Annotated in this window: 44 protein-coding genes; 29 read left to right on the top strand and 15 right to left on the bottom strand. The window is 33.0% G+C overall.

Going from position 1 to position 53,169, the window contains the following annotated elements:
• Positions 1-329: 329 nt before the first annotated feature.
• From AC2A1C_RS11880 to AC2A1C_RS11855, 6 genes are all read left to right on the top strand, one after another.
• Positions 330-947 (top strand): FMN-binding negative transcriptional regulator, encoded by a 618-nt coding sequence (locus AC2A1C_RS11880; RefSeq protein ID WP_484025934.1) that lies wholly within the window; start codon positions 330-332, stop codon positions 945-947.
• Between the two features lie 146 nt (positions 948-1,093).
• Positions 1,094-2,497, top strand: a complete 1,404-nt coding sequence (locus tag AC2A1C_RS11875) for a pyridoxal phosphate-dependent decarboxylase family protein (RefSeq protein ID WP_484025933.1) — start codon at positions 1,094-1,096, stop codon at positions 2,495-2,497.
• A gap of 35 nt (positions 2,498-2,532) precedes the next feature.
• Positions 2,533-3,468, top strand: coding sequence for a proline dehydrogenase family protein (locus tag AC2A1C_RS11870; protein WP_484025932.1), 936 nt, complete (start codon positions 2,533-2,535; stop codon positions 3,466-3,468).
• A gap of 198 nt (positions 3,469-3,666) precedes the next feature.
• Positions 3,667-4,218: a GNAT family N-acetyltransferase gene (locus AC2A1C_RS11865; protein WP_484025931.1), complete on the top strand. Its 552-nt coding sequence runs from the start codon at positions 3,667-3,669 to the stop codon at positions 4,216-4,218.
• A 218-nt stretch (positions 4,219-4,436) separates the two neighbouring features.
• Entirely contained in the window at positions 4,437-5,798 is a 1,362-nt protein-coding gene (gene dacB / locus AC2A1C_RS11860) for a D-alanyl-D-alanine carboxypeptidase/D-alanyl-D-alanine endopeptidase (RefSeq protein ID WP_484025930.1), read from the top strand.
• 1 nt (position 5,799) lies between these two features.
• A complete protein-coding gene (locus AC2A1C_RS11855) occupies positions 5,800-6,969 on the top strand; it encodes a sensor histidine kinase (RefSeq protein WP_484025929.1) in 1,170 nt (389 codons plus the stop codon).
• A 51-nt stretch (positions 6,970-7,020) separates the two neighbouring features.
• Here AC2A1C_RS11855 and AC2A1C_RS11850 read toward each other — a convergent pair whose 3' ends face one another.
• The 4 genes from AC2A1C_RS11850 to AC2A1C_RS11835 form a co-directional block, all read right to left on the bottom strand.
• Positions 7,021-8,655: a M1 family metallopeptidase gene (locus tag AC2A1C_RS11850; RefSeq protein ID WP_484025928.1), complete on the bottom strand. Its 1,635-nt coding sequence runs from the start codon at positions 8,653-8,655 to the stop codon at positions 7,021-7,023.
• Between the two features lie 100 nt (positions 8,656-8,755).
• A complete protein-coding gene (gene tatC / locus AC2A1C_RS11845; RefSeq protein ID WP_484025927.1) occupies positions 8,756-9,577 on the bottom strand; it encodes a twin-arginine translocase subunit TatC in 822 nt (273 codons plus the stop codon).
• A 62-nt stretch (positions 9,578-9,639) separates the two neighbouring features.
• Positions 9,640-10,086, bottom strand: coding sequence for a hypothetical protein (locus AC2A1C_RS11840; protein ID WP_484025926.1), 447 nt, complete (start codon positions 10,084-10,086; stop codon positions 9,640-9,642).
• Positions 10,087-10,089: 3 nt separating this feature from the next.
• Positions 10,090-11,049: a KpsF/GutQ family sugar-phosphate isomerase gene (locus AC2A1C_RS11835; RefSeq protein ID WP_484025925.1), complete on the bottom strand. Its 960-nt coding sequence runs from the start codon at positions 11,047-11,049 to the stop codon at positions 10,090-10,092.
• A 170-nt stretch (positions 11,050-11,219) separates the two neighbouring features.
• Between AC2A1C_RS11835 and recQ the strand changes: the two genes are divergently transcribed.
• The 5 genes from recQ to AC2A1C_RS11810 all read left to right on the top strand — a co-directional run bounded on the left by recQ (position 11,220) and on the right by AC2A1C_RS11810 (position 18,214).
• Positions 11,220-13,424 carry a DNA helicase RecQ gene (recQ, locus tag AC2A1C_RS11830; protein WP_484025924.1) on the top strand — a complete coding sequence of 735 codons (2,205 nt, stop codon included), beginning with the start codon at positions 11,220-11,222 and terminating at the stop codon, positions 13,422-13,424.
• Between the two features lie 126 nt (positions 13,425-13,550).
• Positions 13,551-14,633 carry a glycosyltransferase gene (locus tag AC2A1C_RS11825; protein ID WP_484025923.1) on the top strand — a complete coding sequence of 361 codons (1,083 nt, stop codon included), beginning with the start codon at positions 13,551-13,553 and terminating at the stop codon, positions 14,631-14,633.
• Between the two features lie 77 nt (positions 14,634-14,710).
• Positions 14,711-16,114 (top strand): dihydrolipoyl dehydrogenase, encoded by a 1,404-nt coding sequence (lpdA, locus tag AC2A1C_RS11820; protein ID WP_484025922.1) that lies wholly within the window; start codon positions 14,711-14,713, stop codon positions 16,112-16,114.
• A gap of 246 nt (positions 16,115-16,360) precedes the next feature.
• Complete coding sequence (locus AC2A1C_RS11815) at positions 16,361-17,275, top strand: proline and serine-rich protein 1 family protein (protein WP_484025921.1); 915 nt, start codon at positions 16,361-16,363, stop codon at positions 17,273-17,275.
• Positions 17,276-17,380: 105 nt separating this feature from the next.
• Positions 17,381-18,214, top strand: a complete 834-nt coding sequence (locus tag AC2A1C_RS11810) for a CvfB family protein (protein WP_484025920.1) — start codon at positions 17,381-17,383, stop codon at positions 18,212-18,214.
• Between the two features lie 58 nt (positions 18,215-18,272).
• Here AC2A1C_RS11810 and AC2A1C_RS11805 read toward each other — a convergent pair whose 3' ends face one another.
• The 4 genes from AC2A1C_RS11805 to AC2A1C_RS11790 form a co-directional block, all read right to left on the bottom strand.
• Complete coding sequence (locus tag AC2A1C_RS11805; RefSeq protein WP_484025919.1) at positions 18,273-19,229, bottom strand: hypothetical protein; 957 nt, start codon at positions 19,227-19,229, stop codon at positions 18,273-18,275.
• 68 nt (positions 19,230-19,297) lie between these two features.
• The gene (locus tag AC2A1C_RS11800; RefSeq protein ID WP_484025918.1) at positions 19,298-20,197 is read right to left on the bottom strand and encodes a TIGR01777 family oxidoreductase; all 900 of its coding nucleotides are present in this window, start codon (positions 20,195-20,197) and stop codon (positions 19,298-19,300) included.
• Positions 20,198-20,258: 61 nt separating this feature from the next.
• Positions 20,259-20,564, bottom strand: coding sequence for a DUF493 domain-containing protein (locus tag AC2A1C_RS11795; protein WP_484025917.1), 306 nt, complete (start codon positions 20,562-20,564; stop codon positions 20,259-20,261).
• 63 nt (positions 20,565-20,627) lie between these two features.
• Positions 20,628-21,305 (bottom strand): DUF4197 family protein, encoded by a 678-nt coding sequence (locus AC2A1C_RS11790; RefSeq protein WP_484025916.1) that lies wholly within the window; start codon positions 21,303-21,305, stop codon positions 20,628-20,630.
• Positions 21,306-21,486: 181 nt separating this feature from the next.
• Between AC2A1C_RS11790 and AC2A1C_RS11785 the strand changes: the two genes are divergently transcribed.
• The 7 genes from AC2A1C_RS11785 (at position 21,487) to bglX (ending at position 33,101) form a co-directional block, all read left to right on the top strand.
• The gene (locus AC2A1C_RS11785; RefSeq protein ID WP_484025915.1) at positions 21,487-24,348 is read left to right on the top strand and encodes a SusC/RagA family TonB-linked outer membrane protein; all 2,862 of its coding nucleotides are present in this window, start codon (positions 21,487-21,489) and stop codon (positions 24,346-24,348) included.
• Positions 24,349-24,359: 11 nt separating this feature from the next.
• Positions 24,360-25,871 carry a RagB/SusD family nutrient uptake outer membrane protein gene (locus AC2A1C_RS11780; protein ID WP_484025914.1) on the top strand — a complete coding sequence of 504 codons (1,512 nt, stop codon included), beginning with the start codon at positions 24,360-24,362 and terminating at the stop codon, positions 25,869-25,871.
• Positions 25,872-25,896: 25 nt separating this feature from the next.
• Complete coding sequence (locus AC2A1C_RS11775; RefSeq protein ID WP_484025913.1) at positions 25,897-26,970, top strand: LamG domain-containing protein; 1,074 nt, start codon at positions 25,897-25,899, stop codon at positions 26,968-26,970.
• 77 nt (positions 26,971-27,047) lie between these two features.
• On the top strand, positions 27,048-28,460 hold the full coding sequence (locus AC2A1C_RS11770; protein WP_484025912.1) for a glucoamylase family protein: 1,413 nt from the start codon (positions 27,048-27,050) through the stop codon (positions 28,458-28,460).
• A 59-nt stretch (positions 28,461-28,519) separates the two neighbouring features.
• Positions 28,520-29,896 (top strand): glucoamylase family protein, encoded by a 1,377-nt coding sequence (locus AC2A1C_RS11765; protein ID WP_484025911.1) that lies wholly within the window; start codon positions 28,520-28,522, stop codon positions 29,894-29,896.
• Positions 29,897-29,963: 67 nt separating this feature from the next.
• Positions 29,964-30,671 carry a carboxylesterase family protein gene (locus AC2A1C_RS11760; RefSeq protein WP_484025910.1) on the top strand — a complete coding sequence of 236 codons (708 nt, stop codon included), beginning with the start codon at positions 29,964-29,966 and terminating at the stop codon, positions 30,669-30,671.
• Between the two features lie 105 nt (positions 30,672-30,776).
• Positions 30,777-33,101 (top strand): beta-glucosidase BglX, encoded by a 2,325-nt coding sequence (gene bglX / locus AC2A1C_RS11755; protein WP_484025909.1) that lies wholly within the window; start codon positions 30,777-30,779, stop codon positions 33,099-33,101.
• A gap of 69 nt (positions 33,102-33,170) precedes the next feature.
• On the opposite strand, the gene AC2A1C_RS11750 is transcribed toward bglX, so the two are convergent.
• The 7 genes from AC2A1C_RS11750 to AC2A1C_RS11720 all read right to left on the bottom strand — a co-directional run bounded on the left by AC2A1C_RS11750 (position 33,171) and on the right by AC2A1C_RS11720 (position 43,283).
• Positions 33,171-35,648 (bottom strand): AAA family ATPase, encoded by a 2,478-nt coding sequence (locus AC2A1C_RS11750; RefSeq protein ID WP_484025935.1) that lies wholly within the window; start codon positions 35,646-35,648, stop codon positions 33,171-33,173.
• 4 nt (positions 35,649-35,652) lie between these two features.
• Complete coding sequence (locus tag AC2A1C_RS11745) at positions 35,653-36,345, bottom strand: hypothetical protein (RefSeq protein ID WP_484025908.1); 693 nt, start codon at positions 36,343-36,345, stop codon at positions 35,653-35,655.
• 331 nt (positions 36,346-36,676) lie between these two features.
• Positions 36,677-37,015, bottom strand: coding sequence for a DUF4280 domain-containing protein (locus tag AC2A1C_RS11740; RefSeq protein ID WP_484025907.1), 339 nt, complete (start codon positions 37,013-37,015; stop codon positions 36,677-36,679).
• Between the two features lie 7 nt (positions 37,016-37,022).
• Positions 37,023-37,955: a hypothetical protein gene (locus tag AC2A1C_RS11735; protein ID WP_484025906.1), complete on the bottom strand. Its 933-nt coding sequence runs from the start codon at positions 37,953-37,955 to the stop codon at positions 37,023-37,025.
• Between the two features lie 14 nt (positions 37,956-37,969).
• Positions 37,970-38,884, bottom strand: a complete 915-nt coding sequence (locus AC2A1C_RS11730) for a hypothetical protein (RefSeq protein WP_484025905.1) — start codon at positions 38,882-38,884, stop codon at positions 37,970-37,972.
• 1 nt (position 38,885) lies between these two features.
• Positions 38,886-42,170 carry a phage baseplate assembly protein V gene (locus AC2A1C_RS11725; RefSeq protein ID WP_484025904.1) on the bottom strand — a complete coding sequence of 1,095 codons (3,285 nt, stop codon included), beginning with the start codon at positions 42,168-42,170 and terminating at the stop codon, positions 38,886-38,888.
• Between the two features lie 48 nt (positions 42,171-42,218).
• On the bottom strand, positions 42,219-43,283 hold the full coding sequence (locus AC2A1C_RS11720; RefSeq protein WP_484025903.1) for a PKD domain-containing protein: 1,065 nt from the start codon (positions 43,281-43,283) through the stop codon (positions 42,219-42,221).
• 95 nt (positions 43,284-43,378) lie between these two features.
• On the opposite strand from AC2A1C_RS11720, the gene AC2A1C_RS11715 reads away from it, so the two are divergent.
• The 11 genes from AC2A1C_RS11715 (at position 43,379) to AC2A1C_RS11665 (ending at position 53,146) form a co-directional block, all read left to right on the top strand.
• Positions 43,379-44,032 carry a C40 family peptidase gene (locus AC2A1C_RS11715; RefSeq protein ID WP_484025902.1) on the top strand — a complete coding sequence of 218 codons (654 nt, stop codon included), beginning with the start codon at positions 43,379-43,381 and terminating at the stop codon, positions 44,030-44,032.
• Positions 44,033-44,034: 2 nt separating this feature from the next.
• Entirely contained in the window at positions 44,035-44,970 is a 936-nt protein-coding gene (locus AC2A1C_RS11710; protein ID WP_484025901.1) for a type VI secretion system baseplate subunit TssG, read from the top strand.
• Entirely contained in the window at positions 44,967-45,938 is a 972-nt protein-coding gene (locus AC2A1C_RS11705) for a TssN family type VI secretion system protein (RefSeq protein WP_484025900.1), read from the top strand. The genes AC2A1C_RS11710 and AC2A1C_RS11705 overlap by 4 nt, the downstream gene beginning before the upstream one ends.
• A 12-nt stretch (positions 45,939-45,950) precedes the next feature.
• Positions 45,951-47,111 (top strand): type VI secretion system baseplate subunit TssK, encoded by a 1,161-nt coding sequence (tssK, locus tag AC2A1C_RS11700; protein ID WP_484025899.1) that lies wholly within the window; start codon positions 45,951-45,953, stop codon positions 47,109-47,111.
• Positions 47,112-47,146: 35 nt separating this feature from the next.
• Positions 47,147-47,659 (top strand): type VI secretion system TssO, encoded by a 513-nt coding sequence (gene tssO / locus AC2A1C_RS11695; RefSeq protein ID WP_484025898.1) that lies wholly within the window; start codon positions 47,147-47,149, stop codon positions 47,657-47,659.
• A 12-nt stretch (positions 47,660-47,671) separates the two neighbouring features.
• Positions 47,672-48,265, top strand: coding sequence for a hypothetical protein (locus AC2A1C_RS11690; protein ID WP_484025897.1), 594 nt, complete (start codon positions 47,672-47,674; stop codon positions 48,263-48,265).
• The gene (locus AC2A1C_RS11685; RefSeq protein ID WP_484025896.1) at positions 48,243-48,944 is read left to right on the top strand and encodes a hypothetical protein; all 702 of its coding nucleotides are present in this window, start codon (positions 48,243-48,245) and stop codon (positions 48,942-48,944) included. Before AC2A1C_RS11690 ends, AC2A1C_RS11685 begins: the two co-directional genes overlap by 23 nt.
• Before the next feature lie 12 nt (positions 48,945-48,956).
• Positions 48,957-49,385: a GPW/gp25 family protein gene (locus tag AC2A1C_RS11680; RefSeq protein ID WP_484025895.1), complete on the top strand. Its 429-nt coding sequence runs from the start codon at positions 48,957-48,959 to the stop codon at positions 49,383-49,385.
• Positions 49,386-49,392: 7 nt separating this feature from the next.
• The gene (locus AC2A1C_RS11675) at positions 49,393-51,219 is read left to right on the top strand and encodes a type VI secretion system baseplate subunit TssF (RefSeq protein ID WP_484025894.1); all 1,827 of its coding nucleotides are present in this window, start codon (positions 49,393-49,395) and stop codon (positions 51,217-51,219) included.
• Between the two features lie 94 nt (positions 51,220-51,313).
• Positions 51,314-51,763 carry a hypothetical protein gene (locus tag AC2A1C_RS11670; protein WP_484025893.1) on the top strand — a complete coding sequence of 150 codons (450 nt, stop codon included), beginning with the start codon at positions 51,314-51,316 and terminating at the stop codon, positions 51,761-51,763.
• A 21-nt stretch (positions 51,764-51,784) separates the two neighbouring features.
• Complete coding sequence (locus AC2A1C_RS11665) at positions 51,785-53,146, top strand: DUF5458 family protein (RefSeq protein ID WP_484025892.1); 1,362 nt, start codon at positions 51,785-51,787, stop codon at positions 53,144-53,146.
• Positions 53,147-53,169: the final 23 nt, after the last annotated feature.

Raw genomic sequence — 53,169 nt, 5'->3', positions numbered from 1 at the left:
TTTTTGGGCACTTAATTGACACACCTTATTTTGGAGAGAATATGTTTGCATCAGGAATTTTGTGTTTAACAACAATTTTAATTTTGTATTTTGAGAACGAACTAAATGATTATAGTATTGACAAATTATTAAAGAAAAACGAATAATAAAAACTGCCATCAACAAGAGTTTTATATCAGACGAGCCAAAGTGGAAAATTCAACAGTAGTTTTTCATTAGAATCATAGTAATAAATTCAGCTTTTGTGCTTCAATTTTCCACTCGAACTCCACACCTGTCCGTTAGCAGCTATTTCGAGACAGACCCGAAAATTTAAAACGAAATCTAAAATGTATATTCCAAAAGTAAACTTAACGAAAGACAAAGCAGAAATTATTGAATTTATGAAACGTTTTAGTTTTGCGACTATAATAACCTCAAAAGACAATTTTCCAACTGCAACACATTTGCCATTTGTTGTAACGACCAAAGACGACCATATAGTTTTGACCTCACATTTTGCAAAAGCTAATGAGCATTGGCAAGATATTGAAAATAATTCTGTTTTGGTTATTTTTAGCGAACCTCACGCCTATATTTCGACAAGAAACTATGACAAAGAACTAAATGTGCCGACTTGGAACTACATTTCAATTCACGCCTATGGACAAGGAAAATTAATAACTGAACAAGAAAAGACTTTTGAAATTCTTGAAGCAACAATTGATAAATATGAAACGGAATACCGGCAACATTGGGACAATTTTCCTGAAGAATACAAATTAAAAATGACAAAAGGAATTGTTGCATTTGAAATCCTTGTAACAGACTTACAAGCTAAAAGGAAATTGAGCCAAAACAGAACAGAAACGGAGCAGAAAAAAATAATTGAAACTTTATCAAACAGCAAGGACTCCAACGAAATAATCATTGCAGAATATATGAAGGAGAACTTGTCTGACAAATAAAAAAGTAGTTAACAGAGCTTTACAATAGTTGGACTGATTGTTATAAACTCAACAGTAGTAATTTTATTGAACTTTAGCGCTGAAAATCCGTTATATTGCAAAACCGAAAACCATTAGTGGCAAGCAAAACAGACAATCACCAAAAGATGAACGAACAATTAAAAAACGACTTAGAAAATATTGAAATTCTGCTTGAGAGCGTTAAAATTCAAGGGCTTGATTTTTTAAACCAACTTTCAGAAAGACCAACTTCTTCCAAAGCAATAGTAGAACCGAATGAAAAGCTAAATGAAATTGGTATTGGTGGACTTAATGCCTTAAAACTGTTTAATGATAAATTTGAGCAAATTATGATAGGTTCAACAGGACCGAGATATTTGGGATTTGTAACAGGAGGTTCAACACCGGCATCAATTGTTGGAGATTGGTTAACTACTATTTATGACCAAAATACACAATCAACAAAAGGACAAGGTGATATTTCGGCTATCATAGAAACTGAAACTATAAAACTTCTTTTAGATTTATTTGGTCTTCCTAATGACTTTGTTGGTGGGTTTGTAACGGGTGCAACAATGTCAAACTTTACTTGTTTGGCTGTTGCAAGACAATGGTTTGGAAAATGTTTTGAGGAAGATTTTGCAAAAAATGGCATTTCTAAAAAAATCAACATTTTATCAGCAGTGCCTCATTCTTCTGCCATCAAATCATTATCAATGTTAGGCATTGGAAGTAATACTTTTACCAAAGTAAATACTGAAAAAGGTAACCGAGAAAGTATTGACATTCAAGATTTAGAAACTAAAATAAAATTACTGAACGGAGAGCCTTTTATTCTTATCACAAGTGGAGGAACTGTAAACACAGTAGATTTTGATGATTTTAAAGCGATATCAAAACTTAAAGAAAAATATAATTTTTGGTGGCATATTGATGGAGCGTTTGGAGCTTTTGCCGTTTGTTCGCCAAGACATAAATATTTGATGGAAGGTTGGGAAGTTGCTGATAGCATCACAATTGATTGTCATAAATGGTTAAATGTACCTTATGAAAACGCCATCTTTCTTGTGAAAGATAAACATAAAATTTCACAAACCGAAACATTCCAAAATTCTAATGCTCCTTATTTGGGAAATCCGCTTGACAATTTCAGTTATTTAAACTTTTTACCTGAAAATTCAAGACGATTGAAGGCTTTGCCAGTTTGGTTTTCGTTAGTAGCATACGGTAAAAAAGGATATCGGGAAATAGTTGAAAATTCTATTGAAATGGCGAATCTTTTAGGGCAATTTATAGAAAATAGTAAGGAGTTTGAATTATTAGCACCTGTCCGACTAAACAATGTATGTTTTACTTTACAAGGAGATGAAAACCAAAACAATGTGCAATTTTTTTTGACACAACTAAATGATACCGAAAAGGTTTTTATGACACCAACAGTCTATAATGGCAAGAAAGGTATCAGAGCATCTTTTGTTAATTGGCGGACAACAAAAACGGATATTGAAATTATAACAAACGAAATGATTAAAATTACAAATCGCTATTGAAACTAAATGAAAAATATAGGATAGGAAAATTAATTATGGAACAAGATTTATTAAAAATTGCATCAGATGCTTTGAAAAAAGCTGCGTTGAATGAAGACGCCAAACAATTCGTCCTTAAAAACGATCAACTTTTCAAAACTTTAAAGAAGGCAGCAAATCGCTACATTGGCGGAGAAACCATTGAAGAAACCGTTTTAACCATTAAAAAAATAAATGAAAATGGTTTTGTGGTAACAACCGACTTTATGGGCGAAAGCATTAGAAATGAGAAAGAAGCAAACGAAGCAACAGATGAATTTATAAATTTTGCAAAAGCAGCAAAATCTGAAAATCTTAATTCTTCCATTTCCTTAGATTTATCTCATATTGGACTTTTGGTTTCAAGAGATTTAACTATTAATAATTTGAAACGTATTTGTGAAGAAGCAAGTAAAATAGATCAAGAAGTAATCATTAGCATGGAAGGGACTGACCGTACTGATAGGATTATTGAAATTTATGAAGAAGTTTTAAAAACACATTCAAATTTAGGCATTACATTGCAAGCGTACTTGCACAGAACAAGAAAAGATTTTGAAAAATTAATCAAACTTTCTGGAAGCATCAGAATGGTAAAAGGAGCTTATGATACACCAAAAGATCTTTCAATACAGAGAGGAAACGAACTTGATGAAATTTATCTGAATTATGTAGAACAACTTTTGATGGCTGATCATAAATGTGCGATTGCTTCCCATGACAGCAAAATTCATAATAAAACCATTGAACTTATTGACAAATATTCGCCTTCAAATTATGTAATAGAAAGACTTTTGGGAATTTGCAATGAAGAATTACAAACTTTTAAAGATAATGGATACAAATGCAGAATTTATGTTGTTTATGGAAAAGAATGGTACTTGTATTTGTGTAATCGATGGGCAGAATATCCTCTAAATCTTTTCAGAGGACTTGCCGACATTGTAGAATGATGTACTAAAGCAATTCTTTCGCAATACACTAATTTACTAATTTAATAAAAATTAATTTTTAAGGATATAGGTGATAAGTTTTGGACTTTTCGTAAGACCAAAACTTATCTTTATAGGATTAATTAATTTATAATTTTTGCCTATTTTTGGGTTATACGACAGAAATAGGGTATTACCCAAAAGCATTGCTGATAAATAATGAACAGAATTCAAGAGAAAAACTCAACTGATAAAATCCTAAATACTAAAATTGAAGATTTGGAATTTATTTGCCATCTTTTTGATGAGGCAATAAAGTATCAAAAAGAAAAAGGATATCCAGTCTGGAATGGATATGACAAAAATGTGCTGAAAACAGATATTGAAGAAAAGCTACAATTTAAGATTGTTGAAGGGAATGACATCTTATGTATATTCAGCATCTGTTTTAGCGATCCGATCATTTGGAGAGAAAAAGAAAACGGAAATGCAATCTATTTACATAGAATTGTTGTAAATCCAAAATTTAAAGGACAAAAACAGTTTGATAAAATTTTAAATTGGACAATAGAATTCGCACAAAATAACAATCTAAAATATATTAGAATGGACACTTGGGGCGACAATGAAAACATTATAAATTATTACCAAAATTTTGGGTTCAATTTTATTGAGAACTTTACGACGCCAATTACAGAAGATTTACCAATTCAGCACAGAAATTTATATCTTGCTTTACTGGAATATGAAATAAAAACGAACAAAATTTGAAGATGTTGAAACTATGGCTGAAATAAAATTAGAAGAGTTAAAATGGAGAAATTTATTTGAACTTTGATAAAAATGGAAATGTAACGAAAATCGTTGTTGAACACTTTGAGCGTTGATTTTAAATTGTATTTTAAGCTTTAATTCAGGGGATACGAGTAAAAAAATGGCTGGATTTTTTTAATGTTTTTTCGTTATATTTGGAAATAAAAAAGAGTTACATGAATCGCCTTTTTCTGATTTTTTTCCTTTTTACCACACTGTTTTTTGGCCAAAACATTTCACAAAAATTAGATACTGCTGTAAAAGGTTTGTTGGCTTCTACACCAGCTTATTCCTCAAATCTTTCTGTGTACGTATCGGATGAAAATGGCAATTTTATATATGAATATGATGGGAATAAGGGACTTTCCACAGCTTCTACGCAAAAAATTTTTACTGCAGCTTGTGCTTTGGAAAGTTTAGGAAAAAATTATCAGTACACTACTTCTGCTTCCTTTTCGGGCAGTATTTCTAATGGAAATCTGAATGGAAATCTTTACCTTTTTTCCAACGGAGATCCTACATTAGGAAGTTGGCGTTACGAAGGATATAAACCTGAAAATTTCAAACAAAAATTTCTTGCAGCAATGAAAGGAAAGGGAATTTCCAAAATTTCGGGGAATTTAATTCTGGATGATTCTTGGTTCGATTTCCAGGCAACTCCCGGCGGTTGGCCTTGGAATGATATGGGAAATTATTATGGAGCCGGAGTTTGGGCAATGAACTGGCGCGAAAATCAATTTGACCTGAATGTAAATGGAAACAAAATTCAGAATTCTAACATAGAACTTCCCGAAGTAAAATGGGTTTCTGAATTGAAAGCAGGAGGAAGCTCGGATCAGAGTTTAATTTTTACAGCACCACATTCCGATGTAGCGTTGATTAATGGGATGCTTCCCGCAGGAAAAATAACCACAGTTTCCGGAGCAACTCCGAATCCGCCACTTACTTTAGGAAATGAAATTAAAAAATGGTTTTCAGAAAACGGGATTGATTTTAATGGGAAAATAACTTCGGTTTCGCAACAAAAGATTAATGGAGAAAAAATCTCAGATTTTCCTAAAACTAATATTTTCTTTGAATACAAATCGCCAACGTTAGACAAAATTGTCTATTGGTTTTTACGAAAAAGTGTGAATCTTTATGGCGAAACTTTAATTAAAACTTTGGGAAGAGAGAAGAAAAATGAAGGAAGTTTTGCAGCAGGAATTGATTATATGAAAGATTTCTGGAAATCAAAAGGTATAAATTCTGCTATGATTAATTTTGCTGATGGAAGCGGGCTTTCTCCGCAGAATTATGTTTCGGCAAGAGCGCAAGTTCAGGCTTTGCTTTGGGCAAAAAAACAGAGTTGGTTTTCCATATTTTATGAAGGATTTCCTACTCAGGAAAACGGCATGAAAATGAAAAGTGGAACAATGAAGGATACCAAATCTTTTGCAGGATATCATAAAGGTTATGTATTTTCAATTATCATTAATAATTATCAAGGAAATAACATTAGCGAAGCTCTCTACAAAGTGCTGAATGTTCTAAAATAAAATGAAGCAGAGACCATTACTTTCAAGAATCAATATTTGGTTTATATACATTCTTTTTACGGCAATTATTGCTGCAATTATATTGTATTCAATGTTTCTGATTAAAGAATTGAGAGCCCGAGAAACAAGCAGGATTCAGGTTTTTGCAAAAGCAATGCAGATGTTGCAGGAAAATTCAGATTTGGATGCAGAAACTCAGGATTTGCTTTTATCTATTTTGCAGGAGAACGATCAGCTACCGGTAGTTGTTACGGATAAAAATAAAAAGCCAATTATGGGAGATGGAACTGTCCGAAATATTCCTCAAAAAATGGTTCAAGATTCTCTGGCTTTGAAAAAATATATTTTGAAAATGGAGAGTAATTACGAACCATTCGAAATAAAAATTGCAAACGGTGACAAGCAATTGGTTTTTTATGATAATTCCCAATTACTGAATAACATCCGCTACTTTCCATTTTTTCTGGGAATTTTCATTATGAGCTATTTGTTTTTTTCGATTTGGTTTATGCGAACTATAAAAAAAACAGATGAAGGTTTTCTTTGGGCAGGTTTGGCAAAAGAAACAGCGCATCAGATCGGAACTCCGCTTTCTTCCATGATCGGCTGGATAGAAGTAATGAAACTCGAAAATCCAAATTCGGTAGGTGTTTCGGAAATAGAGAAGGATATTCTTCGTCTTAAAACCATTTCAGAACGTTTTTCAAAAATTGGTTCAATTCCGGAGCTGAACGATTACAATTTGAATGAAACCGTAAAACAAAACTACGATTACTTGAAATCCCGAATTTCTACAAAAGTGAATTTCATTTTCAAATCTTCTCATAAAGAGATACTTATTCCTCATAATAGAATTCTTCTGAGTTGGGTAATTGAAAATCTTGTAAAAAATGCGGTAGATGCTATGAAAGGAATAGGGAATTTGGAAATCTTGTTATATGAAAAGAATAGTAGTATTATTCTGGATTTTAAAGATACGGGTTGCGGAATGACAAAAAAACAGGCAAGAAACGTTTTCAAACCGGGATATTCTACCAAAAAAAGAGGTTGGGGTCTTGGTTTGAGCCTTGCTAAAAGAGTGATTCAGGAATATCATAATGGAGATCTCCGTGTTGCACAAACCGAGGTGGGAAAGGGAACGACTTTCCGGGTTATTTTAAAACTTTCATAAAAAACTCCATTTCTACAAAAAATGGAGTTGTTAATTTTTAAAAGTAAAATTCTAATTAATTTTTTTATACTCAATATAGTAATTAGCGTCTAAAACTACTGGTGCTGAAGAATTTAGTTTTACAGTTTGCCATTTGGTAGTAGGATTTATGGTTTGTGTTCCATTGATTCTTAAAGGAAGTTTAAAATTTTCTACCACATTATCATAGCGGAATTTCAATTGGTCGCCGTTTTGTTGGTATTCTAAAGCTGGAATTTTAGTTGTTCTTAAATATTGGTTGAATACCGAAGAAAAATCAATTCCCGATTTTTGTGAAATATAATCTTCGATTTGTTTTGTAGTGACGGTTTGATGATAGAAATCCTTATTCATTCCACGTAAAATCTGACGAAATTTTTCATCATTATTGATTACCTGACGAATGGTGTGGATCATGTTGGCACCTTTTGGATACATATCGCCGCTTCCTTCATTTCGGATTCCATATTTTCCAATAATAGGAGCATCATTGGCAATCATTCCGCGAACTCCCTGAATGTATTTATTTGCCGATTCTTTATCCATAAATTTTTCAATAAATAAAGGTTCAGAATACATCGTGAAACTTTCATGGATCCACATATCTGCAACATCTTTTGCTGTAATATTATTGGCATACCATTCATGGCCGCTTTCGTGGACAATAATGTAGTCCCAACTCAAACCAGCTCCCGTTCCTGAAAGATCATTTCCAAGATATCCATTCATGTATTGATTTCCATACGCTATATTGCTTTGATGTTCCATTCCAAGATATGGAGTTTCCACCAATTTATAAGAATCTTCGTAAAATGGATACGGTCCAAACCAATATTCAAAAGCTTTTAGCATTGGTTTTACTTGCTGAAATTGCTTTTTGGCTTTGTCAAGATTTTCTTCCAAAACCCAATAATCAAGATCAAGTTTTCCTTTTTCTCCATTATATGAATCTTTGAAATTTACTAATTTCCCAATAGTAGGAACAATGGAATAATCGCCAATCGGATTTTTTACTTCCCATGTATACATTTTTTTTCCGTCTTTTTTAATTTCGGAAATCAATCTGCCGTTTCCAACACCTACTAAATTTTCCGGAGTTACTATATTCATGGTGATTCCTTTATCCGGCTCATCGCTCCAAATATCTTTTACAGGAAGCCAAAGCGAAACTCCGTTTCCTTCCTGCGCAACACTCATCCATGGATTTCCTTTTTCGTCGCGATCAAAAACCCAACCTCCATCCCAAGGTGCACGTTTTGCAATAACCGGATTTCCTGAAAATTGAATTTCAAAAGTATCAGTATCGCCTTTTTTGTATGATTTTTTTGCTGTAATGAAAATGAAATCACCATCTCTTTTAGCAGAAAGATAGCTGTCTTTATTCAGAAGTTTAAAATCCATTGGCTGCTGAAGATCAATTTGAAATACAGGATTTTTTACATCTTTAGTAATTTCAAATTTAATTCTGTTCACTCCAAAAACTGATTTTTTCTCAAAATTGGGTTCTACAGTTAGTTCATATTTTTTTACGTCCCAAAAATTTCGGAATTTGGTGTTAGAACCTTTTAAAGTATCTTCTTTGGAAGCAGCAGCATTATTTGGAAAAAGATCCTGTGCAAAAGAGATTCCTGAGATCAGTAATAACGAGAAAAGGGCAATTTTTTTCATATCCGGATATTTTGAAATTCAAGATAAAATTAATTCTTGTCAAGAATAAGTAGAAAATCCGGACAGATTGTTACGGAAAGAACTTGAAAGTGAATCCGATCTATTTTTTTACCAAACCTGTTTCTCTTTTCAGAATTCTTTTATACACTCTCGAAGACATCAGAATACTGAATTCATACAGCAAAATCAATGGGAAAGCTGCGGCAAGCATACTGAGAACATCAGCTGGTGTTACTATTGCAGCCACAACCATAATTAAAACAATTGCATGTCTGCGGTAGGTTTTTAAAAATTTTGGAGTAATGATTCCGATATTGGTAAGATAATAGACAATTACAGGAAACAAGAACAATAATCCCATTCCTAAAACAACTTGCAGAAAAAGGGTGGTATAATCTGATAAATCAAATAATTGTGTAATAGAATCCGAAATTGTAAAAAGTAGACCAAAGTTAATAGCAAAAGGCAAGATTAAAAAATATCCGACTAAAACTCCCGTCAGAAATAACATCCATACAAAATTGATTAAAAATGCAGAATTTTTTCTTTCTTCAGGATGAAGAGCAGGACTGATAAACCTCCATAATTCCCAAATAATGTAAGGAAAAGCCACAACAATACCTCCAAAAATAGAAACCGCCATCATTACATTGAATTGCTGAAACAGTTTCTTCTGCTGAACGGCAAAATTATCGGGAAGCGTAAAACTATTGTGTCCCAAAAGTTCTCTGGAAAAATGATTGACAACCCGGAAAGTAAGAAAATCATTTTTGGTGGGAGCAAAAAAAATGTGATCCATGATCCAATTGATGTTGAATCCTACAATCAAGCCTCCAATTAGAATAGCAACAAGACAGCGAATAAGATGTCCGCGAAGTTCGCCAATGTGTCCCCAGAAAGACATTTCTTTTTCGTTGCTCATGTTGTATTTAGTTCAAAGATTAAGGTTTAAAATTGAAAGTTTGAAGTTGCGAAATTAAGAAATTAAATTTCAAAATTGGATTTGATTTTTTCATAATCGGTTTTACTCATCGGTAGAAAAAAAGTAACAGTGTTTGGAATAAAATTATCGTCCGTTAGTTTTATTTTGGTTTTTTTTAAAGAATATTTAAATTCTTCAACTCGAAATTTAGAAATGTGCTCATTATCAGTATAACCATTGAGTAAATAAATTTTTCCGATGGACTTTGGTGAATTAAAAAGGAAAAGATATATTTTGTTGTTTTTTGTTTTTGCAAACTGTATAGAATAATTGTCATAACTCTCTGAATGCTCGATCATTGTTGTCGTTTCAAAATATTCCGAAAATTCTACAACATTTTCTAAAATTAAATTGTACTCTTTTTCAAAATCTTTCCAGATACTTTTAGTAATGAAAAATCCAAGTATAATTAGAAATCCAATTAATATGTAAAAAAGAAACTCATTCATTTTTTAATTAATCCCTTCATCCAAAAGCCTATGAATATCAATGATTCCGAAATATTTTCCATTTTCGGTTACAATGAGTTGGCCGATATTGTTTTCTTTCAAAATTTTCATGGCTTCTTTTGCAAGAGCTTCTTTTTCAATAGATTTTGGATTTTCGCTCATGATATCTTTCGCTAAAATTTTGGAAACATCTTCATTTTTCATGAGCATTCTACGGAGATCTCCATCTGTAATCACACCCAAAATTTTATCTTTTTCCGTAACTACGGTAATCCCATGTTTAGAAGCGCTTACCGAAATAATAATATCCCGGATTCCGGAGCTTTCGGAAATTTCAGGCTTTTGTTGGGAAAGAAATTGTTCCACTTTTGCAGTAAGATTTTTGCCTAAACTTCCACCTGGATGAAACTTGGCAAAATCCGTATCTCTGAAATTTTTAATTTCCATGAGACAAACAGCCAAAGCATCACCAAGAGCCATTTGTACTGTGGTAGAACTTGTAGGAGCAAGCTTATTAGGGCAGGCTTCTTTTTCTACATACGAATTGAGAATGACATCAGAATTTTCTGCCAGTTTGCTTTTCAGATTTCCTGTCATTCCGATTAGTGCGGAAGAATATTGTTTCAGATAAGGAATAAGATTCACGATTTCAGGAGAGTTTCCGGAATTTGAAATGCATAATACAACATCCTGCTTCTGCACAACTCCTAAATCTCCATGAATAGCTTCCGAAGCATGAAGAAATTGTGAAGGAGTTCCTGTGGAATTTAGTGTAGCAACAATCTTGTTTCCAATATGAGCAGATTTTCCAATTCCCACTACTATTAATTTCCCTTTTGCAGAATTGATAATTTCTACTGCTTTTGTAAAATTTTCATCCAATCTGTTTTTCAGATTTTGTAGCTCTGTGATTTCAATTTCAAGGGATTTTCTGGCAAGATTCAGGATTTGTGGAGTATTCATTTTTGTTTGATGGTTTATCCTTATTTTTAAATTATATTAAAAGAGAAATTTAGAAATGAACAATTTCGGAATTTTTCTAAAATTTTTAACTCAAATTCAGTTTCTATGCTTTTAATTATGATTTTTATTTATTAACTTTGATAAGATGCAAATTTAGCAAACTTAATTAGATGAGGACAAAAACAACCGATTTATCAAAAGAACTTAAAAAGTATTTCGGGTTTTCGCAGTTTAAAGGGCAGCAGGAAAAAATTATAGAGACACTTTTAGACAGAAATGATGTATTCGTATTAATGCCTACTGGTGGCGGAAAATCATTGTGCTATCAGCTTCCTGCACTCATTTCAGACGGAACGGCAATTGTAGTTTCGCCACTTATCGCATTGATGAAAAATCAAGTGGATGCGGTGAACGGACTTTCTTCTGATGAAGGAACAGCGCATGTTCTGAATTCTTCGCTTAATAAAACGCAGACCAAACAGGTATTTGATGATATCAGAAACGGAAAGACCAAACTTTTATATGTAGCTCCTGAAAGTTTAATAAAAGAAGACTATCTTGATTTTCTAAAGGAAGTGAAAATTTCTTTTGTTGCAATAGACGAAGCGCATTGTATTTCGGAATGGGGACACGATTTTCGTCCGGAATACAGAAATTTAAAGGTCATCATCAATAAAATTGCGGATGTTCCTATTATTGCGCTTACTGCAACAGCAACTCCAAAAGTTCAGGATGATATTCAGAAAACTTTGGGAATGACCAAAGCTGTAGTCTTTAAAGAAAGTTTCAATAGACCCAATTTATTTTACGAGATCCGCCCAAAAGTAAATGTGGATAAAGAAATCGTTAGATTCATCAATCAAAATAAAGGAAAATCGGGGATTGTATATTGTTTGAGTCGGAGAAAAGTGGAAGAGTTTGCACAGCTTCTTCAGGTAAACGGAATCAATGCACTTCCTTATCATGCTGGTTTGGATCAAAAAACGAGAGTTGCTAATCAGGATAAATTTCTGATGGAAGAATGCGATGTTATTGTAGCTACTATTGCTTTCGGAATGGGTATTGATAAGCCGGATGTAAGATTTGTGATTCATTATGATATTCCGAAATCTTTGGAAAGTTATTATCAGGAAACCGGACGAGCCGGTCGAGATGGAGGAGAAGGATATTGTGTCGCTTTTTATGATCCTAAAGATGTAGAAAAATTAGAAAAATTTTTGGCGCAGAAACCGGTTTCCGAAAGAGAAATAGGCCTTCAGTTGCTGAATGAAGTAGTAGGATATGCTGAAACTTCCATGAGCAGAAGGCAATATTTATTACATTATTTTGGGGAACAGTTTGACCCGATAAATGGGAACGGAGCTAAGATGGATGATAATTCTCTGAATCCGCCAAAATTGAAAGATGCAACTAAAGATTTAATAATAGTTTTAGATGTTACTAAGAAATTGGAAGAAAAATTCCGATCCAAAGATCTTATTAATATCATTGTGGGAAAAGAAAGTCCCGTTACAAAATCCTATAAACTGGAGACTCATAAACTTTTCGGAATTGGGAAAAGTGAAAATGACAATTATTGGAAAACAATAATCAGACAAGCGACGGTTCAGAATTTTTTACAAAAAGACATTGAAACTTACGGTATTCTTAAGGTTACAGAAAAAGGACAGCAAATTTTGGAAGGAAAGTATAAACAATCCTTTCTGATTGCAGAAGATCGGGAATATGATCTGGCACAGACAAAATCGGAATCCGAATCAGTTCAGGTACAAAGTGGAGGAGGTTTGGATCAGGTTTTATTCAACCAATTGAAAGAACTTCGGAAGAATGTAGCAAAAAAATTGGGAATTCCGCCTTATACTGTTTTTATGGATCCCAGCTTGGAAGACATGACCGTACAATATCCTATTACAGTTGAAGAAATTACAAAAATCTATGGAGTAGGTGAAGGTAAAGCAAAAAAATATGGAAAAGAATTTGCAGACTTTATCAAAAAATATGTAGAAGAAAACGGCATAGAAAGAATGCAGGACATGGTTTTGAAGCAGGTAGCCAATAAATCTAGTCATAAAGTTTTCATTATCCAAAGTACCGATAAAAAACTTGATCTTGAAGATATTGCAAAAGCTAAAAATCTCTCGATAGATGAGCTGCTAAAAGAAATGGAAGCGATTGTCTATCAGGGAACAAAATTAAATATCAATTATTATATTGAAGAAAATTTTGATGAAGATATTGTAGATGAATTCATGGATTTTATGAAAGAATCGGAAAGCGACAGTATGAAAGTTTTGCTTTCTGAATTTGGTGATGATTTGACGGATGAAGAAGTGCGAATGCTGCGAATCAAATTCATCAGCGATGTTGCAAATTAAGAAAATGTTATCTCAATAGGAGCGGGCTTTAGCCCGCTTTTTTGGTGGTATTCAATTGGCTTTAGCCAAAATTTAATCGTAACGGTACAAATTTAATTTTTTACCTTCGCAAAGATTTTAAATTTTATGAAAAAAATCTCCATCATTTTTATTCTTCCGGACTTGGAAACAGGCGGTGCAGAACGTATTGTTACTACCATTGCCAATCATCTTCCACGCGAAAAATTTGATCCGAAAATCATGCTGCTCCGTAAACAAGGAGGCTATCTGGAATTTTTGAAAGAAGATGTAGAAATCATAGATCTTAAAACCCCCAGAATTCGACATTCGTTAAAACCTATTTTGCAGGAGATCAGAAGAAGAAAACCGGATATTGTTTTTTCGGGATTTGGGGAAGTGAATGCCTATCTTTCACTTTTTGTAAGGCTATTCCCGAAAACGAAATTCATCGCAAGAGAAACGAATGTGGTTTCCAAACATGTAACGAGAAGAGAAATAAGGTTTTTCTACAAATTTTACAATAATTATCACAAAATCATTTGTCAGAGCGATGATATGATGAATGATTTGATCGAAAATTTTAAAATTAAAAAAGATAAGCTCATAAAAATCAATAATCCGGTAGATTTCGATTTTATTGATGAAAAATGTAGAGAATCAGTAAAACCGGAAAGTTTAGATCCTGAATTCAAAAATGTTGTAGCCATTGGAAATCTCTCCTCCAGAAAAGGATTTGATAATCTTCTTAATGTTTTTTATCATCTAAAAGATGAAAAAGTAAGGCTTCATATTTTGGGAGACGGACAAGACAAGAAAATTCTTCACGAATTAAAAAATGAACTTGGTTTGGAGAATGTTATCTTTCATGGAAAACAGAAAAATCCGTATCAGTTTTTAAAATTTTCGGATTTATTTATCCTTTCCTCACGATATGAAGGTTTTCCAAATGTTTTGCTGGAAGCTGGAGCTTGTGGAACATATTCTTTAGCAAATGATTGTCCGGGAGGAATTCGGGAGATTGTCCAAACGGGAATAAATGGAGAGATTGATGATATTGAAAACTACAAAAAATTTGCTTCCAAAATTTTGGAAATACTCGATCAGAAAAACGATAAAGAGAGTATTAGAAAGTCTATACAATCCAGATTTTCAAAAGAAATTATTTTGGAAAAATATGAAAATTTGTTGTACAATATGATTGACCTATAAGTTTCAAAATTCTTGAGATTTTGTAATTGAATAATTTGTAAATTCGCATCAATAAATTTTAACAAAAAATACTTTAAATGTCACAATTTGATGTTACCGTTATCGGTTCTGGTCCTGGTGGTTATGTAGCGGCGATTCGTGCCGCACAATTAGGTTTCAAAACAGCAATTATCGAAAAATACCCAACTTTAGGTGGAACTTGCCTTAATGTTGGTTGTATCCCTTCAAAGGCTCTTTTGGACAGTTCTGAACATTTTGAAAAAGCAAAACATGATTTTGCTAATTACGGAATCATTATCAATGAACCGAAAGTAGATTTGGCAAGAATGATTTCCAGAAAAAACGAAGTGGTGGAACAAACGACAAAAGGAATTAATTTCCTGATGGATAAAAACAAAATCACTGTTTTTGAAGGAATCGGAAGTTTTGAATCTGCTACTCAGATCAAAGTGACAAAAAATGATGGCTCTTCAGAAGTTATAGAATCAAAATACACCATCATTGCAACAGGTTCCAAACCTTCAAGTTTACCATTTATCAATTTAGATAAAGAAAGAGTTATTACTTCTACCGAAGCATTGAATTTAAAAGAAGTTCCGAAACATCTTTTGGTAATTGGAGGCGGTGTTATCGGTCTTGAATTAGGTTCTGTATATTTAAGATTAGGTTCTGAAGTTACAGTTGTTGAATATATGGACAAAATTATTCCGGGAATGGACGGTTCACTTTCCAAAGAATTGCAAAAAGTACTGAAAAAACAAGGAATGAAATTCAATCTTTCTACTGCTGTTTCCGGAGTGGAAAGAAACGGAGAAACGGTAAAAGTAACAGCTAAAGATAAAAAAGGAGAAGAAGTTACATTTGAAGGAGATTATTGTTTGGTTTCCGTAGGAAGAAAACCTTATACAGATGGACTTGGATTAGAAAAAGCTGGTGTAGAATTGGATGAAAGAGGAAGAGTAAAAGTGAATGACCATCTTCAAACTAATGTTTCCAATATTTATGCAATTGGTGACGTGGTAAAAGGAGCAATGCTTGCTCATAAAGCGGAAGAAGAAGGTGTTTTTGTTGCTGAAACTTTAGCTGGACAAAAACCGCATATCAATTATAATTTAATTCCGGGAGTAGTGTACACTTGGCCGGAAGTAGCAGGAGTGGGAAAAACTGAAGAGCAACTGAAAGAAGAAGGTGTTGCGTATAAAGTTGGAAATTTTCCAATGAGAGCTTTAGGAAGAAGCCGTGCTTCCGGAGATACGGATGGTTTTGTAAAAATTCTGGCAGATGAAAAAACGGATGAAATTTTAGGTTTCCACATGATTGGAGCTAGAGCTGCAGATTTGGTAGCAGAAGGTGTTACAGCAATGGAATTCCGTGCAAGTGCAGAAGATCTTACAAGAATGTCTCATGCACACCCAACGTATGCTGAAGCTGTAAAAGAAGCTGCTTTGGATGCGACTGCAAAACGTTCTATTCACATGTAAAATTCCAAAATTTATAGTAATGGCGCAATTTATTGTGCATAATATGATATCAAAGAGAAACTTAGGTTTCTCTTTTTTATTTAAAATTTTCGTGCATATTTGATTTTTAGAATCATATTTGGAATAATTTTATGTAAATAGTTTTTATTTGTAAATTTTTTAAATAAAATAAATTTTTTATAGCAATAATTTTATATTTGGCATAATTCGTGAAATAACCATTTCAACAACTAAACAATTATCGACATGAAAAGAATCTTTACTACTTGTATGTTACTCTTCAGCATTGCAATATTTTCTCAAGAAGCAGGAAAAGCAGGTGAACTTCTGAAAAACGAAGCTAAGGAAACCGAAATGAAAACTCAAAATCGAGAGATGGGAAGAAGAGGTGAAAAAAATAATGCTTCTGTATTGGATAATAAGGATTATCGAAACCCTAATAAAAACAACAGATATCCAAACAATGGAGGAAATAATTCTCAACCAAATTATCGTTGGAATTATAACTATGGTTATTCAGAGGTTTTTCTAAGAATTCCGGAACAAGGATATTTTGGAGTGGAAATTGGAGATCAGTTTATGACCAATTCTTCAGGAAAATTTCGATTTTACGATTTAGGAGCAGGAGTGATTCCGATTTCTATTTACCAAAATGGATATTTGCTGTATCGTACTCGTCTAAATGTACAGAATAACACTCGCATGGTTTTGGATTTTTTCACACGTTATGGGCTTTATCTTTTGGATGCATATCCTGTTCAAAGTTATGGTTTTAATCAGTGGGATGATGTTTGGAATGATCCTTATGGAAATGGAAACCCATACTCAAACGGAAATCCGAATGGAAACTGGAATTCTGGCTATTCTCCAAATGTGATGAATGATGTTGCTTTTGGCAGTTTTATAGATGCATTGAAAAATAATTCTTTCGATAATACAAAAATGGATATGGTAAATATGCAGATGAAAACTACAATGTTTACTTCAGAACAATGCAGAGTGATTTTGGACATGATGGATTTTGACAAAAACCGTTTGGATCTTGCCAAATCAATATATGCAAAGTGTATAGATCGCCAGAATTTCTTTATTGTATATGATGTTTTTGATTTTGAAAGCAATGCAAAAACATTGATGAATTTTGTCACCAACTACAGATAAATGAAAAGGGAAGCAATTGCTTCTCTTTTTTTATTTCCATTATAAGAATTGTTCTGTGCTACAAATTTCCTTACTTTTGAATTTATAAATATTTGACTCTAAAATATGTTTCCAGGAAAAACCCAGCTTCTTACGATTACCGAAAAAACAGATACCGGATTTTATCTTTCCGATGATAGGGGAGAAAAAGTTTTTATTTCAAAAATATTTTCAGAAAATTCTTGGAATGTCGGAGATGAAGTAGAAGTTTTTATCTATCAGGAAGATGGCGAACTGAAAGCGACTACCGAAGAACCTTTTGCGCAAGTTGGAGAATTTGCTGTATTATCTTGTGTTGAAAATCTTCCGGGAGGCGCATTTATGGATTGGGGAATTATCAAAGATTTATTTGTTCCCTACAAACAACAGAAGGGGAAAATGACGGAAGGAAAACGTTATTTGGTCTACGTTTATATTGATGAAAATTCTGGCAGAATAACAGGAACTACAAAATTCAAAAGGAATCCTACTTACGAAAATCTTCCTTTACAGAAAGGTGAAAAAGTATCTTTGATTTTGATGAATGAAACAGAATTGGGCTGGAATGTAATTGTCAATAAAAAATATATCGGACTGATCTATGCTTCTGATGTTTATAAAAAATTATATCCTTTATCGGAAGAAATCGGTTATATCAAAGCCATTCGTGAGGATGGAAAAATTGATGTTACACTTCAGCCGGAAGGTTTTGAAAATATAGATGAATTCAAACAAAAAATTCTCGATAAACTGGAAGAAAACTATGGACTTCTCTATCTTTCCGATAAATCTTCACCTGAAGAAATAAAAGATGAACTTCAGATGAGCAAGAAAAACTTTAAGAAAGCAATCGGTAGTTTATATAAAGATAAAAGGATTGAGATTTTGGAGGATAAGATCAGGTTAATGGATCAAGAATAATAATTTTAAATCCTTTTGAAGTTTTTTTTCGGAAATTTGTAATTTTAATAAACAGCAGTCAACCGTTCATTTTATTTTTAAAATAAATGCACCAAGATGTAATACTTATTAATAGCCAAATTATAAAATTAACACTTGCCATTTCAAAAGCATAATTTAAGGAAAACAATATTGTAGAAATAAGCAAAATCAATATTACATTGTATTTTGATATCTGTTCTGTTGAATATCTATTTATATGCATATCTACAATTTTTTTTGAATTTTCGAGATACTTGCCTTTTATAAAAATAAGATCTAAAAGCATTCCGATGTTTTGAGAAGTATACATACTGGAAACGCCTAATAAAAAGAAATTTATAATCCAAAATGTTGTCTCACTATACGAAGCAGCATTTGTAATGTCTTTATGATGGTATAATTTCACAAAATTATCAATGGAAAGGATAAACATAATAACAGAACTCCAAATGCTTAATACTAATCGGCTTTTGTGGCTAATAATTCTATTTGAAAAGGAATGAAAAAGAGACAATACAGAAAATCCGATAATAATAATTGTAACAGGAATACTTATAATTAGATGTGGAAAACGCCAAAATCCGTTTGCAAAAAACCAATAATTAATTGAAATAGTGAGTAATAATGTGAAACCTTCTGTAAGTTTTTTTGTAACAATATCTCGGGATAAGCCAGTTGCGATAAGAATGTAAGAAAATAGAAAAAAGTACACCCAATTTTCTAATTTTCCAAACATCAGTGTTAAAATGCCACAAAATGTATAAGCAAAAATGGCTGTAAAAATTACACTGAACCAATCGGAAATTCTTTTAAATTCAAAAATAAGCCCAGCTAAAAGCGGAATAAAAAACAATTGAAAATTAGTTTTTGGGAGATTATATATCTGAATAGTAAAATAGATCCAAAAAATAATATTGCTAATACTAATTGCAATGATTAAAATTTTGCTTTTTAGTTCTGTGTTTGCAAAAGTAGAGTATATTTTATCCCACATCTATTTATTTGGAATTTGTGGTTTGTTTGTGAATCCTTATTTTTATTATTTTGAATCGATCTTTTTATTTAAGTGCCACATAAATTTTCAAAAGCAGAGTCCAGATCCGGATATTGAAATCTAAAACCATTCGATTTTATTTTTTCGTTTGACGCTCTGCTTCCTTTTAGAATAATTTCTGCCATTTCACCAAATAGTAGTTTCATTACAAAAGAAGGTACATTCAAAGGAAAGAAAAATTTTCCTTTAGCTTTTGCCAATTTTTTCGTGAAATCTTTTTGGGTAAGAATTTCATCCGCAACAGCGTTGTAAGCACCATTCATATTTTCATCTTCTACAGATTGTACAATCATCCCAATCAAATCTTCCAGATGAATCCAATTGAACCACTGCTTTCCTGAACCAACTCCTGAAGCAAGATTAAAATCCGTAATTTTTTTGAGCTGTTCAAAACTTCCGCCTTGTTTTGAAAGAACTGGGGAAATTCTAAGTTTCACAATTCTTTCGGAACAACAATAAAAAGAATCTGCCGCAGTTTCCCAATCTTTGCAAAGCTGCGAAAGAAAATCCTGATGCAGAATTCCTTCATTTTCTGTGAGAATTTTATCAGAAGTAAAAGTTCCGTAGTAGCTTATTCCGGAAGCACAAATAAAAGATTTTAATTTAACATTTTTCTTTTTACAATACTCTTGAAGCAAGTAAGTAGAATCAACTCTTGAGGTATAAAGTTCATTTTTGTATTCTTTCGTCCAACGTTTTCCGATGGTTGCTCCAGCCAAATGAATAATAGAATCTATGTTTTCAAAAGCATTTTCATCGATACTTTTTTGGCCGATATTCCATTCAAAAGCATTTGGATTTCCTTGATTTTTTCGTACAAGAATTTTTACAAAATGTCCGTTATTCTGTAAGGCTTTAATCAGTTCATTTCCCACTAAACCAGTTGCTCCGGAAACAAGGATATTCATATTTTGTTTAAAAATTTTAGGATTTGATTTTTAAGTAATACAAACCAACAACCATCAACCATCAAAGCATTATCACTCCTTCAATTTTTGCTACTTGCTGATAAATTTTTACTACCTGATCTGCATCCAGTACAAAAGCATTGAAACTAAGCGATGTATACTTCCCATTTTTACTATCACGATTAGAAATAGTATGTTGAATTTCATCAAAAACTTTGTAAATTTCTGTTAGTTTTGAATGGTCATTAATGACAATGAATTTGAAGAGATAATCCTCTGGAAAATCATGAGTGGCTTCCAGTTTTTCCTTCAGGGATGCATAAAAATCTTCAGGAGATGTATTTTGATTTTGTTCTAAAATATTCATTTTTTGGATGTTTAAATTAAAAATTCCTCCATATAGAGGAACTTTAAAGGTAATGAATTTATTTTATTTTCCCAGTGCTTTGAAAATCTCCTGAGAATTTTGTTTTTCGTAATCTTCAATGATGTTAAATAATCCGTTCACCATTTGTTCAGAAGCTAATTTGCTGAGACCACCAGTAGCAGAAAGATCGGCAGAATTATTATTTCCCAGAATAGATCCCAGAACAGAATTCCCTTGCAAAGCCATATTGATCGATTTTACAATCCCGAATTGGTTCAGTTTTTCATCCACTTTTGGAGTAATGGCAGCAACTAACTGAGCTGCGGTTTTTTCTTTCAAAACTTGTGTAGCCATTCCGGAACCTCCTTGTGCAATTCTTGCAATATCATCAGAAGTAAGACCGTTTACAGCATTTACTAAAATAGGTTCGGAAATATTTACAGTATAAGAAGCGGCTTGTGCAATATAATCTCTTTCTTTTGTAACAAGGTTAGGCGCAATTTTTTCCAAAACAGAATTTACATCTCGAAGTTGTTTGGGAAGAGCTTTATCAATAAGGTTATTTTGGAGAAAAGCGTCTTTGCTTTTAAATATTCCCAATCCTTTGGAAATACCTCCTAATAATACCTTTTTTATGATAGCCACTCCAATGGTAGAAGTAGCTAAAGCTACACAAGAATTTGCTGTAAAACCTACAGTTGTCACAGATAATGAAGCGACAAGGATCGTTTTAGTTTTCATTTTTGAAATATTTATGTTATTGAAGTTTTCAAAATTTGAGCCAAAAAGTTTGATTCTAAGGTGTTTTCGGTGGTTTTTACTTTTTTTTTTTGATAATTCGATTTATTTTCTAACTTTGAGAAAATAAAAACTAAAGTAGTGTATTATTATTTAGTTTGTAAAAATTAAAATGTTAGACTATATGAGAAAAAAAACATTGAAAGTGTCATGCCTTATAGCAGCATTCTATTTTGGGAATGATGCTTATGCACAAAAGACACAGAACGACACTGTTTCAAAAGAACAGAAGATTGAGGAGGTGGTTGTAGTTGGCTATGGAAAAGCAAAAAAAGTTGATTTGACAAGTGCAATCACAACAATTAAAGGTGATGAGCTAGCAATAACTCCAGCTGGACAAGTTGGACAAGCTTTGCAAGGTAAAGTGGCTGGTGTTCAGGTGAATAGCTTTGGTGCGCCAGGAGAGAGTCCAAAAATTAATATTAGAGGGATTAGTTCATTATCTGGAGATGCACAACCGCTTTATGTAGTAGATGGTGTATTTGTAGATAATATTGATTTTTTGAACTCCAATGATATCCAAGATTTTACTGTCTTAAAAGATGCTTCAGCATCAGCTATATATGGTGTTAGAGCTTCTAATGGAGTAATAGTAATTACTACAAAAGGAGGCGCTTATAATAGAAAAGGTAAGATTTCTTATGATACATATATTGGTGTTCAAAGAGCAAATAATGTTGTGAAAATGGCAAATGCAGAACAGTTTACAAATTTTGCACTTGAATCAGGATCTTCAACAGAAATTGCAGCTATTAATGAGACAATAAGAAGATATGGTAGAAGTAGAATAAACCCTAATTTACCAGATGTAAATACTGATTGGTATAAAGAAACTTTACAAATGGCAACAATTACTAATCATAATTTGTCTTTTGATGGAGGTAGTGATAAGATATCTTACTCTTTGGGAGGAGATTTTTTTTATCAGGATGGTATTTTAAAACAAGCTGAAAATAACTATCAAAGATTTAATATTAGATCTAAAGTTGAAGCAAAATTAAATGATTGGCTAACAGGAGGTATTACTGTTAATTATAGTCAATCTCGAAAATACTCTCCTGATAATTCTGTTTGGCAGGCAATTTATTATGCAATTCCTACAATGCCAGTTTTTGATTATTCGCCATATTTAGATACAGATCCGACAAAAACTATTTATCCTTCACCTTACACATCATCTAAAGCATTAGGTTATAGAGATAACGACCATCCTTTTATACAAATGGAAAATGCAAATAATTTAGGATTTAGAAATAGAATTGTAGCTAATGCCTATTTAGATTTTAGCATACTTCCTAAAGAATTGAATTTTAAAACAAGCTTTTCTTATAATAACAAAAGAGATGATGAGCGTCTTCTCACAATGCCTTTTTATATATCCAATTCTTTTCAAAGAACTTTATCAGACTCAAGATTAGAAAAAAACACGTACGCTACAGAAAATTATATTTGGGATAATGTATTGACATACAATAAAACTTTTGGTGTGCATGATTTAACATTAATGGCAGGTACATCTTTTAGGGATGATAGTTATTCTTTTGTAAAAGCAAGCGGTAGGTTTAATGATGGAACTCTTTTTTCAAGATACAATGAAAAGACTTGGTATCTAAATTTTACAGATTCTAGTACTAGAAGTAATAGTGACGGCGCAGAAAGGTTTTATGGGATGTCTTACTTCGGAAGAATGTCATATAAATACAAAAATAAATATATCGCTTATGCTACGTTGAGACATGAACAAAGCAATAAGTTTCCTTATGACAAAGAAATCAATCTACCAGCATTTGGAGCAAGTTGGGTTGTAAGTGAAGAATCTTTTTTGAAAGGAATAAATTGGTTAAACTTATTGAAATTTAGAGCGGGTTGGGGTAGGTTAGCCAATGATAAAATTAATCCTAATAGACCTGATCAAATTTATTCTAATTCTACTGTTTTTGGAGATCAAGTATATACAGGTTCTTATAGTTCTACCTATAAAGATAATGTTTCTTGGGAGTTTTCAGAAGAAACAAATATAGGTGTATCCACAGAGTTTTTTAATAGAAAACTTACTTTAGATGCTGATTACTTTGATAAAAAAGTTAAAAACTTAGCTATTGATTTATTTCCTACTATAGGTAATGATGATGGAAAAAGTAGAGTGAACTTAGGAGGACTAAGTAATAAAGGGTTTGAAGTTGCTTTAGCTTGGAAAGGTAATATTTCTGAAAATTTTAGCTATACACTTTCAGGAAATTTCACGCATATAAAAAATGAGATCACTGATTTAGCAGGTCAAGCATTTTTACGTAGGGGAACCGCAGAATTTGAACAAAGATTAGCTGTCGGACAGGCAATGGATTCATACTATGGATATGATGTAATTGGAGTATATCAAAATCAAGCAGAAATTAATGCTGATCCTACGGCTGTTAATCAGGGAAATATAAAACCAGGATACTTCAAATACAGAGATATTGATGGAGATGGTTATATTACTGATAAAGATAGGATGTATTTAGGTTCACCACTTCCTAAGTATACTTTCGGAGGATCTATCGGCTTGAAATATAAAAATTGGGATCTATCTGCAACAATATATGGACAAGGAGGAAATTATGTTATAAATCGTAATAGAGCAGAAGTTATAAGAACACAAGGTAGAAATATAGACGCTGAATTTGCAATAAACCGTTGGCATGGAGAAGGAACGACTAATGAATTTCCTTCCTCAGAAGGGTATCGTCAAAGTTGGAATAATCAAAAATTTTCTAAATTTTGGTTAGAAAAAGGAGACTTTATAAGAATTCAAAATATTCAATTGGGATATAATTTAAAATCTTCTAATTTTCCTGAAATGAGATTTACTCTTACAGCAGATAGACCTTTTATGTGGACTAAAAGTAAAAGTTTGATGAGTCCAGAGGTAGGATATGATGGTGTGGATTTAGGAATTTATCCTACTCCTTCAGTATTCACATTTGGTTATAGTGTTAAATTTTAAAAAAAATAAATATGAAAAATTTCAGATATATAAAAATTGTTGCTTTATCATTGGCATTTGGATTATTATACAATTGTAATAATAGACTAGATGAAGGACCAGAAAATACAGCACAAGTAAATGCTGTTGATTATTCTAGTCCAGCAGCAGCAAAAGCTATGGCAGTGGGTATTTACGCTAAATTCAAAGATATAGCTTGGCCTCAGACAGCATTAATAGGTGTAAGAGGAGATGATGTGAATGCAGGGGGAAAAGGAGATCAAGCACCATATTCTGATACAGATAAGTATTCTTATGATGCTAATTTTTGGATGTATAATAATCTTTGGGAAAGTTTTTATCAAAGAATTGTTGATTATACTGCCACTATAGAGCAGTTAGAAAAATTTCGAGCAGGAGGTGTAGATCCCAATTTGATAAACCAGTATGAGGCAGAGTGTAAAACATTGAGAGCATTTACTTTATTAGAAATATCTAGAGTTTGGGGAAAAGTAATTGTGATGGAATCTTTAGATCAAACTACTCTTACTTTAAGATCTAAAGATGAGGTTATGCAATGGGTTTCGTCTCAAATGGATGAAGCAATTCCAAATCTTCCCGATATGAGACCTAACCAAAGAACTGATATTAATGGTGGAGTAACTAAATATACTGCTTTGGCAGTAAAAGCAATGGCAAATCTCGAACTTAAAAATTACCAAGCTGTAGCTGATGCTACAGGCAGTATTATTAATTCAGGTAAATTTAATTTATATTCTAATTTTTATGATTTGTTTAAAATCAAAGGAAAGTTAGCAAATGAAAACCTTTTAGAAATACAATTTTCAGATACTGCAGCTTCAACAAATTACATATTTGATACTTGGGATTTTTATGGGCCTCAAGCTTGGACTCCTGTTGTATCAACAGCTTCAGGTGGGTGGGGCTTTTTTGAACCTAGTTTAAAGTATATTAAATTTATGTTAGATAGAGGAGAAAAAGAACGTTTAGAAACTAGTGTTATTTTTACAGATAATGGTATAAATGAATTAAAAAAGGATCCTAGTTATAGTTCTTTGCCAAGTTGGATTTCCAATACTACAAGAGATGGAGATATATTTTTGAATCATGAGAGATATTTATTTCTAAGTGGAAAACATTATTTACCTTCAAAGCTACTTACCAATGGAAGAAATAATTATGGAAGCAATAAAAATCTTATTGTAATCAGATATTCCGAAATTCTTTTAATGTATGCTGAAGCAGTTACAAGAGGTGCAACTCCTTCAGCTGGCTCTGCGGATAATGCAGTTAATTTAGTGAGAAATAGAGCAGGATTGTCTCCTCTTTCAGGGGTTACTACAGATCAAGTAATGAACGAAAAATATGCTGAGTTGGGAATGGAATGGGGTATCCGTTATTTTGATATGGTACGTTTAGGAAATACAGCCGCATTAAGCTATGATGGTAGAACATTTTCCATAGATAAGCAATTTTTACCTTATCCAACTGCTCAAATTGACAAGATTAAAGCTTTAGAGTAATATTTAATTTCGAAAAAATAGAATAATGAACAAAATAATAAAAACGATAATTGGCAGTGTTGTAATAATGAGTACAATGACAGCATGTGACAATGGATATATAGACCCTATTTCTGAAGTAGCTCCTGGAGAAGATAAAGTTGCACCTGTTATTACAATCAATAGCCCAACAGCAGGAACCGTAACTATTCCTTTTACCGATACTACTACCAATCAGAAATTTGACTACAAGGTATCAGATGATATAGAAATTGCAAACATAGAAATTCTAATTGATGGTGTGAAAGCAGCTTCCTATGCTAGTTTTAAAGATTATAGGAATTTTGCTGAAATTTATGCTAAAGATCTTGGACTAGGAAGTCATACTTTTACAGTTAATGCAAAAGATCTTAGTGGTAAAACTTCTACAAAATCTGTCGCATTTACAATTGATAATAAGTATACTGCTTTGTACGGCGAAAAAGCATATTTTCCTTTTTTTGCAGGAAACGTTTTTACAGATTTACTAAGTGGTAATAATCCAACAGTTGTAGGCTCACCTTCTACTGTTTCAGGAGGGTATTCTGGAGCTGCATATAAAGGAGCTGAAAATTCCTATATTACTTATCCATTGGCTGGTTTATATAATAATGACAATGGCATTAGTTTCACCTTCTGGTATAAGGTGGATGCTTCTCCAAATCGTTCAGGAATTATTACTATTAATGATGACACAGATAATACGAATGATAACAGAAATCAAGGACTCCGTTTATTCAGAGAAGGAGGTGCTACTTCACAAACTATAAAGATGAATGTTGGAACTGGTAGTGGAGAATCGTGGAATGATGGTGGGAATTTGACAGTAAATGGTAATTGGGTACACATTGGAGTAACTGTTTCGAAAACAGAATCAAAAATTTATTTTAATGGCGTGCTTCAAAGGACAGCCTCTTATACCTCTCCTTTCGATTTTTCAACAAGTTCTACGATTACAATAGGTTCTGGTGCTCCATCATTTACGTACTGGGATCATAAATCTGATCTTAGTTTATATGATGATTTAAGGATATATGATAAGGCACTAACTGAAGCAGAGGTAAAAGCTACAATGCAATAATTTGGTACTTAGCAATTTATAAGATAACACTTTATGGCTGATTTGCCATAAAGTGTTTTTCATAAAAAAATAAAAAAATGGTTGATAGATTTTTTAGAGTTTCGGTTGTATTTGGTTTGTGTTTGTTTTTTCTGAATTGCTCTAAATCCAGCGATTGGGATGTAAACGATTCTTCATTCCCAAATAATCCAACAACGCCTACTACTTACACTGATGCGGAATTAGTAGATATGGTACAGAAAGACGTTCAAAAATATTTCTGGGATTTTGCTGAAACCAATTCAAAATTAGCAAGAGAAAGATATCACACAGACAATCCTTCAAACGATGCCAATGTAGTAACTACAGGTGGTTCCGGTTTCGGACTGATGACTATTTTAGTAGGAATTAAGAATGGTACAATACCAAGGACGGAAGCAGTTTCCAGATTAACTACCGCTCTTAATTTTTTACAAAATGCTAACAGATTTCACGGAGCTTGGCCACATTGGATCAATGGAACAAATGGAAACGTAATTCCTTTTGGCGATCCTGCTGTCACAAAAGATAATGGAGGAGATTTGGTGGAAACAGCATTTTTAGCACAAGGATTAATTTGTGTAAGAGAATATTTTAAAACTTCAATAGATACTACGGAATTAGCATTAGCCAATAAAGCAGATGAACTTTGGAAAGGAATAGAATGGAATTGGTATACAAAAGGAGAAAACGTTTTGTATTGGCATTGGTCTCCTAATTATGATTTTCAGATGAATCATAAAATACAAGGTTATGATGAAACGTTAATTACCTACGTTTTAGCAGCAGCTTCTCCTACGCATTCTATTGAAAAAATCGTGTATCAGCAAGGATGGGCTAGAAATGGTGCTATTGCATCAGCAGGCACACAATTGGGAATTCCGATGGTTGTAAAACATAATACATCCGGAGCAGTGGGCCCAATGTTTTGGTCTCATTATTCATTTCTTGGATTGGATCCGAGAGGTCTTTCCGATGAATATGTAAATTATGGAAATGCAACTGTGAACCATGCAAAGATTATGTATCAGTATTGCATTGCTAATCCGAAAGGATGGCAAGGATACAGTTCTAAAAACTGGGGACTTACAGCAAGTTATTCCAGAAATCCAAGTAACGGAGGTGATGATTATTATGCACATCAACCCAATAATGCAGATGATAGGGGAATAATCTCACCAACAGCAGCTTTATCAAATATGCCTTATACACCTACGGAAAGTATGAATGTACTTCGTTTCCTATACAACGAAAACAAATCAAAATATGTAGGAATAGCAGGTCCTTATGATGCTTATTCTGTACATTATAATTGGGTTACACCAAGATATTTGGCGATAGATCAGGGTACAATTTCTCCAATGATAGAAAATTCTAAAAACCAATTTCTTTGGAATTTGTTTATGAATGCTCCCGATGTAAGGGCAGGATTAATAAAACTGGGATTTCATTCTACACAACATGGGTTTTAAAAGTCTTATTACTTTGTCAAAGTTTAAAAATCTTTGACAAAGTTTTATAAATGAAAAATATGAAGAAAACGATACTATTTGCTGCATTTGGATTAATGCTTTATTCTTGTAAATCCAATCATTCCCATTCAGCTCAAAATCAAAATGCAATCACTTCAAATCTGTCTGATGATCAATTGATGGATAAAGTTCAGAAAGATGCACTCAAATATTTTTGGGATTTTGCAGAGCCCAATTCATTAATGGGTAGAGAACGTTATCATGAAGATGACATATATCCGGATAATGATAAACATGTCGTAACAACAGGAGGATCAGGTTTTGGTTTGGCTACTATTTTAGTGGGCGTGGAAAGAGGGTATATTCCAAGAAAAGAAGCGGTAAAACGTTTGACTCATATCATGGATTTTTTGGAAAATGCCGATCGTTTTCATGGAGCTTGGAGTCATTGGATTAATGGAGAAACTGGAAAGGTAGTTCCTTTCGGGAAAAAAGACAATGGAGGAGATTTGGTAGAAACAGCTTTTTTAACTTCCGGAATTCTTATGGTTCGCGAATATTTCAAAAATGGTAGTGCAGAAGAAAAAGCGTTAGCTGATAAATGTGACCAACTTTGGAAAGGAATAGAATGGAATTGGTATACAAAAGGTGGAAAAAAAGTTTTGTATTGGCATTGGTCTCCGGAATATCAGTGGGAAATGAATTTTCCGTTAGAAGGCTATAACGAAACGCTTATTACATATATTCTTGCGGCTTCTTCTCCTACATATTCTATTGATGCGGAAACGTATTACAAAGGATGGACAAGAAACGGAAATTACATTACAGACAAAACAAAATACGGATTACCTTTATATGTAAAACATAATTATTCGGAAGAATATGGAGGGCCATTATTTTGGGCACATTATTCATATATTGGCTTAGATCCGAGAGGATTGTCGGACAAATTAATAAAAAATTATTTCGACCTTAACAAAAATCAGGTTCTTATAGACTACAAATATTGCCTCGAAAATCCTAAAAAATGGAAAGGATACGGAGAAAATTATTGGGGACTTACTGCCAGTTATACTTGGACACCGGATGGAAGTTTTGGCTATACAGCGCACCAACCTACGGATGATAGAGGCGTGATTACACCTACAGCTGCACTCAGCAGCTTTCCTTACACTCCTAAAGAATCTATGAATTTTTTAAAATTTATTTACACCCAAAAACCTGAATTTATTGGTTCGGCTGGTCCTTATGATGCCACTTCTATTCATCATGATAACTGGACTTTACCCAGATATTTGGCGATAGATCAAGGAACAATTGCTCCTATGATTGAAAATTACAGAACAGGTTTTCTTTGGAAGTTATTTATGAATGCACCGGAAGTAAAAGCTGGACTAAAGAAACTGGAATTTCATTCAAAACAATATAAGTATTAATTACTTTACAATTATACTTTGTCAAAGTTTAAAATCTTTGACAAAGTTTATGATGAAAAAATAAAAAATGAAATTTAAACTAAAATACCTTGCAATCATATTTTTTGGTTTTTTCCTGAATTCAAATGCTCAGGAAATCAAAGCTGAATTTAATAAAGAAATCAAGGAAATTAAAAAGATTTCTTACATTTTAGATTATCCGCAGAATGCAAAAAGTAAAGTTCCGTTAATCGTTTTTCTTCACGGTTCCGGAGAACGAGGTACTAATTTAGAAATGGTGAAAGCACACAGTCCGTTCACCTATAAAAGTTTAATCAAAGAACAGGTTGCAATTTTGGCTCCGCAATGTCCGGAAAAAATGTGGTGGGATACAGATGCAGTTTATCATTTAATTAAAGAAATTCAGGAAAAATATAAAATTGATGAATCCAGAATTTACCTCACCGGTTTATCAATGGGAGGTTGGGGAACATTAAAACTTGCAGGCGAACATCCGGAAATGTTTGCGGCAGTTGCTTCGGTTTGTGCTCCAGCAGATAGAGTGATGATTGCAAATATTCAAAACTATAAGGATATGAATCTCAAAATTTTCCATGGCGGAATGGATGATATTGTTCTTCCTGAAAACGCCTTTAGATTTTATCAGGTGCTACATCCGATAAATTCCAAAGCTGAATTAATTATCTTTCCAAATGATAATCACAATTCTTGGGATTCTACTTATTCAGATCCCAAATTTTATGAATGGATGTTAAGTAAAAAATTGGAACGTTAAGATATAGAAAAAGCTACGTCTATTTATTGAAATTAATTTGATATAGTCTCAAAATGATAAATTAAAATAATAAATTTGTAGAAATTCAAAAAAAGACAATTGTATATGAAGAAACTAATAGTAATAGCGGGAATGGCACTTTCACAATGTTTTGTAGCACAGGAATTAGCTACAAAACCTGTTCAAAGCTACCAGACAGCGCAATACAAAGCTAAGAAGAAAGCATTTGTAGATGCTCTTTTAGCTAAAATGACCTTAGGTGAAAAAATAGGACAGCTCAATCTTCCGGGAGCAGGAGATTTCACTACTGGACAGGCACAAAATTCTGATATAGGAAAAAAAATAGAGCAAGGTGAAGTAGGGGGGCTTTTCAATATAAAAGGAGGCAAGATCTATGATGTACAAAAGGTTGCAGTTGAGAAAACACGATTACATATCCCGTTAATTTTTGGGATGGATGTTATCCATGGATATGAAACTACTTTTCCTATTCCTTTAGGTTTGGCTTCTTCATGGGATATGGATTTAATTCAGAAATCGGCAAGGATTGCAGCGATTGAAGCTACTTCAGAGGGTATCAACTGGTTTTATTCTCCAATGCTTGATATTGCAAGAGATCCAAGATGGGGTAGAGTAGCAGAAGGTTCCGGTGAAGATCCTTATTTGGGAGGACAGGTTGCAAAAGCAATGGTGTATGGTTATCAAGGAACGGATTTATCCAAAAATGACACAGGAATTGCCTGTATGAAACACTATGCTCTTTACGGGGGAGCAGAAGCTGGAAGAGATTATGCTTCTGTGGATATGAGTCGCCAAAAAATGTTTAATTTTTATCTTCCTCCATACAAAGCAGCAGTAGATGCAGGAGTAGGTTCCGCAATGGCTTCTTTCAATATTGTAGACGATATTCCGGCTACAGGAAACAAGTGGCTTCAGACAGATGTTTTAAGAAAAATGTGGGGATTCAATGGTTTTGTAGTAACAGATTATACAGGAATCAACGAAATGGAGGCTCACGGAATGGGAGACCTGCAGCAAGTATCTGCACTTGCTTTAGATGCCGGAATTGATATGGATATGGTAGGTGAAGGTTTTTTAACCACCCTTAAAAAATCGTTGGCAGAAAAAAAGGTAACTCAGGCTCAGATTGATCAGGCAGCAAGAAGAATTTTAGAGGCAAAATATGATCTTGGTCTGTTTGATGATCCTTACCGTTATAACGATGCTAATAGAGCAAAAACAGAGGTCTTTAATCAGGAACATAAAGATGCAGCAAGACAAATAGCAGCAAATTCTATGGTTTTGATGAAGAATAGTAACCAAATTCTTCCTCTTAAAAATTCAGGAACGGTTGCTGTAATAGGACCTTTGGCAGATAATAAGGAAAATATGCCCGGAACTTGGAGTGTGGGAGCGAAGCATGCAAACTCCATATCATTATTTCAGGGATTGAAAGAAACATTGGGGAAAGATGTAAAATTTGTTTATGCTAAAGGAAGCAATGTATTTTATGATGCTTCTATGGAAGAAAGATCTGCAATGTTTGATAAAAATACGAACAGAGACAACAGACCAAAAGAACAAATCTTAAAAGAAGCTGTAGATGTAGCCAATCAGGCAGATGTTATCGTTTTAGCAATAGGAGAAACGGCGGAAATGTCTGGAGAATCAAGCTCCAGAACAGACATCGGTATTCCTGATGCTCAAAAGGATCTGTTAAACGAATTGAAGAAAATAGGAAAACCAATAGTAATGGTACTTTTCACAGGTCGTCCTTTGGTTCTTACCGATGTTCAGGATAAAGCAGATGCTATTCTTAATGTTTGGTTTCCGGGAAGTATGGCTGGTTATGCTATTTCTGATGTGTTGTATGGAAAAGTAAATCCATCAGGAAAATTGCCAATGACATTCCCAAGAAGTGTAGGACAAATACCAATTTATTATAATAGCTTTAACACAGGTCGCCCATTGAGCCAAGAAAAAACGGATAAATGCCAGTTTGAAAAATTTCGTTCAAATTATTTGGATGAGTGCAACTCGCCATTATATCCTTTCGGATATGGATTAAGTTACACTAATTTCACATATTCAGATATTTCTGTAAATAATTCTAATCCTAAAGGTAACCAAACTATCCAAGCAAGTGTTACTGTAACAAATTCTGGAAATTATGATGGTGCTGAAGTAGTGCAGTTGTACATAAGAGATATGGTGGGAAGCGTTGTAAGACCTGTAAAAGAATTGAAAGGCTTCCAGAAAGTATTCTTGAAAAAAGGTGAAAGTAAAAAAGTAACATTCAGTATATCTCCAGAAGATCTTAAATTTTACAATTCTCAATTAAAATACAGTTGGGAGCCGGGAGAATTTGATATTATGATAGGAACAAATTCCCATGATGTGAAACATTCAAAAATCAATTGGAGTAAATAGAATTTTATAAAATAAACAAACAAGAGCCATCTTTTAAGGGATGGCTCTTTATTTTTTTTGGGAATTGTTTTATTCTACTTTGCTCCAAATTAGTTCTTCATCCTTTATTGAAACCATAATGTTGTCACCGTCTTTAAATTCGCCGGATACAATTTTTTTAGCTAAAGGTCTTCTCAATCTTCCTCTGATTACACCTTTCAAAGGTCGGGCTCCGTATTTTATATCGTAACCTTCCATAGACAAAAATTCTTTTGCTTCTTGGCTTATTTCTAAATTGATATTTAAGTTTTTAGCCAAATCAAGCAATTCTTTTTTCAGGTGAATTTCGAATATTTTCAGGGCATTATTTTTACTGATTGGTGCAAAAGGAATGGTTTCTGTCAATCTTCCTAAAAACTCCGGGCGGAAGAAGCGACTCATAATTTCCAATAATTTGGAAGAAGTAGGAATTTCACCTTTATCAAAAGAATCTACAATAAATTCCGAACCAATATTAGAAGTGAAAAGGATGATAGCATTAGAAAAATCTCCTTCTTTTCCAAGTCTGTCATGTAATTTTCCTTCGTCCATGATTTGTAGGAAAACATCAAAAACGGAAGCATGAGCTTTTTCAATTTCGTCAAAAAGTACAATGGAATAAGGTTTTTGTCTGATTTTGTTCACCAGCAAACCGCCTTCTTCATAACCAACATATCCGGGAGGCGCTCCGTAAAGCAATGCTGCGGAATGTTCTTCTTTAAATTCCGACATATCAAACCGGATAATAGCATTTTCATCCTGAAACAGAAATTCTGCTAACGATTTTGCAAGTTCGGTTTTTCCCGTTCCGGTTGGTCCCAAAAAGAAGAAAGAACCAATGGGCTGTCCTGCTTTGCTCAATCCGGAACGTGTTTCCAAAACGGCTTCAGAAACAATAGTTATAGCATGATCCTGTCCAACAACACGGCGAGCTAAAACGCTTTCCATATCATTCAGTTTCTGTTTTTCCTCTTCTTTCAACTTACCGATCGGAATGTTTGTTTTTTGGGAAATAATCAAAGCAAGATCAAAATCGGTAATATTTGTTCTTTTTTCCTGAGCTATTTTTTCTGTTTTTTCAATTAAATTTCTGGCAAATGTCAGAAGTTCATCAGTTGTTTCAAATTCAGGAAGTTCATTGTCTTCTTCATTTATATCGGCGGTACTGATAAGGTATTTTGTTTTTTCCACTAAATCTTTCAGCAACCATTCTGCGTGCATTCTTCTTTCTTCTTCTACATAGTTGTTGGTATTGTCTTCTAAATGAATAATTCTAGTAAGCAAATGATTTCTTTCTTTTAGGAAAGATTCTCCTGCTGTTTTCAACACTGACATGGTATGGTCGATCAAATCAATTGCAGAAGCAGGAAGGCTTTTTTCCTTCATATATCGCTGAGAAAGACGAATGGCTTCTTTCATGGTTTGATCGTCAATACTGATTCTATGATGGATTTGATAATCTTCCAATGTTTGTTTCAGCATTCGGAAATGAATTTCGTCTGTTGTTTCTTCCAATTTTAGAAGTTCGAACATTCCGGCGAGACCTTGCTCTTTTTCAATTTTTTTGGTGTATTCTTCTATCGTGGAAGTAGTGATAAGAGTAAGTCCATTGGAAAGTTCACTCTTCAAAAGATTGATGATTCCCGCATCCGAACCATGACTACCAAAAAGGGAATGAAATTCTTCTATAATAAGCACAGATTTCGGGATGGATTTTAATTCCTGCGCAATATTTTTGATACGGTCTTCAATTTCTCCTTTGTAAGAAGCACCTGCAATTAAAGCTCCCATATCCAGTTCCAGAATTTCCAATCCGGAAAGCATATCCGGAATTTGTCTTAGTAATACTTTCTGAACAAAACCCTCGATCAAGGCAGTTTTTCCAACCCCATGATCTCCGATAATCAAAACATTTTGTTTACTATAGCGGCATAGAATTTCAGTAATTTTGTTGATTTCTGTATCTCTTCCTACTAAAAGTTCTTTTCTATTTTTTTTCTTTACTTGCTCTTTCTTGTTGATACAATATTTTTGTATAAATCCTTTTGTTGATTTTTTTGTTGGTTCTGCTGTACTTATCATTTCATTATCTCCTCCAAAAGTGGATACATCTTTTAACAATTCATTTCTCGTTACCGGAAATGTTTTCATCTGATCGAATGAAAAAGCGACTCCGGGAGAGCTTATCGCTACCATTACTGCAAAGAGAGACACTTCATCTTCTCCCAAAAGTTCTCTCACCTGATCGGCTTCGGCAAAAATTTCATCTATAATTTCGTCCGGTTCGCAAGAATATCTATTGGGCGATTTAGGCAGTTCTTCAATTCGTACTTCTGCCCATTCTTCCAGATAAAATACATCGATTCCTAAATTTTCAAGATGCTTTAAAAGAGACAGATCTCTGTTGAGCATTGCTTTCAAAATATGAGCGCCTGTGTAGTAAGCATTGAGGTTTTCCCTTCCGATTTTTTGGGCAATATTAAGAGCTTTGGTAACTTCTTGGCTGTATGTTACTTCTTCTTGATTCATCATTTTATAAATTTGTTTTTTCAGAATTTTCTTCAGCTTTGGTTTTGGCTTCGGCTCTTACTCTTGTTAGCAGTTTGGAAATCGTGTAATCATCTTTTTTCACTGTCTTTTTAAATACCTTTTTTCCTCGGTTACTCACTTTCGAAATATAGCTATAAGCATTTTCAAATAAAACTTTGTTAGCTTCTACTATGGATTTTCGGGTGCTCAGAATACTGATTTGCTCAGCATTCCAGGCTTCCATTTGTGGCAAGACTGATGGAAAATAATCTAAAAATCCATCCGGCATATCTCCCGATTCCAGTTCTGTCTCATGAGTTTGAAAATAGGGTAGAGCCTCTCGCAGATCTTTTATAGCACCTTCAATATTTCTCTTAGAAAATTTACTTCGGATGCTTGAGATCATTCCACTATCTAAACCTGCATCTTCCGAATAATCTATTAAGAACAATAATTTTTTATTCACTTCATCAGCAAGATTGTACAGCTGTTTGGTTACGCTTTTCAGTTCTTGGGTTTTTGCCAGAACGGAAGCTGCTTCTCGCACTGCATCTATGGAATTTTGAAATTCAGTTATAAAACCGGCATTCATGGTTTTATAATGAAGAATAAAATCGTTTTGGTCTCTGTTTATACTTGCAATTAATGCATCTCCTATTGCAGGATAATCTTCATAATTTAAATTGTTATTTGCCATATTTATATTTTTTTTAATTTAATTTTTCTTACTATTCACTCCATCCTTCATTCTCCCTATTTCATACTTCTGATGGCTTATTTAGCTTCTATGATTAATTACTTTACTTTTCTGGCTTCCAACTTTACCTTTCTGACAAACAATTTCACTCTTCTCACCCCTTACTTCATCCTTCATTCTCCTTACTTCATCCTTCTGACAAACAATTTCACTCTTCTCACTCCTTACTTCATCCTTCATCCTTCATCCTCCTTACTTCATCCTTCATCCTCCTAACTTCATCCTCCATCCTCCTTACTTCATTCTTCATCCTTCATTTTACAAATTCTTACTATTCTATCTCATGTTTTTCTCCGTGTCCTTTATGCTGTACGGAAATTTTACCACCAACCGTACATTGACATGTAGAATCCTCTGTCAAAATTTTATAATCATTGATGGTATCTTTTTCTGTGGTTTTATCCCATTTTATAACTGCGGGGCTACACGTACTTTTGGTAATAGCACAAATCCCGAAATTCGGGATATTGGTTTCGGGTTGTTTGTCTTGCTCAGTAGCAATCAATTTATCTTCTGCTTTACTGAAGGTTTGGCTGGTTACTTTCAGCTGGCTTGGCTTTGCTCCTTTATCACAAAGAAGTATGGCTTTTTCGGTGAGTTTTTGTGGCATAATTTAATTATTCTTCATCAGCAAGAAAATTGGATTTCCCTTTTTGGGGTTCATCTTTTTTTGAAACATCTACACCTTTTTTCTTTTGGTATTCTTCCCACTGTTTTTGTTCGAAGGCTTTCCATTCAGATTCTGTATAGTCTTTGCCTTGGTAGGTTTTGTAAATAGCAGTAGATTCTTTTAGCCAAGGAAATTGTTGCTCAAAAACGGGAATAATATCTTTATAATCTAATAACCTTTTATCTATAATTTTAAAAACTTCGCCAGTATTTCCATCTATACAATATGATTTGTATTTCTGTTCCCCAAATGACCCATCTTTACCTGGTGGGTTTGCTATTGGATATTGCTCACCAATTTTAATCTTTATATACCAAAGTTTTTTAGAAGATTTGTCAGAATAATAAAAATCAATTCTTACTTTATCTCTTCCTTCACCTGTTTTAAGATTTATGTATTTATTCTCATCTAAAAATTTTAGAACCTCATTGTAACTAAATTTACCAAACTTTTTATCCTCGTCTACTTGTTGTATCAATTTTCCATTCTCATCAAAATAATACCAATATCCTATTTTGACACCTCCATTAGAGCCTAAGCTTATATCTCCAAAATACTTTCCTTTTTCTTTTATTGTACTGGGTTTATTAGGATGTTCATAAAACTCTTTATAGCTTAAATAGAAATAAGGAAATGGTGGAATTTCGTAGATATCTAACCAAGATGCCATAACTTCTCTACCTTTACCAAATACATATACATCTGATGAACGATTTGAATCTTTATATTTCTCATTTTCTTTTTCAAATTTATTGTAGTCGAATGTTTCAAACATAATGCTGTCTTTTATAGGGTTGGTATTATAGGCATAGCCTTTTGGTTTTTGGGCAACACAACCCACCAATCCTACAAAAAAAATTATAATAAATATATTTTTCATTAAGTAAATTCTATTTATCCTAGCAAACCGCCTAAAAATCCGTTTTTCTTTGGGGTGTTACTATCTCCTTTTTCGTTTTCATCGGCTAGGAAAGGACTTTTTTTGTTTTGGCTCTCATCTTGATTCTCAATTCTTGGCTCTTGATTCTCGGCTCTTGTATCTTGATTCTTCGGAGTATAAGGCTTACCTGTTCTTTTGCAGTAGTCTTCATATTGTTTTTCTTCATAGGCTTCCCATTCTGCCTTTGTGTAGTTTTTGCCTTCGTGGGTGCGGTAGATGAAGGAAGTTTTCTTTTCTTCTTTTTCATATAAAATTTCTTCCTTTTCTGTGTCGGCATTTACTATTTTTATCGATATGGTTTCGCCTGTTTGTCCATCTATTTTATATTCGGTAAAAATCACCCTCCATCTCTTATCATACATAATTGTGTAAACTCCCTGAAATCTACTTACAGAATGCGTTTTTTTGATGTCTAAAATGTCAATATTATACTCTTCCTTCATTTTTTTAGTTAAAGCCTCTATTGAAAATTTATAATCTTTATCATAATTTGTTTCTTTTATTAACTTTCCATTTTCATCGTATTCTTTCCATATACCATATACTATACTAAAAAATCTCTGTCCTTTAATTTTAATAGATTTTGTTTTTTCATGAAACATTTTAACTATTGTAATTGGAGAATTTTTCTTTTTTATATTGATGATATAATCAATATTATTTGAGCCTTTAAAATTTTGCACTTCATCTCCATTATCTAATATTTTTAATCCTGTATTTGGATTTATTGGAAGAGATTTATACTTTTCTTCATTAAAATATTCCATACTGTCTTTATTTAAATGGTTATTATTTTTAATTGTATCTGTTTGTTGTCCTTTGCAATTGATTATATTAAATAAAATTGCTATTAATAATGTATTCTTCATTTTAATTTACTTTTTTCCGTATAATATCCCATTGCCAATGCCAGGTAGTTTTACCGTCTGGTTGATAACTCATCACATTGTCTGTTGCTTTAGAAGGATCTGTACTTGCATGTACAAATACAAATTTTTGATCAGAATCATCAACTGTACCATCTGCATGAGTATGATATAACCCTAGACCATGAAGGGTCTCATGATTTAAAGTATAATTATCTCTACCATCATATAAGACAACACTCTTCTTACCAATATCTTCTACTCTTCCTCCTACATTTCGAGTAGAGTCTTCTATGCCAAAAGCAAAAACATAAAACGAGCCAACATATCTATTAGATGTAGCAGTATTCACTAATTGCCTCAAATAACTATTTAGAGTGGGCTCAGTTCTTATAATTAATCCATTAGCGGCAATGTATTTACCTCCTGTTTTAAAATTAGCATCAAGAGTTACATCTAATTCCATTACCCCCAATGCATTTATATAATCAATTAATTCTCCGTGTATTAACGCCTGATGCAAGGCATTCTGCAAATTATCTTTTTCTACAGAACTAATATTACCAGAAACATCATTTCCAACTATTCCACTTACGTTGGTTCTTACTTGTACCAACACAAATTTCTGTGTTTTTCTGTTAGTAATCGCTTTTGCTTTTCCTACTTTGGGTTTATTTAGGTTTGCACCTACAAGTATTTTCCCTGCCACTTTTCGTAAGGTAAGCTGTTCTGCTTTGGATTTTAATAAAGAATCTTTTGGATAAGCATATACTATAATTTCCTGCTGGGAAGAAAACTCTGCTATACATTTTATCGTAATATTAGTTCCCACATCTCTTTTTGCCCCAATAGATTTATTGGCTATTAGTACAGGATTGGCATCTGAACCATCTAAACCATTAATAGTAAAATATTTTTTGTCAAAAACAATGCGGATCTGGTCTGGTTCTTCTATTTCTACGTCTACCAATACTCTTAATTCAGCTTCACATGGTGGTTTTGGGAGTGTTGGACAGGCATTATATACAGCTTCAGGATAAAGATTTAAATATGGAATATAATACTTGGTTAAAGTAGGAGTACTCGCTCTTTTTATAGGTATTTGCTTATACATTTTTTCTAAAGCGGGAAAAGCTTCACCTGATTCAAATTCTGTATTACTGTCTCTATGAGGTGGTTTGCCATTTGGGGCTTCATAGCCTCCAACTAAACAATCTTCATATTTTAGTTCTGTTGTAGCGCCATTATCATCTATTCTTAACCAATCAAAACCAAATTGTCCTGTATACGTTCCATCTTGTTTAGTTCTAAATTCTACTATTACGTTGGTTATCTTATCAATAGCCTTTTTCTTTTGCGGAATTGGTTTATTAGTAAAACTATTTTTAGTAGCACCGTGCATTTCAGATACCTCTTTACTATTAATGGTTGTTAGTTTATCCGAATGTACTAGCATTTTTTCTGTTCCGTGTGCAGTAACTTCTTGAGCTTCTATATTGATGGTTTCTTTTGAGTTAATAAGAGCTTTACCGCTAAAGAGATTCATAAATCCACTAATAACTTGCTTCATAAAAGGAGTAAAAACAAAAAACTGAGACATGATATTTAAAATCATGTTATTGGAAACATTAGCTTCTACATTATTAAAGGCGTTAATTTCTACATCTGTCGCATTTATAATTAATTTTTTCGGCACATTCAGCGTTGCATTTCCCTGTCCGTCAAAATGCAGAAAATTGCCATCAGGTGTGCTTTGCTTCCAGCTTCCTTCTGCATCATTGCTTATATTTTCTATTCCGCTCCTCGTTCTTATGGCTTTTATATCATTTCCTCCGGTTGCATATCCGCTTATTTCCTTGCCATTGTATTCCGTTCCCAATACAAAAGGACGTTCCGCATTATCACCATCAAAAGCCACTTTTACACGTTCCCCGATTTCGGGAACAAAATAAGAACCTTTTCCGCCACCTCCGTGAAGACTGAGAAAACTGATCCATGGTGTTTGCTGGTTTTTTCTTTTTTGCCACTCAAACTGCACACGCACTCTTCCCAAACCATCAGGATCATTATTATCGGTTACCGTTGCAGCTTGAGATTCTGCTTTCGGAAAAGCTTCACTGTCAAAATAAGGAGAAATAAAAATATCAGGAATTCCGGTAAACTCATTGTAATAGGTATTCCCATCATGATAATGCTTTATCTCCAAAATTCGGTAGGTTTCCATCGCCTTTCCATTGATATCGATCAGTTTTGCCCTGCTTCCGATTCTGAGTTCGGGATCTTTGCTACTTCCCTTTACCCAAACCAGATGTTCCTGCTTTTCTCTTTGTCGTTTCACCGTTTCCGAAAGTTCTTTATCGGTTTTGTTGAGTGAAGTATGTGCGAAATAACTTTCGTCTTTTTCCCGAAACGTTTTATTGGAAGCATTTACAGCTATTGAATGAAAAGGATTTTCCTTATACTGAACTTGTGCAGAAGAACTGCTCTTTTCCGTTCCGTTTCCACTTTCTACATCATACGCTTGATAAGAAAAATGTTGAGGTTGTATGTGGAGTTTGAAATCTACATGAATCAGATCAATATTTTCCTCCAGAATTACAATTGGCTGAACCTTATTTCCGAATATCAATTGTTGCCCATTGTAATAAAAATATTCTCCATATCGGATGGCTAATCGTTTGATAAATTGATAATCGGATTCTTTGTATTGTACAGTGTACGGAATGGTATAATCGGTGTTGAGAGTCTCTGCCGATACTTTGGCTTCTTCCGGATAGCTGGAAACCACTTCCTGTATGATTTGCGGAAGGGTTTTATCTTCAAAACTTCTGGCTTTTGGGTTTCCATCCAATAAAATACCGGTACCCAATCCTTTGATATAAAGATGCCCATATCCGTTTTCTTTTTTATTAAGAATTTCGGAGATTATTCCGGTAAAGGTCTGTCGGATTTCTCCATATCGGTGAAATCGGATGCTAACGGTTTTCCCTAGTAGATTTTTAGAGTTTTCCATCACATAGCCTTGAAAAGTATCCAGTGCATCATCCGGCACTTTTATGGAAAATGAATCATGGTCATTAGTTTGCTGGTTAAATTGTACGGAAAAACTGGATTTTTCCAGAAAAGGTTTTCCTTCTATGGTTAGGGTACAATAGACCAATGGACTGTCTTTATCACCTAAAAAATCTTTAAAAGTTTTGGAAGAAAAATATTTTTTGATGTCATCTGGATGGTTGAGACGACCTCCAAGATGAGTGCTATGAGCCTCCTCAATAAAATTATTTTCCATATTATTTGTGTTTTTGTGTAAGTTTTTTGGATGTAATATCCTGTTTTTTTACTCCTTCATCCAAACCATCCATTTTTTTACTTTGTATTGGATGTTTAGGTTTTGGATGCAATTTCTTTTATCTTTATTCATTCTCAAAGCAGAAATTTTTATTTTTTTGCCTGCAATTAGTTGGCAAAATTGGTCAAAAGGTATTAGTTTTTCGTTATTTACAACTACTGGTATATCGTATTTTCCACATAGATAATCTTTAAAATCATCCTTGGTTTTTACCTGTGCTGCTACCTGATTCAGCAATAATTGAAATTGTTCATTAGAGATTTCAGGAGCTTTCTTTTCCACAACTGTAGAATCATTTTTTACATTGGATTTTGGAGAAACAGGAATATATTGCAGCATATCTACTAAAGGATCTTTTTGAGGGTCTCCCACAGGTAATGAAAATGCAATATGTGGTCTTTCGAATTCGTACGATTTGATATCAATTTTTTGCTTTGCACGAATGGTTTTCGGAGCTACATAAATGGTTTTAACTGCGGTATGTTCTACGTCACCATTTACAATTAATGTAATTTTTTTCTCTCCAACAGATTTAAATTTGTAAGTAGGACTTTTTCCTAACGCATCTGTGGAAGCAGTTTCACCGAAGCTCCATTCCCAAGATTCTCCACCTTCCTTTTCTGCATCAAAGTAAACAGATTCTCCAACCGTTACTACACTTGGACTGATGATGGCGGGTAAATATCCTGTTTGCTGGCTGATACTGGAAATTGTAATCATTTTTTCCTGAGTACAGTTCCCATTTATTTTTAACCGAACAATATAATCTCCCGGTTTTTTGTATGCGTGTAGAGTTCTCTGCCTTTTATCTACAGCAGAACTATCTCCAAAATCCCATTCCCAAGATTTTGCACCGTCTGTGTCATCATAAAATTCTACCACCTTATTTACAGTAAATTCATCTGCATGAATGACATATTTTGCATTTGCGCAGTCTACATGTTGAAGGTATTGGTAGGAAAGAAATAGTAAACTGATTAGTAACAGAATGCCTAAACTTATATATACTTTAGGGTCTATATTAGAAAAAAAATTAACCTTGCTTTTCTTCATTGTATTTTTTGAAATGAGACAAATATAAATAAGATTTTTTTAAAAAACAGTATTTGACATTTAATTTTTTTAATTACTTTTGTAAAAATGCTTTGATGAAATATCGTGTATATTCTGTCTATAAAACTGTATTTACTTCTTTTTTGGTTTTTAGTTTTGTTTCCTGTGGTAGTAAAAAATACGTACAGGAAATTCCTTATAACTATTCTTCTGAACAGTTTGTTGAAGTTGCAAATGAACAGAAAGAAAAAACGGATTCACAATATACCAGTGTGGATGATAATCCGGAAGGTTTAAGTGATGATATTTTAAAAATTAAAGAAAAATATTCTATAATAATGGAGGTTATGCCGAAAGAAGTTACGAATTATGATCTTTACTCTTACATCGATAGATGGATAGGTACTCCTTACAAAAAGCAAGGACTGGAAGAAAAGGTAGGTGTAGATTGTTCATACTTTATTCAGGCGCTTTATAGCGATGTTTATAAAGAAACATTTTTGAAAACTCCGGATGGTATTTTTCGTTCAAAAGCATTACAGCTTTTTACGGGAAGAACATTTTTAAAAGAAGGTGATATTTTGTTTTTTAGGTATGATAAGTTTCATCCTATTTCCGATGTGGGGATTTATTTACAAAATGACAGGATTCTTGCCTGTACTGTAAATGGATTAAATATTTATGATTTTAATGACGAATATTTTCAGCTAAGATACGTAGCTGCAGGAAGGTTGAAACCGAAAAAATAAGTATGGAAAAGTTTAATAATCTGGTTCAGCATATAACTTCTTTAAAACATGACATCAGAGCAGAGGTCATTATCAATGATTTGCTCAAAAATAAGGATATTCAAGAAGGACAATATGTAATTCATAAAGAAGGCCAGTTTTCAAGAGCATATCGTTATGATGTTCTGGATTCAGAGGTTATAGATTATGATTATGATACTTTGCAGATACTCAAACTTACACTTTCCAGAGATAGTGTTTATGATATGCTTCCAGAAAATATGGTGCATAGCGTAAAGAATGATGCTCCTGGAAAGGATGTAGATGTTATGATTAGGGAGTATCAGAATCAAAGAAAGCAACAAAAAGCAGCAAGGAGTTTTTTTCAACCTTTTGAAAACGAAATTTTTAATTACGGAGTAAATATTGAAGGATTTGAACGGAAATTTTTATCAGATCTGAATGGCTCACTTGTTCCAGATATGTTCTATGATTTTTGGGGTATAAGTAAAGATTTTCCGGAACTGTTGATTTCAAAATTTATAAGAATTCTTCCATTTGCATATAAAATAGTGGGAAATATAGAATTGGCATGTAAAATCTTAGCTGTTTTACTGGAAGAGGAAGTTCATGTCAATAATAAAAGCTATCAAAAATATTCGGATAAAGAGCAGAGTATTTCATTGGGAGAAAGCAGACTTGGCTTGGATTTCATCACCGGCAATAGTTATGATGATTATTCAAGTCATTTCAATATACAAATAGGCCCTCTTGAAAATTCAAACTTTGTAGATTATATCCATGATGGCAAAAAGAAAAAATTTTTGGAATTGTATTATGAATATTTTTTTCCAATAGAAGTGGAGATAGAAACGACTATTCTTCTACCACAAGATAAACAAAACTTTGAATTCACCTCTAAAGAAAGTTCAATTTTAGGATATAATACGCGTATATGATGAAACTGAAAAAATATTTCACTAATTTAATAGAACCAAGTATTTTAGCAGCTGTACTGGTTTGTTTGGTAATAGCGATCATCCTTACGATGATCTTTTCGCAAAAAATTCCGGAGTTCAAACAAAAATATAAAGCCAAATTTTACATTTATCTTTTTTCCATTGCATTTGCCTATTCTGTCATTGCGTTTTTAGGATTTAACAAATTATTTTTAGATAATAATCTTTACGAATTTATTTTTTATCAAGTATGTTCATTACTGTTAGGTATTGTTCATTGCTATATGTATCGATATTATTTTAACAAATTTGAAGTCAAAAAATCAGGAATAGAATATCTTTTTGCGCTTATCACTATTATTTATTCGGTTATTCCGTTCTTCCTTATTTATACATTTTTGAATGGTATTGATTTCACTTTTTTAATGTTGGGTCATTACATCATGTTTTTTATTCCGACTTTCCTAAATGATACCTTTAATAAAGCTATGGCTATTCCTCCAAAAATTTATAAAACATGGCAATTTCCAGAAAATTATAAAGAATTGGCAGGAGTGAGCGAAGAAGAAATGAGAGATTTGGTAGTGTTTACCTTTTTAATGGATAAAGATAAATATGCTAAAAGATATAGCGTCTATCGGGCAAAAGGTCCTACAAGAATAGATTTTGGAAGATTGTTTTACAATTTTGTGTTGGATTATAACGACAGGCATACAGAAGATCAGATAGAAATTGAAGGTGCGGATGGTTTGTATAGTTGGGTGTTTTTTCTTCAACCGAAGTGGTATGAATCTACAAAATATATAGATCCGGATCTTACATTGTATATGAATGGTATTGAGGAAAACAGTGTTATTTTCTGTATGAGAACAAACGAAATGACACCTTCTGAAAAAACGGTGAAAAATGAAGAGCCTGATTTTGAATACAGTCAGGAAAGAGATAACAAAAGAGTAATCAGCGAATAAAAAACAAAACTAATGATAGAAAAGTTAAACCACTTTCCCGTAAATTGGATAGACGGGATGAAAATCAATAAAAATCATTTTATTGACGTTCAGAATTTCGTGAGCGATTCCATAAGAGATTCTGTCGGGATTCATACTTCACTTATTAATTTTGGGCTTCTTCCGGTAAGTGATTCCATCAAGATGAATCTCATCATCGATAATCATAAATTATTGAGAATTAAAGTAGAAGAATGTCATGCTATTACTCCAAGTGGTTCAAGAATAGATATTGGTACAGGTACTTCTGAGGGAATTAATCTGTCAATTCCTTATCCGGAAGCGGTTTACGAAATAAAAGATAATGAAAGTATTGTTCTTTTTGCTTGCCTTTCTGTTAATCATTTTAAGAGAACTCCTTTTGGTGAACCCGATCCTGAGGAAAATCCACCAAGATATCCTTATACTCAACCGGAATATTCCCTAAATCTTATTCCTGAAAAAGAACTGAAAAGTAATTTTGGATTTGGAATCAATTATCTTACTATCGGAAAAATTTTGGTAAATGCAGGAGAATCAAGAATAGATGAAGATTATATTCCGCCGTGTGTAAGTGTTTCAAGCCATAAAAAACTTCAAGATTTGTATGTGGAAATAGATCGTTTTTATGGGCAAATTGAGCTTTATGCTGTACAAATCGAACAAAAAATTCATGTAAAAAGACAAACGAATTCTCTAGCTGTAATGATGGAGTACATGTCTGATAAAACGCTGAATTATTTAGGTCGTGAAATTAATACGTTTCGTTGGTTGTCTCCTCATGTTTCCCCTGCCAATATGCTATTGTCGGTAGTGGGATTAGCACGTGCATTGAAGAATTTTATTGATGCAAGATCGGGAGCCGGAAAAGAAGAATTACTGAATTATTTTGCTGAATGGTGTAACGTAAGTCAGGGACATTTTGAGACTATCTTTTCGGATGTTATTAATTCTGATTATAATCATAATCAAATGGATATTACAATTACAAAAATTGTTCGATTTATGGAGACTTTGGAAGATCTGTTCTCTATACTCAATAAATTGGATTATATAGGTAAAAAACGTGACGGAAGCATATTTGTGTCCGAAAATACTGATGACAGAGATGCTGTTATCCATGCTAAACGAAGCCGAACTTTTCTTGCAGATTAAATTATAATTAAACACAAATATCAGATTATCACAATATGGAAGTCCTTAACAAAAAAGAGAGATCAAGAGCTTTTTCATTTTTTATTTTATTTTTCATTATTACGGTTATAGTATTAGTAATAGCAGTTTTTTTTAATGCTTATTTTCCTTTCAAAGAAAACCGCCTGTTGAAGGCAGAAAATGCTAAAATGAAGAAAGAAATGGAAATACAGGACAAATTTTCTTTTCAGCTGGAGAAGGTGAAAGCAGCGGTAGATTCTATCGGAGTTCCCGGTCAGAACGATTTTTTTAATGAAAAACTGGCTTTGTCAATTCTTGCAGATATGTATAAACAACTCCCAAAAGATACTCTGAAAAATAAAGTAATGTATAACAATACCATTATGACTTTCAAAGATCTGGTGGATGCAAAAAAGGAAATCAAACAACTTTCAGGAAACCAAACAACAATGGATAGTTTAAGTACTATTAATAAAACACTGAAAGCAGAATACGATAAGATAAGAACGGATTTAGAAGTTTGCAGACAATTGTATCAGGCTCAATAATTTGTGAATAGTATGCAGAAATATAAAATTCTTTTCTTATTCATTTTTTTCAGTTTCTGTTTGCTGAATGCACAAGGTCGTGCAGATATAGACAGTGCAAATTATGGAAGTTTCGATTGTGGGATTGTGCAGACCAAGCAAAAGCTGAAGAATAAATTTTTTGCGAGTACACCACCAATACACCTTCGGGTGAATAATTCGGAGTATGTGTATGCTACTTTACAATTTGGGAAAAGAAAAAATAAGATCTTCATGTATCTACAGATTTTAGATAAAAATGTCTGTATTAAAAAAGATAAAGTAGTGGATATCTATTTTAAATCCGGAGAAGTGATCACTTATAAAAATGATTTTCCACTGAATTGTGATGGTTTTTTTGCCAAACAATTAAAGAAAAAAGAATATTTAAAACTCAGGGAAAATGAGATTGGATCTATCAAATTATATACATACGAAAAAAATTATGAGTTTTATATAAGTGAAGTTCAAAATTATAATATTGATAATCAGGTAGATTGTTTGTCTGTTTATAAAGTGAAAAAATCAGATGAAGTGAAAGTAAAAAAAGATAAAAAGAAAAAAAATGAGCCCGCTTCCGGAACTTAATCTCAATTTGGGAATGACAAATAATCTCGGATCTCCTTTCTATGGCGGAAATGGAGAAGAGGGAACTGTTACCAAAACTGATTCGGGACTTCGGCAGCATACAATTTCTATTATCATCTCAGATCAGGAAGTAGGGAAAATAAATTTGAAATTAAATGAAAACGAGATTGAGATTCCTACTTATAAACTCACTGTTACGGATGATAAAACTAATGAAACTGAGGCTTATCAAGTGACGAGAGATACGCTTAGCTTCGTAAAATCGACAACAAAGAAAAATTTTCTTTCTTTTTTAGGATTCAAAAGATTTGACAAGACCTCTTTTTTCTATGAAAATATACCTTTTGAACCCAAACTGGAAACTATAGAAAAGTTTGATATTTCAAGACATAGAAAACTAAATCATGATGAGCTGGTCTATCAATTGAAAAATGAAAACTCAAATGCAACTTTGTATGCAGGCGATATCAATTCATTTAGCAAATATGAAAACGGGAATCAATATTTCATAGTAGTAGACAAAGATGGAGGGAAAAGTTTTATAGGAGATATTTTATATAGAGAAAAATTTTTAAAACTTACACCAAAAGTAGAATTACAGATTATTCGTCGGAAAAAAGTTCCAAAGAATTTTGAATACGATGATTCAGGGAATATTAAAAACATTGTTTATTTATAATACTCAGCCAGAATGAAAGGAATTTATTATAAAACGCCCATTGATTTTGGATCAATTATCGATAAAAAAGATACTGATAAAATTTCTATAGACAATTCTATCGGTCAGCATATATTTCTTATTGCAACTACAGCTTTAGGAGAATGTAAGTTTGATGAAACTTTTGGTACGGAGATATGGGAAATGGATTTCGATCTCTTGAAAAGCGATAATAGCTTAAAAGAGTTTATTATGACTACGATTAAAAAATCTATTACCATGCATGAAAGGAGACTTCTTTTGGAAGATGTGGAAGTTTCTGTAAGAGATCATAACTTAGGAACATTAGGAAAGAAAAGAATGAAGAAAAAAGTAGTGATCTCTGTAAAAGGTCAGGTTTTGGAAACCAATCGTCCTTTCCTTTTTCAAAATTCTTTTTTTGTAGGACCCCTTTCTTATTGATTAAAGTATGAACCAAGAACGAATAAAAGATAGAATACTGCGAAGAGCAGCCAGAATGTGGGGATACAACGAGTTGGAAGCCGAAACGTCTTTCGATCCGATTGTAGGATTGCTCCTTTCTGCAACTGCCTCCGAACTGGAAAAATTGGGATTCGAGCTGGAAAGTTCCCGTTCCCGTATTATTGAACGTATTCTTGAAATTATGTTTCCGGAAGAAGTTTCGGGAGTTATTCCGTCAAGAACTTTGCTTCAGGTTTTTCCGTTGGAAAATCGTGCAAAAATATCTTTGTATAATCAGTTCAAGACGAATAAAAGAGTTCATAATGTTTTTAATCCGGCTGAAACGGTAAACAAAGATATTTTCTTTTGCCCTACAATTGAGGCGGAACTTACCACTGCTAAAATAGAATATATAGCTTACGGAAATACACTGAATCGTGTGGAAAGTTTCTTCTTTAATGATGTGGTTTCAAGAAGTCAAAATCATATTCCTTCGGGAGAAATGTGGATAGGAATTCGTTGTCCGGAAAAAAATGATTTGGAAAATTTGATGTTCTACATTGATATCAATAACAATTATCAAAAAGAGCTCTTCTTTTATTATCTGAGACAAGTGAAAATATTTTTTGGAGATAAAGTGTTTTCGCTTAAGGAAGGATATAACATTGATCGGGAGAACATCAATCTGGAAAATATCATTACCAAAAATTATTCGGATTTAGAACATATCTATAATGAGGTTAATCAGTATTATTTTTCCAATTATTTTACACTAAAAGATAAAATCTCTTTTGCAGACAAACCTCAAAGTGAAGAATTGTTTTCAAAATATTTCATTGATAATGCACTTTCAGAAGAAGATAATCTGATCTGGCTGAAATTCAAATTTTCCGAAGCTGTAGTAGGAGAGGTGCTTGAAAATGTAAATGTTGCTCTGAATTGTATTCCGGTGATTAATACCTATAATGTGAAATCGTACAGAAGAGTAACAGGAAGACTCAATATTATTCCTATTCAGTCCGATGATTATTTTTTGGATTTGGATTATGTTTCTGATGATAGAGGGAGAAGATTTGATGTGAAAAATTATGCAACGGAAAATAATGCCATTTCTGCTGTATTGCGAAAAGGAGGAGTGGCGCGTTTTGATCAGAGAAGTGCTTCGGAATTATTGCAATATTTATTGGAACTTATAAAAGATGAAACAGCTGCTTTTTCAGGATTGGGCGGAGATTCTGCAAAAGAAACTTTAAGACAAATTAATCAGAATGTTGCAGCACTTCATCAATTAGCAAAAGAGAAAAGTTTTTCTCAGGCTAATAATCCTTATCTTATTATTACCTCCGATTCTCAGGATACAGAAATTGCATGCAATATTTCTTACTGGCTCACACTTGCTGAAGAGGGAAATGATATAAAACCGGCAACAATTCTCACTGTAGAAGATTCCGAAAAATCAATTCTTGATAAAACAGCGGTAATGATTAAGGCTTCTACAGGTGGAAGAAAAAGTCTTTCTGTGCAAGATAAAATCTTAGAATATAGAAATTCTTTGCTTACAAGAGGTAGAATTGTGACGGTTGCTGATATCAAAGCGGTAGGAATGAATCATTTTAAAAGTTTAGTAAAAGATATTGAAGTACAAAAAGGAACAAAAAAGGAAGTTTCCTTAAAAGGCGGATTTAGCAGAACAATTGATATTTTTTTAATTAAAAATCAAGAAGCAACAGAGACAATAGAAAATTCTGAATGGGAATATTTGCGTGAAAGTTTCCTTCAAAAACTTAAAAAGGCATCAGCTAATATTTATCCATATAGAATTTTTGAAAAATAAATTAAATATTTGATGTTTTTTATATTTTTATTAAATATTTTTATTATTTTAGTGAATTAATTTTGATTAAATTTAACTTTTAAATAAAAACACTATGTTATCAAACAAAGGTATTGGTGGAAATGAAGTTCCATTAGACGCAAGTGAGGCGATATTAGAGATCCCTCAAAACAGAACGCTTTTAGCTCAAAAATTAACTGCAGACGATCCTGTTAGACCTGAGCTTATTGAAGGATTAACAACCATTGAGAAAGTTTTTGAACACTTTAAACCTGAGGTTAAAGTGGATTTTGAGGACGCTGATGGTGCTGTAAAAATGGAAAACCTGAAATTTAAGAATCTTGGGGATTTCGGAACAAAAGGTATTACGGCACAAAGTGGTTTTTTAACCGGGTTGGAAACTGAAAAAGATCAGTATCAGAAAATTATCAAACAGTTGAAAAGCAATAAAATTTTGAAAGCTGCTTTGGAAGATCCCGATGCGAAAAAAGCACTTCAAGATACATTACAATCATTAATCAAGGAATTAGAAGAAAATAAATAATTTAAAAACACAAATAATAATATGGCAAAGCAAGAAACACAACAAGTGGAAGCTCCTGTTCTTGAGCAAAAGAAAGGGCAGGTATCAATTGATAGATCTATAGAGAAATTAGCTCGTTATGGTGGTTTTGATTTATTGGAAACTTCTATAGAGGGTGTTCAGAATATCAATCCGGATAGAAAGGCGAGAAGAAAAATTTTCTTGACTGAAAAAGGAAAAGAGAAAGAAAGAGAAACGCTTAAAAAAACATTAGAGTTATGGGCTAGTGTTATTGGTAAAAGTGATGCTCTAACAGATATGGTTGCAGATTGTGAAGATCAAAGAAAATCTGCAGAAGATTTGCTTACTAAAAATCTTTATAAAGCAGTTGATGCTACAAGAGAATTAGAGGTTAATTACAGAACGGCTGCATTATTTTATAAAAATACAGAATCGGATAAAGTAAAGAATATCACGGTAGTGAATGCGACTTTGGATCAATTAAAAGACCTTGATAATACAAGATTTATAGATACAATCCACGCAGAATTAGCAGATAACTATGATAGATTGGATCTTAAAAACAATTATGGAATTTTGGTAATTCCTGGATATTTAGGTTCTAATAAAGTAGTGGAAAAATGGGCAAAATTGGCTCATGAAAATAAAGTAATGTTGGTTACAGATTTTGAGCACCTTGATGAGCCGGATGATGTTATGGAAATGTTTGACCAAGCCTATTTAACAGGTGGAGATGTTTACAGAGCAAATGTTTTAATGACTTGTAACTGGCTGGTAGGAAGAGGAAGATTTGAAGAAATTGAAGAATCAGAAGATCTTTACGTTCCGCCATCCGCAGCTTTAGCCGGAAAAATCTATAAAACGTTGATGTCTCAGGTTACTGCAGGTAAAAAATTTGGTGGTATTAATGAAGTTGATGGTGTTAAATTTGATCTTAAGAAAAGCGAAATTGCTAATTTGGAGAACCTTGGATTGATTCCAATGGTGAATGAATACGGAAAAGTAATGGCATTTTCAGGAAAAACATTATTTAATGGGGATAATTTAGGTCTTCAAACGTATTCTGTAGTAAGAGTGTTTGATTATGTAACCAAAGTTTTGATGGATTTCTTGAATAGAAGAGCTTTTGAAAATTTTACGGCTGTTACAAGAAAAGAAATTATGGGTCAAATTGTTCGCTTCTTGGACGGAATCACCGGACCGGGTAAATTGATCGAAAATTTTGAAGTCAGAAGATTTGAACAAGATCCGATTCAAAAAGATAGAATTCATTTGGATATCCACATGAAGCCATATTTCCCTGCTAAAAACTTCCTTATCAAAATGGATGGACACAAAGGGGATGATGGAAATGAATGGGAAACTGAATACGAGCAGAAATAGTAAAAAATATTTCATATATTTAA

Source organism: Chryseobacterium sp. HNCC26DJ241 (assembly GCF_057180505.1).
The sequence above is the reverse complement of the archived record's forward strand: the minus strand, read 5'-3'. Positions and strand labels throughout refer to the sequence as shown.

Bases quoted from the DNA above. Each gene is read 5' to 3' on its own strand.
- lpdA (WP_484025922.1), top strand. From the start codon at position 14,711: ATGTCACAATTTGATGTTACCGTTATCGGTTCTGGTCCTGGTGGTTAT.
- AC2A1C_RS11680 (WP_484025895.1), top strand. From the start codon at position 48,957: ATGAAAGGAATTTATTATAAAACGCCCATTGATTTTGGATCAATTATC.
- AC2A1C_RS11720 (WP_484025903.1), bottom strand. From the start codon at position 43,283: ATGAAGAAAAGCAAGGTTAATTTTTTTTCTAATATAGACCCTAAAGTA.
- AC2A1C_RS11835 (WP_484025925.1), bottom strand. From the start codon at position 11,049: ATGAATACTCCACAAATCCTGAATCTTGCCAGAAAATCCCTTGAAATT.
- AC2A1C_RS11850 (WP_484025928.1), bottom strand. From the start codon at position 8,655: ATGAAAAAAATTGCCCTTTTCTCGTTATTACTGATCTCAGGAATCTCT.
- AC2A1C_RS11760 (WP_484025910.1), top strand. From the start codon at position 29,964: ATGAAATTTAAACTAAAATACCTTGCAATCATATTTTTTGGTTTTTTC.
- tssK (WP_484025899.1), top strand. From the start codon at position 45,951: ATGATAGAAAAGTTAAACCACTTTCCCGTAAATTGGATAGACGGGATG.
- AC2A1C_RS11790 (WP_484025916.1), bottom strand. From the start codon at position 21,305: ATGAAAACTAAAACGATCCTTGTCGCTTCATTATCTGTGACAACTGTA.
- AC2A1C_RS11800 (WP_484025918.1), bottom strand. From the start codon at position 20,197: ATGAATATCCTTGTTTCCGGAGCAACTGGTTTAGTGGGAAATGAACTG.
- AC2A1C_RS11715 (WP_484025902.1), top strand. From the start codon at position 43,379: ATGAAATATCGTGTATATTCTGTCTATAAAACTGTATTTACTTCTTTT.
- AC2A1C_RS11685 (WP_484025896.1), top strand. From the start codon at position 48,243: ATGAGCCCGCTTCCGGAACTTAATCTCAATTTGGGAATGACAAATAAT.
- AC2A1C_RS11725 (WP_484025904.1), bottom strand. From the start codon at position 42,170: ATGGAAAATAATTTTATTGAGGAGGCTCATAGCACTCATCTTGGAGGT.
- AC2A1C_RS11840 (WP_484025926.1), bottom strand. From the start codon at position 10,086: ATGAATGAGTTTCTTTTTTACATATTAATTGGATTTCTAATTATACTT.
- AC2A1C_RS11665 (WP_484025892.1), top strand. From the start codon at position 51,785: ATGGCAAAGCAAGAAACACAACAAGTGGAAGCTCCTGTTCTTGAGCAA.
- AC2A1C_RS11735 (WP_484025906.1), bottom strand. From the start codon at position 37,955: ATGAAAAATATATTTATTATAATTTTTTTTGTAGGATTGGTGGGTTGT.
- AC2A1C_RS11705 (WP_484025900.1), top strand. From the start codon at position 44,967: ATGATGAAACTGAAAAAATATTTCACTAATTTAATAGAACCAAGTATT.
- AC2A1C_RS11785 (WP_484025915.1), top strand. From the start codon at position 21,487: ATGAGAAAAAAAACATTGAAAGTGTCATGCCTTATAGCAGCATTCTAT.
- dacB (WP_484025930.1), top strand. From the start codon at position 4,437: ATGAATCGCCTTTTTCTGATTTTTTTCCTTTTTACCACACTGTTTTTT.
- AC2A1C_RS11805 (WP_484025919.1), bottom strand. From the start codon at position 19,229: ATGTGGGATAAAATATACTCTACTTTTGCAAACACAGAACTAAAAAGC.
- bglX (WP_484025909.1), top strand. From the start codon at position 30,777: ATGAAGAAACTAATAGTAATAGCGGGAATGGCACTTTCACAATGTTTT.
- AC2A1C_RS11750 (WP_484025935.1), bottom strand. From the start codon at position 35,648: ATGAATCAAGAAGAAGTAACATACAGCCAAGAAGTTACCAAAGCTCTT.
- AC2A1C_RS11765 (WP_484025911.1), top strand. From the start codon at position 28,520: ATGAAGAAAACGATACTATTTGCTGCATTTGGATTAATGCTTTATTCT.
- tatC (WP_484025927.1), bottom strand. From the start codon at position 9,577: ATGAGCAACGAAAAAGAAATGTCTTTCTGGGGACACATTGGCGAACTT.
- AC2A1C_RS11670 (WP_484025893.1), top strand. From the start codon at position 51,314: ATGTTATCAAACAAAGGTATTGGTGGAAATGAAGTTCCATTAGACGCA.
- AC2A1C_RS11770 (WP_484025912.1), top strand. From the start codon at position 27,048: ATGGTTGATAGATTTTTTAGAGTTTCGGTTGTATTTGGTTTGTGTTTG.
- AC2A1C_RS11730 (WP_484025905.1), bottom strand. From the start codon at position 38,884: ATGAAGAATACATTATTAATAGCAATTTTATTTAATATAATCAATTGC.
- AC2A1C_RS11865 (WP_484025931.1), top strand. From the start codon at position 3,667: ATGAACAGAATTCAAGAGAAAAACTCAACTGATAAAATCCTAAATACT.
- AC2A1C_RS11745 (WP_484025908.1), bottom strand. From the start codon at position 36,345: ATGGCAAATAACAATTTAAATTATGAAGATTATCCTGCAATAGGAGAT.
- AC2A1C_RS11855 (WP_484025929.1), top strand. From the start codon at position 5,800: ATGAAGCAGAGACCATTACTTTCAAGAATCAATATTTGGTTTATATAC.
- AC2A1C_RS11880 (WP_484025934.1), top strand. From the start codon at position 330: ATGTATATTCCAAAAGTAAACTTAACGAAAGACAAAGCAGAAATTATT.
- AC2A1C_RS11675 (WP_484025894.1), top strand. From the start codon at position 49,393: ATGAACCAAGAACGAATAAAAGATAGAATACTGCGAAGAGCAGCCAGA.
- AC2A1C_RS11775 (WP_484025913.1), top strand. From the start codon at position 25,897: ATGAACAAAATAATAAAAACGATAATTGGCAGTGTTGTAATAATGAGT.
- AC2A1C_RS11815 (WP_484025921.1), top strand. From the start codon at position 16,361: ATGAAAAGAATCTTTACTACTTGTATGTTACTCTTCAGCATTGCAATA.
- AC2A1C_RS11810 (WP_484025920.1), top strand. From the start codon at position 17,381: ATGTTTCCAGGAAAAACCCAGCTTCTTACGATTACCGAAAAAACAGAT.
- tssO (WP_484025898.1), top strand. From the start codon at position 47,147: ATGGAAGTCCTTAACAAAAAAGAGAGATCAAGAGCTTTTTCATTTTTT.
- AC2A1C_RS11795 (WP_484025917.1), bottom strand. From the start codon at position 20,564: ATGAATATTTTAGAACAAAATCAAAATACATCTCCTGAAGATTTTTAT.
- AC2A1C_RS11690 (WP_484025897.1), top strand. From the start codon at position 47,672: ATGCAGAAATATAAAATTCTTTTCTTATTCATTTTTTTCAGTTTCTGT.
- AC2A1C_RS11710 (WP_484025901.1), top strand. From the start codon at position 44,035: ATGGAAAAGTTTAATAATCTGGTTCAGCATATAACTTCTTTAAAACAT.
- AC2A1C_RS11875 (WP_484025933.1), top strand. From the start codon at position 1,094: ATGAACGAACAATTAAAAAACGACTTAGAAAATATTGAAATTCTGCTT.
- AC2A1C_RS11740 (WP_484025907.1), bottom strand. From the start codon at position 37,015: ATGCCACAAAAACTCACCGAAAAAGCCATACTTCTTTGTGATAAAGGA.
- AC2A1C_RS11825 (WP_484025923.1), top strand. From the start codon at position 13,551: ATGAAAAAAATCTCCATCATTTTTATTCTTCCGGACTTGGAAACAGGC.
- AC2A1C_RS11780 (WP_484025914.1), top strand. From the start codon at position 24,360: ATGAAAAATTTCAGATATATAAAAATTGTTGCTTTATCATTGGCATTT.
- AC2A1C_RS11870 (WP_484025932.1), top strand. From the start codon at position 2,533: ATGGAACAAGATTTATTAAAAATTGCATCAGATGCTTTGAAAAAAGCT.
- recQ (WP_484025924.1), top strand. From the start codon at position 11,220: ATGAGGACAAAAACAACCGATTTATCAAAAGAACTTAAAAAGTATTTC.